Source organism: Nocardia salmonicida NBRC 13393 (assembly GCF_001613085.1).
GTDB classification, from domain to species: Bacteria; Actinomycetota; Actinomycetes; order Mycobacteriales; family Mycobacteriaceae; genus Nocardia; species Nocardia salmonicida.
This window is the reverse complement of the sequence record NZ_BDBR01000010.1, coordinates 1-57,671: the sequence shown is the minus strand read 5'-3', so window position 1 is coordinate 57,671 and position 57,671 is coordinate 1. Positions and strand designations below refer to the sequence as shown.

At 68.2% G+C, this 57,671-nt stretch carries 41 protein-coding genes and 1 pseudogene (1 of these 42 running past the window's edge); 9 read left to right on the top strand and 33 right to left on the bottom strand.

The annotated features are described in order from the left end of the window. Positions 1-924, top strand: partial view of a type VII secretion protein EccE gene (gene eccE, locus NS1_RS11835; protein WP_062984174.1) — the 3' portion only. The gene continues 720 nt to the left of window position 1, outside the view; 924 of the gene's 1,644 nt are visible here — the last part of the coding sequence; the start codon falls outside the window, past its left edge; it ends in the stop codon at positions 922-924. 4 nt (positions 925-928) lie between these two features. On the opposite strand, the gene NS1_RS11830 is transcribed toward eccE (NS1_RS11835), so the two are convergent. Beyond that, positions 929-1,489, bottom strand: coding sequence for an NADPH-dependent FMN reductase (locus tag NS1_RS11830; RefSeq protein WP_062984472.1), 561 nt, complete (start codon positions 1,487-1,489; stop codon positions 929-931). Between the two features lie 103 nt (positions 1,490-1,592). Here NS1_RS11830 and NS1_RS11825 point away from each other — a divergent pair, with 103 nt between their 5' ends. Further along, positions 1,593-2,573 (top strand): GAF domain-containing protein, encoded by a 981-nt coding sequence (locus NS1_RS11825; protein WP_062984173.1) that lies wholly within the window; start codon positions 1,593-1,595, stop codon positions 2,571-2,573. On the opposite strand, the gene NS1_RS11820 is transcribed toward NS1_RS11825, so the two are convergent. Continuing rightward, a complete protein-coding gene (locus NS1_RS11820) occupies positions 2,574-3,380 on the bottom strand; it encodes an S-methyl-5'-thioadenosine phosphorylase (RefSeq protein WP_062984172.1) in 807 nt (268 codons plus the stop codon). Between the two features lie 133 nt (positions 3,381-3,513). Between NS1_RS11820 and NS1_RS11815 the strand changes: the two genes are divergently transcribed. Next, positions 3,514-3,849, top strand: coding sequence for a metal-sensitive transcriptional regulator (locus NS1_RS11815; protein WP_056818283.1), 336 nt, complete (start codon positions 3,514-3,516; stop codon positions 3,847-3,849). Between the two features lie 74 nt (positions 3,850-3,923). Beyond that, positions 3,924-5,300, top strand: a complete 1,377-nt coding sequence (locus NS1_RS11810) for an ATP-binding protein (RefSeq protein ID WP_084503667.1) — start codon at positions 3,924-3,926, stop codon at positions 5,298-5,300. Positions 5,301-5,319: 19 nt separating this feature from the next. Here the strand turns inward: NS1_RS11810 and NS1_RS11805 are convergent, their stop codons facing one another. The 11 genes from NS1_RS11805 to infA form a co-directional block, all read right to left on the bottom strand. Beyond that, positions 5,320-6,270, bottom strand: a complete 951-nt coding sequence (locus tag NS1_RS11805; RefSeq protein ID WP_062984169.1) for a nitrilase-related carbon-nitrogen hydrolase — start codon at positions 6,268-6,270, stop codon at positions 5,320-5,322. Between the two features lie 254 nt (positions 6,271-6,524). Next, on the bottom strand, positions 6,525-7,475 hold the full coding sequence (locus NS1_RS11800; RefSeq protein WP_062984167.1) for an AraC-like ligand-binding domain-containing protein: 951 nt from the start codon (positions 7,473-7,475) through the stop codon (positions 6,525-6,527). 248 nt (positions 7,476-7,723) lie between these two features. Continuing rightward, positions 7,724-8,698 (bottom strand): helix-turn-helix domain-containing protein, encoded by a 975-nt coding sequence (locus NS1_RS11795; protein WP_062984166.1) that lies wholly within the window; start codon positions 8,696-8,698, stop codon positions 7,724-7,726. 304 nt (positions 8,699-9,002) lie between these two features. Then, positions 9,003-9,824, bottom strand: a complete 822-nt coding sequence (truA, locus tag NS1_RS11790) for a tRNA pseudouridine(38-40) synthase TruA (protein ID WP_063057019.1) — start codon at positions 9,822-9,824, stop codon at positions 9,003-9,005. Between the two features lie 81 nt (positions 9,825-9,905). After that, on the bottom strand, positions 9,906-10,421 hold the full coding sequence (gene rplQ, locus NS1_RS11785; RefSeq protein ID WP_056818291.1) for a 50S ribosomal protein L17: 516 nt from the start codon (positions 10,419-10,421) through the stop codon (positions 9,906-9,908). A gap of 21 nt (positions 10,422-10,442) precedes the next feature. Then, positions 10,443-11,501: a DNA-directed RNA polymerase subunit alpha gene (locus NS1_RS11780; RefSeq protein WP_056818293.1), complete on the bottom strand. Its 1,059-nt coding sequence runs from the start codon at positions 11,499-11,501 to the stop codon at positions 10,443-10,445. 91 nt (positions 11,502-11,592) lie between these two features. Next, the gene (gene rpsD / locus NS1_RS11775) at positions 11,593-12,198 is read right to left on the bottom strand and encodes a 30S ribosomal protein S4 (protein WP_056818294.1); all 606 of its coding nucleotides are present in this window, start codon (positions 12,196-12,198) and stop codon (positions 11,593-11,595) included. Positions 12,199-12,222: 24 nt separating this feature from the next. Further along, positions 12,223-12,636 carry a 30S ribosomal protein S11 gene (gene rpsK / locus NS1_RS11770; RefSeq protein ID WP_019045110.1) on the bottom strand — a complete coding sequence of 138 codons (414 nt, stop codon included), beginning with the start codon at positions 12,634-12,636 and terminating at the stop codon, positions 12,223-12,225. Between the two features lie 9 nt (positions 12,637-12,645). After that, positions 12,646-13,017 (bottom strand): 30S ribosomal protein S13, encoded by a 372-nt coding sequence (rpsM, locus tag NS1_RS11765; RefSeq protein WP_056818296.1) that lies wholly within the window; start codon positions 13,015-13,017, stop codon positions 12,646-12,648. Positions 13,018-13,198: 181 nt separating this feature from the next. Beyond that, on the bottom strand, positions 13,199-13,312 hold the full coding sequence (gene rpmJ, locus NS1_RS11760; RefSeq protein ID WP_056818299.1) for a 50S ribosomal protein L36: 114 nt from the start codon (positions 13,310-13,312) through the stop codon (positions 13,199-13,201). Positions 13,313-13,457: 145 nt separating this feature from the next. Next, complete coding sequence (gene infA / locus NS1_RS11755; protein WP_003418601.1) at positions 13,458-13,679, bottom strand: translation initiation factor IF-1; 222 nt, start codon at positions 13,677-13,679, stop codon at positions 13,458-13,460. Positions 13,680-15,960: 2,281 nt separating this feature from the next. Between infA and NS1_RS42620 the strand changes: the two are divergent. Beyond that, positions 15,961-17,068 (top strand): annotated as a pseudogene (locus NS1_RS42620) (MinD/ParA family ATP-binding protein); the annotation flags it as partial. Positions 17,069-17,096: 28 nt separating this feature from the next. Here the strand turns inward: NS1_RS42620 and NS1_RS11745 are convergent. Then, entirely contained in the window at positions 17,097-17,489 is a 393-nt protein-coding gene (locus NS1_RS11745) for a DUF4254 domain-containing protein (RefSeq protein WP_084503665.1), read from the bottom strand. Between the two features lie 281 nt (positions 17,490-17,770). On the opposite strand from NS1_RS11745, the gene NS1_RS11740 reads away from it, so the two are divergent. Then, positions 17,771-18,580 (top strand): GntR family transcriptional regulator, encoded by an 810-nt coding sequence (locus NS1_RS11740; RefSeq protein WP_255284502.1) that lies wholly within the window; start codon positions 17,771-17,773, stop codon positions 18,578-18,580. Next, positions 18,577-19,173, top strand: a complete 597-nt coding sequence (locus tag NS1_RS11735) for a GNAT family N-acetyltransferase (protein WP_157125182.1) — start codon at positions 18,577-18,579, stop codon at positions 19,171-19,173. The genes NS1_RS11740 and NS1_RS11735 overlap by 4 nt, the downstream gene beginning before the upstream one ends. 5 nt (positions 19,174-19,178) lie before the next feature. Here the strand turns inward: NS1_RS11735 and eccCa are convergent, their stop codons facing one another. Genes eccCa through eccD form a run of 3 tightly spaced genes read right to left on the bottom strand, consistent with a single transcriptional unit; the run spans position 19,179 to position 26,124 of the window. Then, positions 19,179-23,246, bottom strand: coding sequence for a type VII secretion protein EccCa (gene eccCa, locus NS1_RS11730; RefSeq protein WP_062984158.1), 4,068 nt, complete (start codon positions 23,244-23,246; stop codon positions 19,179-19,181). An 11-nt stretch (positions 23,247-23,257) separates the two neighbouring features. Further along, positions 23,258-24,667 carry a type VII secretion-associated serine protease mycosin gene (gene mycP, locus NS1_RS11725; protein WP_062984156.1) on the bottom strand — a complete coding sequence of 470 codons (1,410 nt, stop codon included), beginning with the start codon at positions 24,665-24,667 and terminating at the stop codon, positions 23,258-23,260. Continuing rightward, positions 24,664-26,124, bottom strand: a complete 1,461-nt coding sequence (gene eccD, locus NS1_RS11720; protein ID WP_255284501.1) for a type VII secretion integral membrane protein EccD — start codon at positions 26,122-26,124, stop codon at positions 24,664-24,666. Before eccD ends, mycP begins: the two co-directional genes overlap by 4 nt. A 157-nt stretch (positions 26,125-26,281) precedes the next feature. Between eccD and eccA the strand changes: the two genes are divergently transcribed. After that, positions 26,282-28,123, top strand: a complete 1,842-nt coding sequence (eccA, locus tag NS1_RS11715) for a type VII secretion AAA-ATPase EccA (protein ID WP_062984151.1) — start codon at positions 26,282-26,284, stop codon at positions 28,121-28,123. A 16-nt stretch (positions 28,124-28,139) separates the two neighbouring features. Here eccA and eccB read toward each other — a convergent pair whose 3' ends face one another. Continuing rightward, complete coding sequence (gene eccB, locus NS1_RS11710; RefSeq protein ID WP_062984150.1) at positions 28,140-29,648, bottom strand: type VII secretion protein EccB; 1,509 nt, start codon at positions 29,646-29,648, stop codon at positions 28,140-28,142. A gap of 106 nt (positions 29,649-29,754) precedes the next feature. On the opposite strand from eccB, the gene eccE (NS1_RS11705) reads away from it, so the two are divergent. After that, a complete protein-coding gene (eccE, locus tag NS1_RS11705; RefSeq protein WP_255284500.1) occupies positions 29,755-31,506 on the top strand; it encodes a type VII secretion protein EccE in 1,752 nt (583 codons plus the stop codon). Positions 31,507-31,750: 244 nt separating this feature from the next. On the opposite strand, the gene NS1_RS11700 is transcribed toward eccE (NS1_RS11705), so the two are convergent. The 15 genes from NS1_RS11700 to NS1_RS11630 form a co-directional block, all read right to left on the bottom strand. Then, positions 31,751-32,044, bottom strand: a complete 294-nt coding sequence (locus NS1_RS11700; RefSeq protein WP_062984148.1) for a WXG100 family type VII secretion target — start codon at positions 32,042-32,044, stop codon at positions 31,751-31,753. Positions 32,045-32,076: 32 nt separating this feature from the next. Beyond that, positions 32,077-32,406, bottom strand: coding sequence for a WXG100 family type VII secretion target (locus tag NS1_RS11695; RefSeq protein WP_062984147.1), 330 nt, complete (start codon positions 32,404-32,406; stop codon positions 32,077-32,079). A gap of 42 nt (positions 32,407-32,448) precedes the next feature. Then, positions 32,449-33,237, bottom strand: a complete 789-nt coding sequence (locus tag NS1_RS11690) for an ESX secretion-associated protein EspG (RefSeq protein ID WP_062984145.1) — start codon at positions 33,235-33,237, stop codon at positions 32,449-32,451. After that, positions 33,234-34,214 (bottom strand): PPE domain-containing protein, encoded by a 981-nt coding sequence (locus NS1_RS11685; RefSeq protein ID WP_062984144.1) that lies wholly within the window; start codon positions 34,212-34,214, stop codon positions 33,234-33,236. The genes NS1_RS11690 and NS1_RS11685 overlap by 4 nt, the downstream gene beginning before the upstream one ends. Continuing rightward, on the bottom strand, positions 34,211-34,516 hold the full coding sequence (locus NS1_RS11680) for a PE family protein (RefSeq protein WP_062984142.1): 306 nt from the start codon (positions 34,514-34,516) through the stop codon (positions 34,211-34,213). Before NS1_RS11680 ends, NS1_RS11685 begins: the two co-directional genes overlap by 4 nt. A 28-nt stretch (positions 34,517-34,544) precedes the next feature. After that, positions 34,545-35,873 carry a hypothetical protein gene (locus NS1_RS11675; protein ID WP_063816126.1) on the bottom strand — a complete coding sequence of 443 codons (1,329 nt, stop codon included), beginning with the start codon at positions 35,871-35,873 and terminating at the stop codon, positions 34,545-34,547. A gap of 32 nt (positions 35,874-35,905) precedes the next feature. After that, positions 35,906-36,217, bottom strand: coding sequence for a type VII secretion target (locus NS1_RS11670; protein ID WP_062984138.1), 312 nt, complete (start codon positions 36,215-36,217; stop codon positions 35,906-35,908). A gap of 100 nt (positions 36,218-36,317) precedes the next feature. Next, positions 36,318-36,614, bottom strand: coding sequence for a YbaB/EbfC family nucleoid-associated protein (locus NS1_RS11665; RefSeq protein WP_062984136.1), 297 nt, complete (start codon positions 36,612-36,614; stop codon positions 36,318-36,320). Positions 36,615-36,639: 25 nt separating this feature from the next. Beyond that, complete coding sequence (locus tag NS1_RS11660) at positions 36,640-36,972, bottom strand: hypothetical protein (protein ID WP_084503663.1); 333 nt, start codon at positions 36,970-36,972, stop codon at positions 36,640-36,642. 29 nt (positions 36,973-37,001) lie between these two features. Next, positions 37,002-37,784: an ESX secretion-associated protein EspG gene (locus NS1_RS11655; protein ID WP_062984134.1), complete on the bottom strand. Its 783-nt coding sequence runs from the start codon at positions 37,782-37,784 to the stop codon at positions 37,002-37,004. Next, the gene (locus NS1_RS11650; protein WP_062984132.1) at positions 37,781-39,547 is read right to left on the bottom strand and encodes a hypothetical protein; all 1,767 of its coding nucleotides are present in this window, start codon (positions 39,545-39,547) and stop codon (positions 37,781-37,783) included. The genes NS1_RS11655 and NS1_RS11650 overlap by 4 nt, the downstream gene beginning before the upstream one ends. 166 nt (positions 39,548-39,713) lie before the next feature. Next, on the bottom strand, positions 39,714-40,190 hold the full coding sequence (locus tag NS1_RS11645; RefSeq protein WP_062984130.1) for a YbaB/EbfC family nucleoid-associated protein: 477 nt from the start codon (positions 40,188-40,190) through the stop codon (positions 39,714-39,716). Between the two features lie 97 nt (positions 40,191-40,287). After that, the gene (locus NS1_RS11640) at positions 40,288-41,487 is read right to left on the bottom strand and encodes a hypothetical protein (RefSeq protein WP_062984129.1); all 1,200 of its coding nucleotides are present in this window, start codon (positions 41,485-41,487) and stop codon (positions 40,288-40,290) included. 16 nt (positions 41,488-41,503) lie between these two features. Beyond that, entirely contained in the window at positions 41,504-42,253 is a 750-nt protein-coding gene (locus tag NS1_RS38955) for a toxin-antitoxin system YwqK family antitoxin (protein WP_062984127.1), read from the bottom strand. A 22-nt stretch (positions 42,254-42,275) separates the two neighbouring features. Further along, positions 42,276-57,653: a YwqJ-related putative deaminase gene (locus NS1_RS11630; protein WP_218019920.1), complete on the bottom strand. Its 15,378-nt coding sequence runs from the start codon at positions 57,651-57,653 to the stop codon at positions 42,276-42,278. Between the last annotated feature and the right edge of the window lie 18 nt (positions 57,654-57,671).

Genomic DNA, 57,671 nt, shown 5'->3' with positions numbered 1-57,671 from the left:
ATCCGCAAGGCCGTGCAGCAGATCACCGCGGGTCTCGACCCGCGCACGCTGAGTCAGCGGTGGAAGTACGCCGAGATCGGCAACGCGGTGAACATCGGCAGTGCGGTGGATCCCAAGCAGTTGGGTTCGGATCTGCTCGCCCAGCTGTGGGTCGCGCCGTCGCGGGGCACCACCGTCGCCGTACGGCTGCGTCCCGGTAGCAATGCCGAATCCGTCAGTGTCGGCGCCGCATGGCGATTGACCGCGCGCGAACTTCCGGAGAAGACCAAGTCCAAGGGCATGGTGTCGATGAGCGGCCGTCATCGCGACGCGCTGCTGGCCCACCTGCCGATCGCGGTTCCCGGTGTGGACGACACGATCCCGACCATCGAGTACCCGATCGACATCATCGGCGCGCTGCATCTTCCGTCGTCGGGCTGCGGGCAGCTGCTCGGTTCCGATGACGAGGGCAACGGCGTCGCCACCAGGATCGTCGGCGTCGGCATCTCCACCGTGTATGTGGCGGGCGAGTTGTATCTGGCCCAGCAGTTGGTGTTCCGCGCGCTGGCCGTCGGCGAGCGGGTGCTGGTGCGCACCGATCGGGCGCAGGCCTGGGAGCAACTGGTGACCACCGTCGGTAATCCGGAGCGGCTGACCATCGCCGTCGAAACACACCAGTCCGACGCGGGTTTCACCGCGACGGTCGTCGACGGTGTGCTCGCGCCCGCCCCGCACGCCGGTGTCACCACGATCTACCTCACCGGCGATCCGAACGGCTGGCCCGCGTCGCGCCCCGACCTGGAGATCTTCCAGCCGGGCGCGATCGGCAACCGCGTGGTTCTTCGCACGGGAACGACCAGGGTGAACCTCACGCTGGTGTCGATCCCCCGCGAGTCGACCTACATCGGCCAGCCACGCGGTCAGCGCGCGATGGCCAGCGCCTGACCGGTCAGCCCGGATAGGGTTCGACAGTGCGGGCTGCCCGCAACGTGGTTCCCCACCAGTTCAATTGGTTCAGCATGCGGTCGCACGCGTCGATCGCGGCATCGTCGTCGGTCATGCCGGTCTCGTCGAAGCGGCGCTTGGCCTGGGCGAAGCTCACCGATTCGCGCACCGAGACCATGTGCAGTTCCGCGACCACCTGACGCAACTGCTCGACCGCGCGCAACCCGCCCGACAGGCCGCCGTAGGACACGAACCCGATCGGCTTGGCCCGCCACTCGTGCTTGGCGCTGTCGAGCGCGGTTTTCAGCGAGGCCGGATAGCCGTGGTTGTACTCGGAGGTGACGGCGACGAACGCGTCCGCCGCGGCCAACCTGGCCCGAAACGCCTCGACCTCCGGCGTTTCGGTGAGGTCGACGGGTAGTGCAAGATCACGCAGATCGAGCACCCCCACCTCGAATTCCGGCCGCTCGCCCAGCGCGGTGACCAGCCAGCCGGCCACCACGGGAGCGAATCGCTCGGGGCGGGTACTGGCGACGATGATCTCCAACCGCAGCGGTGCGTTCATGGCGCCGAGCTTATCGACACGCAATGCCCCGGTCCCGAAGCCGCTGGTCGACTCGTGCACGATAGAGCTGTCGGTTTCGTTCATGGGGCGCAGGGGGTCGCACGTGATTATCGGACGTTGGCAGTTGGTGGAGACGCTGGGGACACCACAGACCTGGTCGATGCTGACCGCGGGAACCACGCCGCGCGACTGGGCGTCGTATCACCGGGCGATTCCCGCTCGGCTGCAGCCGTTGATCGCGGCCGCGCACGAGACGGGTGCGCCGGTGGAGGAGGTACTGCCGAAGTCGCGCAATCCGTGGTCGGAGTTGCGGTTTCGCGCTGTGCCGGTGTGGTCGCCCGATGCGGAAACGCACGCGGTGAAGGTGTGGGTCGGGCCCGACGTCCCGGCGGAGGAACTGCGTGTCGCTCCGTTCCAGGTCGACGCACAAGCGCGCGTCGTGCGCACCCATCCCGGTCTCGGACCCCACTTCGGTTCGACGCCGGTCGAATACAGCGGCGCCGAACCGTTCGAGCGGATCGAGCGATTCGATCGCGCCCTGGAATTCGTTGCCGCGCTGCACCGTTCGGAACCTCGTAGCCGATGGTCGGGAGTCGCCACCGTGCATTCGAAGATCGGGCCGCGTTCGCTGTTGGTAGCCGCACGCAACGGCGGCGACGAGCAGCGGCGGTTCGCGTGGCGTGGGGTCACCGTCGATGTCACCGACAGCATTGCCCCGCAACGCAAGTCGTTCGAGGCCTCGACGCTCGAGTTGCTGCGTGAATCCCGGCCCGGCCTGTACCTGGTCATCCTCGACACCGCGCAGGTTCGGGCGGTGCGGTGGGTCACCGAGCCGGTGCCGGGGCTGATATGGCGCGGGGTCGACGAGCGGACCGTCCCGCATCCCGACGACCGCCCGAGAATCGCCGCGCTGCGCGCCGAGGTGCTCGGCGGTGCCACGCGCGCCGGACTGAGCGGATTGCGGCTGGCCGCCGAGGCGGGTGGCTGGTTCACCGTCGACGTCGAGGTGTCACCGCTGCCGAGCGGCGGCGCGGCGCCTGCCTTCATCCTCGCTCAGTTGCAGGTCACCGCGCCGCCGGGATGATCAGGGCAGCTCGAAGGGCAGCGAAACCCCGGCGTGCACGCGGCAGCGCTCACAGGCGTCGGTGCTGTCGACCGCGGTGACCGCGCGACGCAGGAACTCCTTGAACGGTCCGAGATTCTTCTTGAACTCGGCGAACACGTCGACCGCGTGCACGCCGTGGCCCTCCTCGAGACCGGCGTCCAAGTCGGTGACGAGAGCGACTGCGGCGTAGCACATCTCGAGTTCGCGGGCGAGGACGGCTTCGGGGTGTCCGGTCATGTTGACCAGATCCCACCCCTGCCCGGCGAACCAGCGGCTCTCGGCGCGGGTGGAGAAGCGCGGGCCCTGCACGACGACCATCGTGCCGCGATCCTCGACCCGAAGCTCACCCGCCGACTTCACCGCGGCGGCGCGCAGGTCGTCGCAGTAGGGATCGGCGAAGGAGACATGCACACCGCCGCCGTCGAAGTAGGTCTGCGGACGACCCGAGGTCCGGTCGACGAACTGATCCGGCACCGCCACGGTGCCGGGACCCCAATCGGCGCGCAGACTGCCGACCGCGCACGGCGCGAACACCCGGCGCACCCCGAGCGAACGCAGCGCCCACATATTCGCCTGATAGGGCAGAGTGTGCGGCGCGAACTCGTGCTGCTTGCCGTGGCGCGGCAGGAAGGCGACGGCACGGCCTTCGACCTCCCCGATCGCGACCGGCGCACTCGGCGCGCCGTACGGTGTGTCGACCTCGACGTGCGTCGCGTCGTTGTCGAAGAAGTCATAGAAACCGCTGCCGCCGATAACGGCGAGTGCGGGCCGGGGAAGCGAACTCATGGCGTCGATTCTTCCGTCCGGGCCGACCGCGCGCAGCACCGGGGACTGTCATCTGACAATTGCACCGCGAAACTGTACCCTAGGGGGGTATTAGTTCGCCACGCGAGCTACCAGGCAGGCGAGGAGACCTTCGGTGACATCACCCACCCCCGACACCGCGACCGGCGACGAACACGCGGGCCACGCGGGCCACGGCTACATCACCGCCAAGGACGACTACCTCAAGCGACTGCGCCGCATCGAGGGCCAATCGCGCGGACTGCAGCGGATGGTCGAAGAGGAAAAGTACTGCATCGACATCCTCACCCAGGTCTCCGCCATGACCAAGGCGCTGCAGGCGGTTGCGATGGGGCTGCTGGAGGACCACATCTCGCACTGCGTCGTCGATGCGGCGGTTGCCGGTGGGCCCGAGGCCGAAGCCAAGATCAAAGAGGCTACCGACGCGATCGCCCGGCTGGTCAGGTCCTGATCGACCCCGTTGACGTGTTCTACTGAGTGTTGCCAGCAGGATGCTCGTCGATTCGCCACCGGGAGGACACGTCCATGTCTGTCGATTCCGCCGTGGTGTCCGCGCGATCGGAAGACGGCCGCTCGTTCATCGTCGACGACGCCGCGGCCAGCCCCTTTCCCGCCGGATCCCTGATCGTGGTCAGCTGCGGGGGGCGTAGGCAGCTCGCGCTGGTCGAGGAACGGACGGCGACAGCGCCCATCGGGTTGCGTGGCCGATTGATCGGCGAGCTCACCGACGACGGTGTCGACACCAGGGCAAGTCACGCCTTCGACGGCGGTGCGGTCAGCGCGGCCGATCGCGACACCGTCGCCGCGCTCCACCACACCACCGGCGCCGAACTCGAGGTGGGGGTGAGTCTGTCGGCGCCCGGCGGTCCGGCCCGCCTGCTCCCGACCCGCTTCAACCGACACACCTTCTGGTGCGGCCAGAGCGGCTCGGGCAAGACCTACGCGCTCGGCGTCGTCCTCGAACAGCTGATCGCCCATACCGCGCTACCGATCGTCGTCTTCGATCCGAACTCCGATTTCGTGCGGATCGGCGAGGTGGTTCCCGGCGCCACCGGCCCGACCGCCGACGCTTTGCGCGAACGCGATATCCGCGTGCTCCGACCGAAGGGCGACCCGCCCGGTCGCCTGCGTGCGAGGTTCATCGACATGACGCTGACCTCGAAAGCGGCTGTGCTGCAGCTGGATCCGGTGGCGGATCGGGAAGAGTTCAACGAGCTGATCCATCTGTCGGCAATGCTGGTCGGCGAGCTCCACGAGGTTCTGGTCCGCCTGCGCGCCGTCGACACCCCGGCTCGCCGCCGCCTCGCGATGCGCGTGGAGAATCTGGGGTTGCTCGACTGGGAGGTGTGGGCCGGAACCGATCGGGCGGTCACCGACATCGTCGCCGAACGTCCTGATGTGGCGGTCCTCGATCTCGGCGGATTCTCCACGCCCGCACAGCAACTCGTCGTCGCCCTGTCGGTGCTGGACGATCTGTGGGCACGGCGCGAGGAACGGCGTCCGGTCCTGCTGGTGATCGACGAGGCGCACAACCTCGCCTCACCCGGGCTCGATTCGCCGGTAGCCGTCGCGGTGCGCGAACGATTGATCCAGATCGCCGCCGAGGGCCGTAAATTCGGTCTGTGGCTCCTGCTCTCGACGCAACGCCCGTCGAAGGTGCACCCGGGCATCATCTCCCAGTGCGACAACCTCGCCCTGATGAAGATGACGTCACCGGCCGACCTCGCCGAGCTCGGCACCTACTTCGGCTACGCGCCGAGCGACCTGCTCGCCCAGGCGCCCTGGTTCCGACAGGGTGAGGCGTTGCTGGCGGGCGGATTCGTCCCGACGCCCACCCTGGCCAAGGTGAACAAGCGGCTGACCCGTGAGGCGGGCGCCGATGTGTCGGTGCCATTGCGTTGAGCACCGGCCAGGTAGGTATCTATGCCCGCGCAGGCTGGACCCGCACCGGCTCACGCCGAACGATCCGACCGCTCGACACCCGGAGAGGCTGCGAGCGCTCAGCGCGCGGCACAGCCGCTGTGGCCGTGCGCAAACTACGACTGAGATCCAACTCGGCGTAGAGCAGTCCCTCCTCTCCTTCGGCCAGCGGCGCGGCGAGTTCGAGCCCACCGGGTCCGAAGATCCGCGAGACCCCGCCACCGCCACGGAGCAGACGCCGCTCGGGCGTGCGCGCGTCGACGACCTCCCAGCCGGCCACGGGCACGACCGCGACGGGCGCGATGACGTAGGTGGACCCATCCATCGCGTAGCGGACGCTGGCCGCCGTATTGAGGTCGGGCCCCCATTCCTTGCCCTCGCCGTAGTACACGGTGAAGCCCGACCACGCCGAGACGTGGATCTGTTCGCGCTGATCGTGCAGCTGTCCGCGCAGGTCGGCACGAAGATGATCGGCTCCGCCGAGCACCCCGATCCGGCCGTGCACAGTGTCACGGACCAGTGGCCTCCCGCCTGGAGAGCCGCTGAAGACAGTGCGTTCGAGCCCCGTCGGTTCGGCCTTGCGAGCGACGGCGATGATGCCGTCGGCATCGATCAGCGCTTGGGACATGAAGACCTCGCGTCCGTCCCGCTCGGCGAAGCCGATCGAGACGTGAACGCCGGTGCGGCGGGCCGCGTACGCGATGGCGCGCAGTTCAGGGCCGTCGGCGGTCACCGCGTTGGCCAGGTACCTGGCCAGGAATTCCTCACCCCAATCCACCGAATTGAGCCACATCCACCACGGGAATCCGGGCAGGAAGGTCTCCGGGAAAGCGATTAGTTGCGCACCGCCGCGTTCAGCCATCTCGATGTATTCGATTGTTTGTTCGACTCCGGCGGACAAATTCAACCACTTCGGCTCGGCTTGCACCGCTGCCACACGTATCCGACTCATCGTGCCCCCTTGTCGCTCAACCCAGTGAAGAGTGTTCAATTCACTCTCTCGCAGAATGGCGCCGCACAAACTGTCATCCCGTGCCAGTCGACTGACCCTCCGTGCCAATTCTTTGATTGCTGTCGATGCACTCGGTCGAACGGAAGCCATCGTAGCCGTAAATGAGCCATGCCGAGGACACCGAAGTGTCGACCATTCTTTCGGTGTAGGCAGATCGAATTCAGCCGCTGCCGGACATGCGGTAATACGGTTGATCAGACGGACAGCGCACTCGACGCGATCATGCGAAATTCGCCGGGAGTCATCCCCGTCTCCAACCGGAAGGCACGGAAGAAGTGGCGTTCGGAGGCGAAACCGGACGCGATCGCGACGGTCGCCGTCGCCCGGTTGGGGTGGCGAACCAGCAGTGTGCGCGCGCATTCCACCCGCATGCGCCGCAGCACGGCACTGAGCCCGTCTTCCACATCACCGAACAGCCGATACAGCGTTCGGCGCGACACCAGACAGGCACGCGCTATGTCGTCGATCGTCAGGCTCGGGTCGGCGCACCGGGCCCGCATGAAGGCGAGTACCTGCTCGCGGGTCAATGCCTGCGCCGGCTCACCCGACGGGATTTCCCCCGAGGCCAGTCGGACCGCGGACGCGAGCAGTTTGACCCCGTTGTCGGCCAGCACGGCCGCGTGACCAGGGGCGCTCTGCTGAATGCGGGCCAAATCGCGAAAGAAGCCAGCGACCACCCCGCCCGCGCTGTCGGCGGTGACCGTCACCGCGGTCGGCAACGGGAAACAATCGGAACCCAGTTGTCGGCGCAGGACCTCGAGCGGTGTCTGTACGACGACCTGCGCCCACGAACCGCGCAGATCCCAGTGATACGGACGCGAGGTGTCGTAGAAGACCATCTCGCCGGGGCGCACCAACGCGACTCGATCGTCTTGGTAGAGCAGCCCGGAGCCTTCGGTCAGAATGGAGACCAAGAGGAATTCGCCATCGGTCTTCGCGATTCCGCGCCGGGTGCGGCGAATCCGCTGGGCGCTCGCGCTGACCGTCGACAGTTCGAAGCCTGGCTGGCTGCTGCGCTCGATTCGGCCGTGGAAGGCGTCCTCACCGGTCGGATCGACCAGCAGCGGGACGTAACTCTCCGAGAGCAGCGACTCCCATTCGGCGAACGATTCGCTAACCCCGGCATGGGACTGCGCGAACTGCATGGCAGTACCTCGCTTCCTATCCGAATCGAACAGCAAACACCTGGCGTCGCACGGTCATCGGGCTCGCCCAGCGCCGAGCCTGCCAGATCAACCGTTCAGTTTCTATCTGATGTTTCCGAATGGGATGATTCGCCAACATCGAAAAGGCGTCTAGCACTGCCGATTCCAGCGAATATCCATGACGAGTCTTTCATAGTGAAACCCCCATGTGAGACACATCACCATGTGCCGCAGGGCGGTTCGGAACCTCAGAAATGGGTGCTGGAACGAGCTACTACTCGGTATTCGCCCGGTGTCATGCCCGTCGCCGTCCGGAACGCACGATAGAACTGTCGCTCAGTGGCGAATCCCGACGCCGTCGCCACTGCCGCTACCGAATGGAAATCGGGCGCCGCCAGCAACACCTGTGCACGCTCCAAGCGCATTCCGCGCAGCACTCCCCCGAGCCCGCCCTCGAATTCCGCGACCACCCGGTAGAGCGTGCGCCGCGATACCCCGCACGCGTCCGCGATCCGCTCGATTGTCAAGCCGGGGTCGGTGAAGTTGGCGCGCAGATAGTCCAGCACCTGCTGCCCGTTCACAGCCTCGATCTGGGCCCTGCCAGGTTGCCCGCCCGACGCGATCGTGGCCGCGGCGCCGAGAAGGTCGATCCCGCTACTCGCGAGCACTGCCGCGGATTCCGGATCGACGCGGTGCAACTCGGCGACCTGCCGGAAGAACCTGGCCAGCATCGGCCCGACGCCGCCGTCTCCGATCACCATCCCCGCAGGCAGTACGTCGGCACGAACCCCCAGATAGTCGACGACCTGCTGGCGGGGCACGCGAATGGTGAGATCCTCGATCATGCCCTCGGAGCTCCACCGAATCGGCTGTGCGGTGTCGTAGAAGATCATCGCGCCCGGCGTCAGCTCGACGCGATTTCCCGCGTGCTCCACCTGGGCGCGGCCGGCGAGTACGACGCTACCGATGACATGAAAATCGTCGGCTCTGGCAATATGCCGTCGCGTCCGGCGCAATTCGTGACCGTCGGCAACCACCGTGCCAACGGCGATATCTCCGAAGTCGGCCGATCTGATTAGACCCTCGAACGGGCGCGGCACGGTGGGTGAGATCGACACTTCGGTGAGCGCGCGGGTGACCAACTGTTCCCAGTGCTCGAACGCATCCGACGCCGCGATCTGCGCGGTCGAGCAGATCTCGGGAAAACCCTCGAATGCTGTCATCGTCGGATTCCGCTATTCCACCGCGACTATCGGGACGCAGGCATCTGATACGACTGCTTCCCGTTCATCGAATGAGGCCGGGGAGGCTTCCATAGTCCGCACCTATTTCTATCGCCGTACCAACACTCGAGAGAAACCTAGCATCGCCACCGAAAAACACACCGCCAACGTGCGCGGGCCCACCGCAATCGGCAGTGCCACAAGGGAGTTGCCCAATTCTCAGGCTGTCGACATCACGTCGAAACGATATAGAATCACCATTCGAATTGTCGAGTGTCACAAATTCGCGGACACGACACAGGGATCAGTCGCCACAGCAGCCTTCATCGGGTACCGGAACCGTTCTGGTTTCCCGGGTTTGGATGTTGCGCGCGGCGAGCTCGGCGTCGGCGGGGTAGTCGACGGCGATGAGGCTCAGGCCGTGAGCAGGGGCGACTGTGACCGAGCTGGATCGTTCGGTTTCGGCGAGAAGGGTTTTGGTCCATTCAGGGGTGCGGCGGCCTTCACCGACCGCGAGGACGGCGCCGACGAGGCTGCGCACCATCGACCAGCAGAAGGCGTCGGCGCTCACGTAGGCGGTGAGCAGGTCGCCGTCGCGTTCCCAATCGAAACGCTGGAGTTCGCGGATGGTGGTGGCGCCCTCGCGTCGGCGGCAGAACGCGGCGAAGTTGTGCAGGCCCAACAGGTTTCGTGAAGCGGCGCGCATGGCATCAAGGTCGACGCCGGGCTTGCACGGCACCACACCGCGCGCCTGCAACGGCTGCGCGCCGTAGGGGGCGGTGGTGAGCCGGTAGGCGTAGTGGCGGCGCATCGCGGAGAAGCGGGCGTCGAATTCGGCGGGAGCGGTGCGGATTTCGGTGATCCGCACATCCTTGGGCAGGAACTTGGCCATGCGGTACAGCAACTTGTCGGCGTCGAATTCGGACTCCGTGTCGAAGTGCGCGACCTGCCCCTCGGCGTGCACGCCAGCATCGGTGCGCCCGGCGACCGTCAGCTGCAGCGGCTCACGCAGCACCTTCGACAGCGACTCCTCGAGCACACCCTGCACCGTGCGCAACCCCGGCTGGCGTGCCCAGCCGGTGAAATCGGTGCCATCGTAACTGATCCCGAGCCGCACCCGAGTCATGCCATCCTCCTGATTTCGCGCAGAGAAAGAACCGAGCCCGCCACCCACGAAGGGTGACGGGCTCGGCAGAACTCCTGGGAATCAGGCGTCCTTCTTGTCCTCGGTGGCCTCGTCGGCGGCCGGGGCATCAGCCACGGTCTCGTCGGCGACGGTCTCGTCGACGACCTCAGCGGCCGGAGCCTCTTCGGTCTTCTGCGAAGCGGCGACACGACGAGCCCGATCGGCCTCGTTGGTCACGGTCTTCTCGCGGACGAGCTCGATGATGGCCATCGGCGCGTTGTCACCCTTGCGCGGCAGCGCCTTGGTGATACGCGTGTAGCCACCCTCGCGACCCTCGAACGAGGGGCCGATGTCGGCGAACAGGACGTGGACGACGTCCTTGTTGCGGATGTCCTTCATGACCTCACGACGGTCGGCAAGGCTGCCGGCCTTCGCCTTGGTGATGATCTTCTCGGCGTAGGGACGCACCGCCTTGGCCTTGGCCTCGGTGGTCGTGATCCGACCGTGCTCGAAAAGCGCCGTGGCCAGGTTGGCGAAAATCGCCTTCTGGTGCGACGCCGAGCCGCCGAACCGGCGGCCCTTCTTGGGCTTGGGCATTGTGGGTTTCTCCTGGGCGTATTAAAGCTGTTCGGTTTCGGCGTAGTCCTGCTCGCCGCCGTCGGTATCACTGAACGTGCCGCTGTCGCTCCACGTTCCGGTGCTCGCGTCGTAACCCACCACGGAGGACGGGTCGAACGACGCCGGGCTGTCCTTGAGCGAGAGGCCGAGCGTGTGCAGCTTGACCTTCACCTCGTCGATGGACTTCTGGCCGAAGTTGCGGATGTCGAGCAGGTCCGACTCGGTGCGGGCAACGAGCTCGCCCACCGTGTGCACACCCTCGCGCTTGAGGCAGTTGTAGGACCGGACGGTGAGGTCCAGGTCCTCGATCGGCAGACCGAACGAGGCGATGTGATCTGCCTCGGCCGGGCTGGGGCCGATCTCGATGCCCTCGGCTTCGACGTTGAGCTCACGGGCCAGGCCGAAGAGCTCGACCAGGGTCTTACCCGCCGAAGCGAGCGCGTCCCGGGCCGTGATGGAGTTCTTGGTCTCCACGTCGAGGATGAGACGGTCGAAGTCGGTGCGCTGCTCGACACGGGTGGCCTCGACCTTGTAGGTCACCTTGAGCACCGGGGAGTAGATCGAATCCACCGGGATCCGGCCGATTTCCGCGCCGGTCGCCTTGTTCTGCACGGCGGGCACGTAACCGCGACCCCGCTCGACGACGAGCTCGATCTCGAGCTTGCCCTTGTCGTTCAGGGTGGCGATGTGCATGTCCGGGTTGTGCACGATGACGCCGGCGGGCGGGACGATGTCACCGGCGGTGACGGTGCCCGGGCCCTGCTTACGCACGTACATGGTGACCGGCTCGTCCTCTTCGGAGGACACGACCAGACCCTTGAGGTTCAGGATGATGTCGGTGACATCTTCCTTCACGCCGGGAACGGTGGTGAACTCGTGCAGGACGCCGTCGATGCGGATGCTCGTGACCGCGGCCCCCGGGATGGAGGACAGCAGGGTACGACGCAGCGAGTTGCCGAGGGTGTAACCGAAGCCCGGCTCGAGGGGTTCGATGGTGAACTTCGAGCGGTTCTCCGCCACAACCTCTTCGGTCAGTGTCGGACGCTGGGAAATCAGCATGAGGATCTACTTCCTGTTCAGGGCATCCGCTATTTGATGCCTCGTCAGTGATTGCGGGGGCCGCTGTGTGAGCAGCCCCCACCAAAAGCGCTTACTTCGAGTAGTACTCGACGATGAGCTGTTCCTGCAGCGGCACATCGATCTGCGCGCGCTCGGGCAGCTGGTGCACCAGGATGCGCAGGCGGCCGGGGACGACCTGCAGCCAACCGGGAACCGGACGGTCGCCGACGGTCTCGCGAGCCACCTGGAACGGCAGCGTCGGGAGCGACTTCTCCTTGACATCGATGATGTCGTACTGGGAGACCTGGAAGCTGGGGACGTTCACGTTCACGCCGTTGACGATGAAGTGACCGTGGCTGACCAGCTGACGGGCCTGACGACGGGTACGAGCCAGACCGGCGCGGTACACGACGTTGTCCAGACGAGCCTCGAGCAGACGGAGCAGGTTGTCGCCGGTCTTACCCTTGAGGCGGTTGGCCTCTTCGTAGTAACGACGGAACTGCTTCTCCATGACGCCGTACGAGAAGCGAGCCTTCTGCTTCTCCTGCAGCTGCATGAGGTACTCGGATTCCTTGATCCGCGCGCGGCCGTGCTGGCCGGGCGGGTAAGGACGACGCTCGAACGCCTGGTCGCCTCCGACGAGGTCGACGCGCAGACGACGCGACTTGCGGGTGATGGGGCCTGTATAACGTGCCATTTTGAGCTTTTTCCTTTCCCGCTATTAGACGCGACGCCGCTTGGGCGGACGGCAGCCGTTGTGCGGCTGCGGAGTGACATCGGAGATCGAGCCCACTTCCAGGCCTGCGGCCTGCAGCGAACGGATCGCGGTCTCGCGGCCCGAACCCGGGCCCTTCACGAACACGTCGACCTTCTTGACGCCGTTCTCCTGCGCCTTGCGGGCAGCGTTCTCGGCAGCGAGCTGCGCGGCGAACGGGGTGCTCTTACGCGAACCCTTGAAACCGACGTGGCCCGACGACGCCCACGAGATGACATTGCCCTCGGGGTCGGTGATCGAGACGATGGTGTTGTTGAACGTGCTCTTGATGTGCGCGTGGCCGTGCGGGATGTTCTTCTTATCCCGGCGACGCGACTTCTGAGTCTTCTTCGGGCCAGCGGCCCGGCTCTTCGGAGGCATACGCTATCCCTACTTCTTCTTGCCGGCGACGGTCTTCTTCGGACCCTTGCGCGTACGCGCGTTGGTCTTGGTGCGCTGACCACGAACGGGCAGGCCACGACGGTGGCGGATGCCCTGGTAGCAGCCGATCTCGATCTTGCGACGAATATCGGCCTGAACCTCGCGGCGCAGGTCACCTTCGACCTTGTAGTCCGTGCCCTCGATGAAGTCGCGGAGCTTCGACAGGTCGTCGTCACTGAGATCCTTGGAGCGCAGGTCCGGGCTGACGCCCGTCTCGGCCAGGATCTGGGCGGCGCGGGTGCGCCCGATTCCGAAAATGTAGGTCAGCGCGATCTCCATGCGCTTTTCGCGCGGGAGATCAACGCCCATCAGACGTGCCATGTGGCAGGTTCCTTAATGGTTGCGGAGGTCTGCTCCCCGTCCGTCCCCCCGTCTTCCACAGTGGTGGGGGCACCGGCCTCCGTGCCGGTGGATGGCGCGCACACGTACGTACGCGCTGGAACTGGGAGTGCTTCTTTCGGTCAGTCCGATCAGACGATCGGTGCCCGGTGGTGAGGCTGAATCAGCCCTGACGCTGCTTGTGGCGCAGGTTGTCGCAGATCACCATGACCCGACCGTGACGGCGGATCACCTTGCACTTCTCGCAGATCTTCTTGACGCTCGGATTAACCTTCACGTCAGTCCAATCTTCTATTGGTCCACACAGGTGGTGTGAACACAGTTTTTCCCCAGCCAGAAGACTGGGGAAGTCTGGTGTGCGTCCCGTTGCCGGGACACTGTGCGACGCCGCGCGCCGGTAGGGCTCGCGACGCCGTCAGGCATCACTTGTAGCGGTAGACAATCCGGCCGCGTGAGAGGTCGTACGGCGACAGCTCGACGACCACGCGGTCTTCCGGAAGGATACGAATGTAGTGCTGCCGCATCTTTCCGCTGATGTGCGCGAGAACCTTGTGACCGTTCTCGAGCTCGATCCGGAACATCGCATTGGGCAGCGGCTCGACAACTCGACCCTCGACCTCGATGGCCCCGTCTTTCTTCGCCATATCCTCCGCGATCCCGGTTACGCTCAACCTGAGTTTGGATTACCTCGTGCTGCTCACTCGCAAGGGCCGACAACGAACGGTCGGCATGCATGCGAACAGTCGGCGCATAGGTGCACCGCCGCTCAAGCTTACCGGGCCGGGCGGCCAGAGGCAAAAGTGCCCCGAACCGTACACCTCGACCGGGCCTCGCGCTGAGCTATCAACGGGCCGATCCGGAGCTACGAGGCGGCCACCACCGCGTTGGGGTTGTCGCGTAAACTCACCGACGTCGGAGAAGTGGGTCGATCAGATCGGGGGACCCTGGTGAGCGAGGCGTGCCGGTGAGCCGCAACAACGACAGCCTCCCCATGCTGCCGCCGTGGCTGTCGGAGAGCGACGTCACGCAGGTCGGGTACGAGGCTCCGGTCGAGAACCTGCCCCAGGACGACGAGATCGACGAGGCACCCAAACGCCGCCGCTTCATGAGCCGCGGTGAGGATGCTCCGCGTAAGGACAAGGGCAGGCGCCGCCGTAAGGACCGTGAGTCCGAGGAAGAAGCCCCCGCCCAGCAGCACTCCGCGCGCCCAGCCGAGCCTGTCGACCAGCGACGCCCGGCCGAGCCGACCCATCAGTCCAGCTGGTCCGCGCAGCCACCCGCGAACCCGCTGATCCCCGGCCCGTCGCACCAGCAGCCCACCTACGATCAGCCGCCACACCAGCAGTCCGGCTATCCCGGCGAGCAACAGCCGCCCCAGGGTCAGGCCCCGTTCCAGCAGCCGAACCCGTATCAGCAGGCGGGGCAGTACCAGCAGCCCGACCAGCAGGCTGTGCCCGAGCAGCCGGGCGTGGCCAGGCAGCCCGCCCCGGACCGCCTGACGGCGCCGACCAGCGCACCGCCGTCATCGATCGATCCAGCACCGCGGCTGGACGCCCATGGTCCGTCGTCCGCCCCTGGTCCGTCGGCAGCGGATCCGGCGCCGTGGGCCGCCGGCCAGGCGTCGACGCCCAGCCCGGCCCCGTGGCAGACGGGTCAGCCGACGGCGGATCCCGCGCCGTCCTCCGCCGCCGCGCCCCCGCTGATCCCGCCCGCGCCATCGCCCACCAGCGGGCATGCTCACGCAGGCCCGGCAACAGCCGCACCGACCACCGAGGCAGCGGATCACGCCGCGAACGCACTCCCGACGCGTACGCCGGCGCCACCGTCGACCGGCTTCACCCCGCTGGGGCCGAACCAGCGGCCTGATCTCCCACCGCCCCCTCCCCTGCCCGACCCGCCCGCACGGCCGACCCAGGCCCCACCACGCCTGACCGTCCCGCCGACCGCCGCCGAATCGCGGCCGGTCACCGCTGACCGCGAAGTCGCGCAGGCAGGCCCCACCACCTCCGCACCGGCGACGCCTGGTGAAGAAGGCGGGCAACCCACCACCCAGTCGACCTCCGCGCGCAGCGAGGCCGAGCAGGCCACACCGCCTCGCCCGGCCACAGAAGTGCCCGAATCATCGACGGCGACGACACCGGCTTCCCCCGCGGAGTCGGCTGAATCGCAGACGACCGGTGCGCGTCACACGGCCGGATGGTCGATGCCCGACGAGCAAGCACCCGCGAACACCACTGTCGCCGCCGACAGCGCCGCGCAACCGAGCGTGGTCGAACCACAGCCGGAAACCGCACCGCGGCAACACGCAGCGCAGACACCGCCGACCTCGACGCCCGAAGCCTCCTCGGAAGCCGAGCATTCGGATGTCCGGTCCCCGTACCCCGCAGGCGAATCCGCGCCACAGCACGGGTCGCCTTACAGCTCCGGCGAGTCCGTGGCTCCGCAACGGCCGACGGGAACCGAGCAGCGGTCGCCCTATGCGACGGGCGAGAACGCGCGGCCCACGACTTATCCTCCGACGCAATACAACTCCGTGCCCGGCGATCCCACGCCTGCCGTGCCGACGCATGCGCCGGATGGGCGGACCGAGGTCATCCGGTCCGATGATCCCCGGCTGCAGAATCGTGTGCCGAGTGCCGAGCACGGGCAGCCGAACCGGCAGAGTGGTGCGCAAACCGGTTATCGCTCGGGTGAATTCGTGCAAGCGGCCGACGCCGCGTCGCCGTATCCCCGTCCCGACGGCACCCCGGCCCAGCACCAGCAGCCCGATGGTCTGCCCACCTACGGACCCGACGGCGTCGCCCAGCGACCCGACGGTGCGACACCGCAGTATCGACCCGAAACGGCTCCCGCACAGCAGTATCAACAGCCGAATCAGGGCGCGCAGCAACAGTTCCCGGCACCGCCGTACCAGCCCGATGGCACTCCCGCGCCGTACCAGCAGCCCAACCAGTCCAACGGCCCCCAGTACCAGCCCGACGGCACCCCGGCGCAGCAGTACCAGCAGCCCAACGCGGCCCCGCAGCAGTACCAGCAGCCGGGCAACTACCAGCAAGGCCAGCAACCGCCTTATGGCCAACCAGGTTGGGGCGCGCAGCCACAGGGCTACCAGCCCTCCCTCGACGACGTCCCGGTCAAGCGCGCGAAGAAGGCACCTGGCAGCGGTTGGCGCAAGGCCGTGCACCACGTGTCCGGCGGTGCGATCAACCCCGGTATGTCCGCGGAGGAACTGCGTCTGCAGGAACTCGTTGCGCGCATTCGCCAACCTGTGCGCGGCGACTACCGCATCGCGGTGCTCTCACTGAAGGGTGGCGTCGGCAAGACGACGACCACCACCGGCCTCGGCTCGATCTTCGCCTCGATCCGCGGCGATCGAGTCATCGCCGTCGACGCCAACCCCGACTTCGGCACCCTGTCACAGCGCGTGGCCATCCAGACCCGCTCGACCGTGCGCGACCTGCTGCTCGACCCGGCGATCCAGCGCTACTCCGACGTCCGCAGGCACACCTCCCAGGGCTCGAGCCGCCTGGAAGTCCTTGCCAGCGAGCGTGATCCGGCCGCGTCGGAAGCGTTCAACGACGAGGAATACCGGGCCGTAGCCCGCATCCTGCAGCGCTTCTACAACATCATCCTCACCGACTGCGGCACCGGCTTGATGCACTCGGCGATGAGCGGGGTCCTCGACCTCGCCAACTCGCTCGTGCTGATCTCCTCGGCCGCCATCGACGGCGCCCGCAGCGCCGCCGCGACCCTGGACTGGCTGTCGCTGCACGGCCACGACCACCTGGTCCGCAACGCCGTCGTCGTCATCAACCTGCCGCGTGAGGGCTCACCCAACGTCGGCGTCCAGCAGCTACGCCAGTACTTCCTCTCCCGCTGCCGCGCCGTCCACATCATCCCCTTCGACGAGCACCTCTCCGAGGGCGCCGAAATCGACCTGCACCGACTGCACAAGACCACCAAGCGCGCCTATGTCGAACTGGCGGCGACGGTGGCCGACGAGTTCAGCGTGCACCACCACCGCCTCGGCTGACGCGCACGACGAACCCCGCACCGTCAGGTCACCACTCCGGCAACCGCCTGCGCCCGGCCAGCACGTCGCGCACCAGATCGTCGTAGGCATCCGCCAGTTCGGCCAGGTGGTGCCATGCGCTGTGCAGCATCTCGTCGTTGGCGGCCAGCGTCATGAGGGCATGATGGGCTCGCACGGAAGCCTCGGCCATGCGGTCGATGACCGAACCGACGGTCTCGGTGTGCAGCGACGCGCCGAGGCGATGCTGCGGTACTCCTCGCAACACCCAGTCGTCGATCGCCAGCACCAGTTCGCTACGGCGACAATCTATTTCGCGGAGAACCACCGGATCGGTGTCGACCCGTCCACCGCGCCCGACGACACGTTTCTCGTGCAGCACGGCCAGGTCACGCGCGAACCACAACAGCGGTCCACCGACCACCCGATGTCCGCGACACGCCCGAACGAGAATGTCGGAGAGGGGTAACAGACCGGTAGCTGCCGGGAGCCCGGCGGTATCGACACTCCGCACTGTGTCGGGGAAAGCCATTACAACTGTTGAACTCTCCGAACCAGCCACGTTGCCTCGCCGTCATCGCCGCAGAGCACCGGATCAGGACGTTCATTACAATAAACCTCACAAGCTCTCTGTCAAGCATTACTCGGCCGTAGGTAACCGATACGAGTACACTTCGTTACCTGCACGACCTACCGAGGAGCATGATGGCGGACGGTCCGACCTATCTCCGGATCGCGAACCTCCTCCGTGAGGAGATCCGCGCGGGCACATGGAAACCGGGCGACCGGCTACCCAGCCACTCCGAGCTCGCCGATCAGATGCAGGTCTCGATCACCACCTCACGCAATGCGATTCAGGTGCTGGTCGCTGAAAATCTCGTCTACACAGCGACTTCCCGCGGCACCATCGTGCGAAACCAGGAAGTACTGGAATCGGTGGTCACCGACCATATCCGTCGCGACCGGCCCCAGTCCTCGCACGACATCTTCGAGGAGATCGCGCGCGCGGCCAACCGCGAACCGTCCAAGCAGTTCAGCACCAGGATGGAACCCGCGGACACCGAAGTCGCGCGCTGGCTGGGCGTTGCCGCCGACTCCTGGGTACTGGCCCGCACCGTGGTGCAGTACCTCGACAACGAACCGTGGTCGTGGGAGGTGAGCTTCTACCCCCGCGACCTCGCCGAAGCCGCGGGCATCGACTCCCCCCACGACATCCCCGAGGGCACCACCCGCCGCCTGGCGGACCGCGGCTACGGCGAGACCGCCCATCGTGACACCGTGCTGGCCCGCGCCGCCACCGCTGAGGAAGCGTCGGTCCTCGGCGTCGCCACCGGCACCGTCCTGCTCGACCACCTGCGCATCGGCGCCAACCACGAACGCGTCACCCGCGCCACCCGGCACCGCTCCCTGGCAGGCCGCAACCAGCTGGCCTACCAGCTCGGCGACACCGCGGGCACCGATATCATCGCCCGCACCCTCGGCATCGCACCCCGGTTGGCCGTCGCGCTGCCATGACGGTGCGCCTGCGCCCGGCCACCCTGGGCGACCTGCCGCTGATCTGCCGCCTGCGCGTGCAGCGCACGTCGTGGCTGACCGCACGCGGGTCGGATCAGTGGACGGTGGCCGGACGCGGGCGGCCGATCGAGATCTTCGCCGGGGCGGTCGGGCGGGCGCTGGATCGGGGTGAGACGTGGATCGCGGAGGTGGACGGCGAGTCCGCGGGGACGATCACCGTCAATCAACGGGCCGATCCGGGTTTGTGGTCGGCGTGTGAGCTGGCCGAGTCGGTGATCGTGCATTTCATGATCGTCGATCTGCGGTTCGCGGGTTTGCGGGTCGGTGATCACCTGCTCGCGCAGGCCGCCACGCTGGCCGATGAGGCGCAGCGGCCGTGGGTTCGTCTCGACGCCTGGACCACCAATACCGGGCTCCACGACTACTACCGCCGTGCGGGTTTCGTGCTGACGCGAGTCGCGGGTCCGGTCGCGACCGGGCCGTCGAGGGCCCTGTTCGAACGGCAGACCGCGACCTGGCCGTCCCGGTTGCCGCCGAGGTTCACCACCGTAGGAGCGCAGCGGGGGTTCTCGACGGCCGCACTGCGGGACTGACCCGCCTACAGCGGTGGCAGGTCGGCGATCTGCACGAGCTCGACTCCCTGGCTGCGCGAGACCAACGTGCCGCGCCCCGGCGGCATCTTGCTCGGGCGGACGTCGCCGATCAGCTTTCCCTCGTCCCGTGAACCGCTCATGATCAGCGTCTGCACCGACAGGTTCTTCATCGCACCGAGCACCGGGTCGTACAGTGCACGCGATGCGCCACCGATACGTCGCGTGACGACCAGGTGCAGGCCGATATCGCGCGCCTGCGGTAGGTATTCGAGCAACGGGGCGAACGGGTTGACCGATCCGGTGACCACCATGTCGTAATCGTCCACGACGACATAGATCTCCGGGCCCGACCACCAGCTGCGTTCGCGCAGTTGCTGCTGGGTGATGTCGGAACCCGGGATTCGCTTGGCCAGGTAGGCCGCGACCTCGGCGATCATCGGCCCACAGGTCTGCGACGACGTCGAGTACCCGGCCAGCTGGTCGCCCTCGAGCACGCCGAGCATGGTGCGCCGATAGTCGATCAGGATCACCCGCGCCTCGGAGGCGTCGGACTGTTCGGCGATGCTCATCACGATATTGCGCAGCAGCGTGGTCTTGCCGCATTCCACGTCCGCGAAGGCCATGAAGTGTGGTTCGAGACCGAAATCCAGGATCAGCGGCTGCAATTCGGATTCGCCGAGACCGACGACGACCTTGCTGCGGTTGAGCGTGACGCCCTGTTCCCTGGCGGTGCCGACGACCTCGTCGCGCGGGAAACTCAGCGGCAGCATCCGCACCTGCGGGGCACGTCGGCCCGGATACAGCGCGATGAGTTCCTCGCGTGCCCTGGTGACACCGTCGGCGACCGTGGCGGGGTCGGAGTCGGAATCCAGGCGGGGCAGCGCGATCAACATGTGCAACTGCTCGCGGGTGAGACCACGGCCCGGCCTGCCGACCGGAACCTGGTGCGCGGTACGACGATTCATCTCCGAGTCGCCAGGGTCACCGAGGCGCAGCTCCAGCCTGGTACCGACCTGGTCCTTGACCACCGGCCGGATCTCGGCCCAGCGCGAGGCGCCGATCATCAGGTGCACGCCGAAGGAAAGACCCTGGGTGGCAATGGCATTGATCAGCGGTTCGAGGATGTCGAATTCCTCGCGGATGGCGCCCCAGCCATCGATCACCAGGAACACGTCACCGAACTGGTCGGCGGCGAGCAGATCGCCCGGCGCCGCGGTGGTCCCGTTGATCTGCCGCGCCTCGAGCGCGGAGAACTTGCGGCGGCGGAACTCGGCCATCGATTCGATGCCGAGCTCGGCGAACCGCTCCTCGCGCTGGCGCATCAGGGTGGTGAGCTCGGCGATGGTGCGCCGCACCCGGTCGCCGTCGAGACGACCGGCGACCGAACCGACGTGGGGTATGCCGACCAGACCGGCCATGCTGCCACCACCGAAGTCGAGGCAGTAGAACTGCACCTGCTCGGGAGTATGCGTGGCGGCGGCGGCCAGGATGATCGTGCGCAGCGTGGTCGACTTGCCCGACTGCGGGCCGCCGACCACCGCGACATTGCCCTGCGAGCCCGCGAGATTGATGGTGAGCACATCACGGCGCTGCTCGTAGGGCTTGTCGATGACACCGATCGGCATCCACAGCTGACCGTGCCGGTTCACCGGCGAACGCCAGTCCGGGTCGGGCAGCAGCATGTCGGTGGTCGGCGATTCCTCCAGCGGCGGCAGCCACACCTCGTGCGCGGGCCTGCCGTGCCCGGTGAGCCGCTTGACCACCACGTCGAGCAGCGAATCCGGGATGCCCTCCTCGGCGCTCTGTCCGGCGGGTGGGGGCGGTGGCGGCAGTTCCGGCCGACCACGCAGGATCGGGTCGGTTTCCTCGTGTTCCGGCTCGATCTCGACGGCCTCGACGGGGGCCGCGGTGAACACCACGGGTCGTTGTCCGCCGACCGGCGCGCCGTCGTCGTCGATGACCGTGCCGACCGGGGCCACATAGGAACCCGAGACGTAGCTGGCATTGAACCGAAGTGGTTCGGACGCATCGCTCTTCAGGTAGCCCGCGCCGGGCACGCTCGGCAGGTGGTAGGCATCGGTGATGCCGAGTACGGCGCGTGATTCGTTGGCCGAGAAGGTGCGTAGACCGATCCGGTAGGACAGATGCGATTCCAGGCCGCGCAGCTTGTTCTCCTCCAGGCGCTGCGAGGCCAGCAGCAGATGGACGTGCAGCGAGCGACCGAGGCGGCCGATCATCACGAACAGCTCCGCGAAATCCGGCTTCTGCGAAAGCAATTCGGAGAACTCGTCGACCACGACGAACAGCGCGGGCAGTGGATCGAGCGGAACGCCTGCCGCCCTGGCCTTCTCGTAGTCGGTGACATTGGCGTAGTTGCCCGACGAGCGCAGCAACTCCTGGCGGCGGTTCATCTCACCGGCGAGCGCGTCCTTCATGCGGTCGACCAGCGAGAGCTCGTCCTCGAGGTTGGTGATCACGGCCGCGACGTGCGGCAGCGAGTCGAGACCGAGGAAGGTCGCACCACCCTTGAAGTCGACGAGCACCAGGTTGAGCGCGTCCGGAGAGTGGGTGGTGACCAGCGAAAGTACCAGCGTACGAAGGAATTCCGACTTGCCGGAGCCGGTGGCGCCGATGCAGAGGCCGTGCGGACCCATGCCGTTCTCGGCTGACTCCTTGATGTCGATCTCGACGGGCGTGCCGTCCGGGGTGATGCCGATCGGCACGCGCAGTCGCTCCCGCGCGGTTCGCGGGCGCCACACCCGAGCAGGGTCGATCTGGGCGGCATCGGGAATACGCAACAGGGCCATCAGGCCGGGGTCACTGGTCGTACCCTCCCCCAGGCTGACGATCTGCGCGGCCGTCGCGAGCCGGTAGCGGGCCAGCGAGCGGGCGAAAGCCGCTGCCTCGGCATGACTGACCTCGTCGGCCGTGGCGAACCGCTCCACCCCGGCGGCACTGCGCGCCGACACCACACCGTCGGCGACGACCAGTTGCAGGCCGCGACGTGCCGCGAGTCCGTTCTCGGGTGCGGTCAGATCCAGCACGGTCACCGAGTCGAGGCCGGATTCGCTGATGGTGCGCTCGTTGCCGCTGATGTAGCCGTCATCGATCACCACCACCAGGTGCAGCCTGCCCTGGGTGGGCTGCGGATTGCGCATGAACCGGCCGCGTTCCATCAGCTCGGTCTGCAAGGCCGACTCGAGCTCACCGAGCGAGGTGTACATCATCCGCGCCGAGCCGAGCCCGTCCCGCACCGACGGATGCTGCACGTGCGGAAGCCATTTCGCCCAGGCCCACTGCGCGTCCGGATCGGCGCAGACAACGGCGACCACGAGATTGTCCGGCCCGTGGAAGGTGGTCAGTTCCATCAGCATGGCCCGCACCAGCTCGCGGCCCTCGTCGAGGTCACCGCCGATATTGATGGCGGGAAAGGCCCGCAGCGAGACCGCGGTCGGTAGCTCGTGCACCACCGAATGCGTGCGAACGAAACGGCGCAGCGCCACCGTCGAGACCGGCTCCAGGTCTTCGAGCGGACCGGTTTCGGGCCTGGCCAGCTTGGTGGCAAGGCGGTGGCTGCCGACGCCGACTCGGACATGTCCGAAGTCGGGGTCGTTGGGGCGGCGCTCCCACATCCGCCTGCTGCCGATCAGTGAGGGCAGATCGGCGGGTTCGGGATGACTCCAGCCCAGGGTCTCGAGCTGTTTGGTGCCGGTGGTGCGCACATCCTTGCGCACCTGGTCCAGATACCGGAAGTAGTCCTTGCGTTCCTCGTTGAGCTCGACGGCGCGCTTGGGGCCGCCGCCGCGCATGCCCGCCATCATGCCGACCATCGACATGAGCATCATCATCGGAAACATCATCATCATCGGATTGGCCAGCAGATTGCGGCCCATGGTGGCCATCATCGCGATCATGCCGACCACCGCGATCACCATGATGACGGGCATCAGCTTCATCATCAGCGGCGACGGAATGGCGCGCTGGATCTCCGGCGGCGGGGTGAGCGAGACTTCACCACCCGGTGCGCGCGGCGGCGCGATCCGGGGGCGACGGACGAAACCTTCGGTTGCCATCGATCCCTCTACTACTCGAATTCCTGATTGAGATCTACGCCGCGCCGACGGAACGGGAACCCGAACGCGGCACCGATTCCCAAGGCGGCCAACAGGATCAGCGATCCGGCGATCGCGACCTGTCGTGGTCGCGAATCCGGTTCCGGCGCCGCGTACGGTTCGGCGATCGGATGGCCGACATCGGCGCCCTTGCTCGGCGGTTCGGCGGACAGCGGCGCGGTGAGCGCCGCGGTCGGGTCGATCAGACCGGCGCCGATGGCGTCGTCACGTCCGCGCCCCGGCGCGTGCGCGGTGCGGGTGATCCGATCGATCACCTGCTGCGCGGACAGTTCCGGATAGCGTGACCTGATCAGCGCGGCCAACCCGGCGACATACGGTGCGGCGAAACTGGTTCCGTCGATCGGCTGCACGCCCTCCATCGTCTGCACGCCGTCGACCAGCCCGGTACCGCCGGGCCTGCTGTCCAGCGACACGATATTGCGGCCGATCGCGGCGGCCCCGACCCACGGTCCGCGCAGCGACAGCGTCGAAGGCTGGCCGTCGGCGTCGACCGAACCGACCGACAGCACGTAGGGGGCGAACCAGGCCGGGGACGGGACCGTGGTCACCGAACTCCAGCCGGACCCCTCGTTCTGGTTCTGGCACGGGCCGCCCTGCTCCACATTGCCCGCTGCCGCGACGACCACCACATTGCGCTCGTAGGCGTACTTCACGGCGGCGCCGAGCGCGCCGTCGGCGGTATTGGAACCGGCTGCGGTGCACGCCACTTCGGAGATGTTGATCACGGTGGCGCCCATGTCCACCGCGCGCACGACCGCGCCGGCGAGGGTGAGCACACTGCCGTAGCCGTCGCTGCGCAGCGCACCGTCCTCCTTGACCGAACCGGCGCGGTCCTTGCGGTCGTAGGCGAGGCTGAGCTGGCGGATGGCCAGGATCTCCGCATCCGGGGCGACACCGACGAACGCGTCGTCGGGTGCGGGCCGGGCGGCGATGATGCCCGCCACCAATGTGCCGTGGCCGTCGCAGTCGACGGTGCCGTCGGAATCGCTCACGTAGTCACCGCCCGCCTGCAGCGCGGGCAGGCGCGGATGCCGGTTGACGCCGGTGTCGATCACGGCCACCTTCTGCCCGGCCCCACGGCTGAACTGCCAGGCCGAGGGCAGATCGAGAACTTGCTGCGACATCGGCGGTTCGAGCGGCGCGCTGCCACGCAACACCGGTTCGGCACACAGTTCGCGCTGTTCGGTCGCCTCGAGTGGAGCCGGTCTACCGCTCAACGCCAGCGCGGCGTCGAGCGCGCCCGGATCGATCCGCGGCGGGGCGATGGCGCCCGCGGGCATCGGGAACCCGGCGACCGTGCCGAGCACGGTCGCCACACAGGCGAGCCGCAGCACCGAACGACGCATGGCTGCGGCGGTCATATGTTGCGAGCGGTCGAGTACACATCCATGACCCACAGCGCGAGCGGGATCATCGTGATGATCAACAGGTACTCGAAGATCTCGATCATCCGCCTCGTCACCGGCGTCACTTCGACATGTGGTCCGATGACGCCGAACCCCACGACACCACCCGCGGTCACCAACAACAGTGCCACCGCGACGAATTCGAGCGAATCATGACCGAGGCCGAGCCCGGTCAGCAACGCGAGCAGGGTGAGCGCGCCCGCGGTGATCAACGTGGCGGCCTGCACCAGATCGGCGTAGGAGCGCCCCCGCAGACACAGCACGATCGCCGCGACCGCCGCGAGGGCGACACCGCCGGAATGGAACGAACCGAACGGATCGGCCGCGCCGACGGCGCCGATCAGCGCGCCGAGCGCGCACGCCACGACGAGACCGGTCTGGATCTGATTCGCGACCCTCGCGCGTTCACCGAGCCCGGCCGCCGAGGGCAGCGCGATCGCACCGACCGCACCGACGCCCTCGATGGTCGGACGCTGTTCGTGATCGGCGGGGTCGATCGCCCCACCCGCGGTAGGCACCGGCGGAATCGGCAGCCTGGCCGCCACCGCGGCCAGGCGTGGCACCGACGACAGCAGCATCACCGCCGCCACGAGTACCCCGGCGAACAGCTTGGCCAGCCCCGGATGCCAGATCAGGTAGATCACACCGACCACCGCGCCGAACACGCTGAGGGTGATCGCGGTGGCGAACAATCCGGCTCCGATTCCGGTCACCCGATACCCGATCACCGCGGCGACCAAGAGCACCACGCTACCGAGCAACAGGCTGCCCGCACCGAGTGGCCCCGGCACCACCAGCGCACCACCGCCGAGCAACAGCAGCAGCGCGTCCAGCGAAAGCCAGTTCGCGGTAATCGAATCCGTGAATTTTCGCGCGGCGATCCCGGCCGCGGCGGACGCGGCGATCCCGGTGCCCAGCAGCGCCAACGCGGGGGCGAGCGGATCGGAGTCGGCGCGCGAGACGACCAGCAGCGCGAGCGCGGCGATGATCGAGACGGTCGCCAGCACGAGCCCGGTCCAGCGGGCCGCGGATCCGGACCAACCGCGGAATTCGCCTGCGGTGAGCCGGGATACGGCGTCGATGACGTCGTCGAACAGCGCGGGCGACTCCTTGCGGGTCACCGGGCTCAGTACCAGCAGCTCACCGTCGTATACCTCGGCCTCGGTGAGCGTACGACTGGGCGCGAGAGGGTCCTGACCGAGTCGCGCCAGCGTCCAGTGCTGGGCACGGACCGGGGCGGAGTCCTCGTCGCCATCCGGCAGGCGTGGATCCCGCGAACGGATCAGCGCCACCAGATCACCGATGAATCCGGCGATCGGTACCGTGGCGGGTAGACCTATGTCGAGCTGCGTATCACCCCCGATCACTGAAACTCGGCATAGTTCGGGCTCATTGCCTAACAACGTCGACACCAGTGATGAACTCTCAGTCGTAGCTGACTACTTCCGTTGCGACCACACGGCAGCGTTACCTAATCTAACGGACAGGGCAAACCGGCGCGATCGAAGTCCTGCCGCCGGATTGAACACCAGCTGTCCATCAAAGGAAGATTTCGGGGTCCGACAACACATGCCAGACATTCGCCAGGCTCAGCGCGCCTTCGACGCGGGCGTCCTCTCGCTCGGTCTGTCCATCGACGGCCAGGAGTCCGCGCGTGACGAGGAGTACGCGAAGCTGGCTTTCCAGCGCGCGACGGAATGGGATTCGTCGATGTGTGACGCGTGGCTCGGCCGCGCGGCGGCCGGCGAGGTGACCAAGGAGGTGCTGTTCAATCTGCATCGCACCAGCCTTGATTCGCTCGGCCGCGAGCAGCGCAGGATCGGCCTCGCACCGCGCGCCATGGCGGGCCGCTTCCTGCCCGGCCTCTACATCGACTACCCGCTGGCCGGGCTCACCGAGATCTGGCTGGCTTGGGCATCGCAGCTGATCGCCGGTACCGACTACGACCAGGCCGAGCAGGTGCTCGACGAGCTGGCGAAGCTGCGCGCGGGCCGCGCCGACGACCCCGACAAGCAGATCGATGATCGGATCAGCGCCTACATCCGCGGCATCCTGCACTACAACACGCAGCGCTGGTCGGATGTGATGACTGTGCTGGCAGGCTCGGAAAGCTGGAAAGACCCCTATCTCGCCACCGGCGCGAACGTCATGGTCGGCACCGCCTGCGCGCAGCTGGGATTGTTCGGTGAGGCGATCCGGCGGATGGAACAGGCTGAGGCGGGCCCGATTCCGTCGGCCAAGTTCACCGCCATGTACAACCGCGGCCTGTGCCTGCGGGAATCCGGCAACGAGGCCGAGGCCCAGAAGCTGTTCGAGCAGGTCTATTCGCAGCTGCCCGATTTCGCCGCCAATACGACGGCGATGCGCGACCGCACCTTCCGGATCGTGGTCACCAGCCGCGAGGTGATCGACGCGCGCACCGACAAGTGGGATGCCGACTCGGCGCCGACGCTGGCCTCGATGAACGAGGCCGCCGCCGAGGACCGCGCGAAGACCGTGCTCGCCGAAGCACGCGCACAGCTCGACAAGCAGGTCGGACTCGCCTCGGTGAAGAACCAGGTGGCCAAGCTGCAGTCCTCGGCACAGCTGGCCAAGATCCGCGCGGGCAAGGGCCTGTCGAGTCAATCCAGGGGCCAGCACCTAGCTTTCACGGGTCCGCCCGGTACCGGTAAGACCACCATCGCGCGGGTGGTCGCCAAGATCTATTGCGGTGTCGGATTGCTGAAGACCGACAAGGTGGTCGAAGCCAAACGTGTCGACTTCGTGAGCCAGAACCTCGGCGGCACGGCGATCAAGTCCGAGAAGCTGATCGACAGCGCGATGGACGGCGTGCTGTTCATCGATGAGGCCTACACCCTGATCCAGACCGGTCTTTCCGGCGGTGACGCGTTCGGTCGCGAAGCGGTGGACACCTTGCTGGCGCGAATGGAGAACGATCGCGATCGGCTCGTGGTGATCATCGCCGGGTACGACGGCGAGATCGACCGGCTGCTCGCCGCCAACGACGGCTTGGCCTCCCGCTTCGCCAAGCGCCTGCAGTTCCCGTCCTATACCGCCTCCGAGCTCGGACAGATCGGCGAAATCGTGGCGAACAGCCGGGATTCGCAACTGTCCCCGGAGTCGCTGGCCACCCTGATCGAGACCTGCGACTACCTCTACAACCTGGAGAGCACCGATCAGAGCGGGCAACCGCGTCGCGGTGTCGACCTCGCCGGTAACGGCCGCTTCATCCGCAATGTGATCGAGTCGGCGGAGGAGGAACGCGAGTTCCGGTTGGCCAATACCGATGGGCTGGACCTGGCCGAGGTCGACGACGATGTGCTGATGCGCATCGAGGAGCCGGACATGCGTACCGCGCTCGCCGGGATCGTCGCCACTCTCAACATCGGGCAGATCCCGACGCTGAGCTGAACACCGAGAATATCGGCTATTTGCTGGCCGAGGGCAGCGAATCGTAGCTGGTCAGTGCATCTTTCGCGGACAGGGTCGGGCCGGGGACGAGCTGTCCGATGATCGACCATGGCGCGAGCTTCGGCTTGGCGCCGAGGCCGAGCACCGCGGCGGTCGCGGCATCCGGGATGCCGTAGCGAATGCCGTTGTCGGCCACATAGAACAGCGATTCGCGCCGCAAGCTACCCGGCTCGACCCCGGTGACCTGTACGTATTCGCCGGTGCTCGGCGCCAGGTATACCGCGTCCATTCGGTTGCCCGAGCCGTCCGCGGTCGCGAGCGTCACCGGCTTGGCCGCGGCGGCCAGCGGCAGTTTCGTTCCGGCGAGCAATGTCACCGTGGCGCGTTCGGTCGGCCCGTCCACCGATTTGCCCTGCGCGGTGGCCTCGCCGGGGTCCTTCGCCCAGTTCACGCAGGCCACGGGGGCATCCTCGGCGGACAGGATGCGCGGCTTGTGTTCGGGAAAGGCGTCGATCGGCAGGGTGTGCAGTATCGGCATCCGGTCGAGCACATCCGGTGCCAGCTCGGCGATCTCGCGCATGCCGCGCGAATCGGCGTTGCGCAGCAGGTCGGCGGTGAACTGCGAGACGCGCTGCACGCCGTCGGCCAGCACCACGTACATCGTCTCCTGCCCCGCGGCCTCGACGCCTGCCACCGCGATGATGCCGCCGATCGGCACATTCGACAGTTTGCCGGGGCCTGGTTCGCCCGCGCGGTCGATAGCGGGCACGGCCAGCGGTGGGGCCTGGGTGGTCGCGCCGAGCACCGCACTGCCGATCGGGCGGACCTGCTGACCGGTCAACCCGAGGGTGCGGGCGAGCACCGAGTTGTTCGGGTCGACCTCGGCCCGTGCCCCCTGGTACACGAGGAAGGTCTTGCCGTCGTGGCGCATCAGCATGGCGTCGTCGGCGCCGACAGCGCCGATCCGGTCGCCGGTCTCCGGCTTGCCCACGATCGCCGTGGTGAGGCCGCCGCCCGCACCGGACGCGCTACCCGTGGCCGAGAGCTGCGTGGTCTCGCACAGCGTCCAATTCGAGCTCGACCCCTGCTTGGAACCCGGCATGGCCGCGGGGGCGCCGGGAATGCCGAGCAGTGGACCGCGCGGCAGCGAACCGAGCTTGTCGTCCTTCACCGATTTCGGTGCCTGCGCGTCGCCGGCGATGAGCCGGGCGGAGGCCAGGTTGAGCACCGGGTGGAGGGTCTTCTCGCCCTCCTTGGCCTCGACGACCACATACATGGCGCCGCTCTGCTTCCCGGTGACGATCAGCGCGTCACCGATCGCGCCCTGCGGTTTGAGGAAGCCGAGGATGGCCGCGCCTGCCACGATGATCAGTCCGAGGACCGCGCCGACCATCAGCGACCGGCTCTGCGACTTCATCGGATCGTGCAACATGCGCACGTCACGACGGACCAGAGCATGGTCGAGCCTGCGTAGCAGAAAGCGATAACCATTGACCTGGGCTTTGGTTGTCAGCTGTGCCGGCACAGGGACTCCATTGCTGAGTTGATCACCATCTCGTCGGACACGGTACCGTAAATCCGGAACTTGTCCTTCACCATGATTCGACGTATGCCAAGCAGGGACAACGATTTTGAACAACAGTATGAACGCCGGGGAAACCGGCAGCGCTCATGTCTACGACACCCTGCGTGACCCGGAATTCTGGCTGTTCCGGATGTACCCGCTGCGTGCGTGTGTGCCGACCGCGATACTCGCGGCGATCGTGGCCTGGATCGTGCTGGCGACGACGGATTCGGTCTACGGTGCGATCGGTGGCGCCGCTGCCGTGCTCTTGATCGGGCTGGTGCCGATCCGGCGACGGCCCCCGGCGGTGCGGATCGGTGACTGGCTGGCGCGCCGCCTTCGCGGCCGCGCCGACACCCTCGATCGGGCACCCGCGTTCGACGTGCCGCTGCCGGAGGGCGGCGGCTGTGGGGTGCGCTGGGACGGCGATCTGCTGCTCACCATGCTGCGGATCGATCCGCCGCCGGACGCCCTCACCCTGCTGCGCCGCGGCTCGCTCAGTGCCGACCAGCTGCTGCCGCTCACCGAAGTGGCGCGCTGCCTCGAGCAATTCGATGTGGGGCTGGTGAGCATCGATGTGATCTCCACCGGCGCGCGCACCGCGGGCACCGGCGCGGCCGCGCACCTGTACAACCGGATTCTCGGCCCGCTGCCCGCCATCGCGCACCGCACCTGCTGGCTCGTGCTGCGACTGGACCCCGTGGCCAACGCGACAGCGGTGGACAAGCGGGGCGGCGGCGCGACCGGTGCGTTGCGCACCATGATCATCGCCACCCGCCGGGTCGCGAATCGGCTGGCCGCCCATGGCATCGACGCCGCGGTGCTCACCGCGACCGAGATGAACAGCGCGGTGCGCGAACTGGCCTACGGCTTCGATCCGCTGCGGTTGACCGAGTCGGCGCACGGTCTCGAGTCCGAGTTCGGCCGACACCTGACCCACTACCAGCTCACCGCGCCGATGATCGGTACCAACGGACTGGCCGAGATCTGGTCGCTGCCGACACTGTCGACCACCGTCACCCTGCGGCTGCACCCTGGTGCGCGCCGGACCGGCCGTGTGGACGACAAGGCGGGAACCGTCGTGCTCAACGCCGTCGTCCGCTTCGATTCGACCGAGCCCTACGACAAGGCGCCGATCGCCGGGCTGCGCGAGCTCCCCGGCAGCCAGCGCCGAATCCTGCTCGACACCTTGCCCATCGGCGCCGCCGATGACCTCGGTGGCCGTGACGGCTACCGAGGCACCCTCACCGCGCTCACCGACATCGCCGTGCCGACCACCGGCTGCGGCCAGCTGATCGGCGCCGACGAAAGCGGCCAGGGCATCGCGGTGCCACTGATCGGCGCGGGCACTCGCCATGTCGACGTGATCGGCAATCTGGACCTGGCACAGCAGGTGGTCTTGCGGGCCACCGCACTCGGCGCCCATGCCGTCGTCCACACCTCGCGCCCGCAGGCGTGGCAGTCGATGGTCGCCAATCTGGCCACGCCCCAACTGCTCTCGATCGCCCCCCGCGCCGCGGGCGCGACCCCGCAGGCCCCGCCCGGCCCGCCGCCCGTCCCCGCGGCCCCGTACCCGACCACGACGGTCCTGGTGTTCGACGGCATCGCGCCGACCACCCACCTCGGCGGCGCGACCGTCATGGAAGTCCGTACCGCCGAACGTGATCCGGATACGCTGCCGCCCGACGTGACCCTCGTCCAGGACCCCTACGCCCCGAACCGGATCACGGTCCGCACCAGCACCGGCAGCGCCACGGTCTCGATGGTGACCACACCGGACGAAATGCACTACATCGGCGAATCACTGGCCTCCCGCTGAATCCGAGCGAGGCAAAGCCCCCCACCGAGGCAAAGCCCCGGAGCGTTGGCACCAGCCGAACCACCTGAGCCGACCCCGCACGGGCCGACCTCGAGGAGGCTCACGCCCGCGCAGCGGGCGTAGCGGCCCGGCCGCCCGAAAAACGGGGCGGGACAATGTGCCGAAGGCACGAGTCCCGCCCCGTTTTTCGGGTGGCCCATCAGGGGCCGCGCTCGAGCGCGCCAGCGCTCCAAGACTTCAGCTCCTAGAAATCAGCGAAACCGTCGCCGACTTTGCCGTCGGCCTCGAGCGCGCGGTTGAGCGCGGCCTCGACCTGACCGGCCAGCTTGTCGAGCTTGTCGAGCGTGTCGGTCAGCTCGGTGGTGACGTTCTTGTGCGCGGTGTCGAAGGTCGAGATCGCCTGGTCACCCTGCAGGTTGTTCCGGAAATCCGAAGCGGCGCCCTCGAGTTCGTCGATCTCGCCCTTCATCTTCCCGCCGTAGGTCTGCAGGTCGCTGAACAGCTCGTTCATCGCCGCGGGATCATAAAGAATGGTCATAGCTGTAGTTCCTGTTCGTGTCGCAGTCGCGGTCAGAGGTTGGTGAGGCTGCCGCCACCGCCGGTGGAACCACCACCGGACAGGCCTTGGCCGTCCATGTTCACCAGGGTGGACTTACCGGTGCTGACCGCTTCGGTGAGCCGGTCGAACTTCTTGTTCAGCGCGTCGGACTCGTCGTGCCAGGCCTGAGCGACCTTCACGAACTCGTCGGAGGCGTCACCCTTCCAGCCGCGGAGGACGGCCTGGGCCGCGTCATCGATCTGGCCGACCGACGTGCGGAGGTTGCCGATGCTGCTTTCGAGCTTGGAGACGACGCCGTCTACGCCGCCGGCTTCTACACCTACTGGTCCCTGAGGGGGCATATGCCGAACCTTTCCTACTTGATGGTTGAAACGAGAGATGGCTTAATCTGGCCGCCACCCCCCACCGGGAAGCCCCTCGAGGAGCGCACCGATTGCCTGCGTGAGGCGGTGATCGGTGCCCGGCGTGATGGTCGACCACACCTGCCCGTCGGGCGCCGTCATCGGCGCTACGACGATCCGGCCGCGCGCGGTGTCGTACACCGCGACCGCGCCAGGGGCTCGGGTGGTCAGCCCGTCTTGGTGGACCACGGCGACGATCTCGGTGTAGCCACGGCAGGTGCCGAAGGCCGCGCCGAGCACGGTCGCCTGGTGCGCGTCGATACCGAGCGCATACATCGCGTCCACGTACTGGGAAGTTGTTTCGGCTGCGTCGAGGCGCGCCGCGAGATCGTCGGCCGCGACGCTCACCGCGGCTACCTCGGCGGGCGCGCAGGTCGGCAGCGCGGCGAGCAGCAAGCGGGCGAGTTCACGGTCGGATCCATCGATGGCGTCGGTGGCGATCTCGAAGGTCTGGCCGGTGCGTACCGCGCTGGCGTGACCGGAACCGCGGCGGGCCAAGCAGATCCGGCGGCCCTCGTCGCCGTAGCCGCGGGCGACGAGTTCGGCGTCGGGTTGGGCCAGGGTGTACAGCGCGCCTGCCAGATCGGGGTCGACATCGCCGTAGGTGTCGAAGATGCCGGTGGCGGTGAGGTCGGCGACCGCGGCGTCGCGGGCCGCGCGCCAAGCGTCGAAGGAGTCCTGTTGCGGGCCGACGGCAAGCACCAGTGGCAAAGTCTGCACACCGAGCCGGTCGGCGACGGCGAGCAACGCGTCGTTGGTGAGCGTGGTCATGGTCGGCCCTCCGCGGTGGCGGTGCCGCCGGTCTGCGGGGCGGCGCGTTCGGCCACGCCGAGCACCGCGGGGGCGGCCTGGATCTCGCCTTCGGCGACCAGCTGGTCGGACTCCTCGTAGGCCAGGCCCGCGCGCGGGAAGCGGGCGGCGGAGTCCTGGCCGCCACCTTGCGCCATCGCACCGGGGACAAGCGGCGCGGACTGCCCGGCGGGGGTAGTGGTGACCGGTGTCGACTGCGTCGTGGCACCCACCGCCGCCGTGGACTGCACGAAAGTAGGTGCACGGTAAGCGGTTTGGACGGGCGCCGGCATGGACGGCAACATGCCGAGGCCGATCGCGCCGATTCCGGGCATCGCCCCGGCACTCGGCGTCGGTGTCGCGCTCTGGCCCGACTTCTCGCCGGTCAGTGCGGCTTCCGGGGCTATCGGCGGTGGCGGCGCGTGCAACCACGGCGTCGCCAGCGGTTCGGTGGCCGCCTCGTAGCTGCGCATCACCCGGGAGGCAACGGCTTTGGCTACGTCGGCGTCGGCATCGGTCTGCGCCGCGATCGCCTTGATCGGCGCGCCGAGAACGGTGCCGACCTGTTCCAGTGCCTGCTGCATCGCGGTGATGGCGGCGATATCGGCGGTATTGGGCATGGCGATGGCCGCCACCTCGTAGGCGAGGACCTGGGCCTGCATCCTGGCCGCGTTGACGGTCGCGGCCGCCGCGGTCTCGAGCAACCACTCGCGCAGCGTCGAGATCCGCTCCCACACGAGCTCGCTGCTCCCGGACTTCCAGGAACCACGCAAGCTCTGCAGCACCTGCTCGTAGTCGAGCACGGCCGCGCCGAAGGCCGCGGCGAGCCGCGTCCAGGCGGCGGCCGCGTCGGCCATCGGCATCGGTCCGGCACCGGTGGTGAGGTCGGTGGCGAGCTTGTCCGGCTCGCGCGCCTCCCACACCACTCCGGTGAAGCCGGGCTGCGGTGGTTCGATCATTGTCCGTTGAAGCCGCTGGTGTTGTCGGTCTCCATCTGGTCGAACTCGCTGACCTGCGCACGCAGGGTGGCGGCCAGCTTGTTCATCTCGTGCGCACCTGCCTCGGCGCCGGTCAGGTAGTCGTCGGCGACGCCGTTGGCTGTGTTCGCGGCGCGCACCGATACCTCCTCGGTACCGGCCGGGGCGACGTGCAGCGCCGGGGCGACGGCGGTCAGCTCGGTGGTGAGCCGGTCGGCGATGCCGTCCAGCGCTGCCGCGGCTTTACTCGCCGCGGCCGAATCGAATTCGAAGGTGTTACTCATCTGCCACTCCTGTCATGGTCGTGCCGCGTCACAGTGAGAGTTCTTTGTCCGGCGGCGCGTCGGTGACCACCGGTTCGGCGGCGCCGACGACCGGGGTCGCCACCCCCGCGATCTGGCCGACGACTTCGTCGCCGTGATTTCCGGTGACCAGTTGTGAGTGCACGGCCTCGTTGCCGCCACCCTCCACCGCGCGCGCCATCGGCATGCCCGCACCGGCGCCACCCATCGGCATCATTCCCGGCGACGAACCGCTCGCCGATGCCGTGGTCATATTCGCCCCGCCGGACGTGGTGCCGCCCGCGCCGCCGACCGCACCGGTGGCGCCGACGGTGGACAGACCACCACCGCGACCGCCCTGCCACGGGCTCAGCGGTGACGATGCCGCGCCCGCGCCGCCGATCGCACCGACCCCACCGATCGCGCCGCCTCCGCCACCCGCGGCGGCCGGCTCCGCAGCGGATTCCTCGCCCGTCGCGGAGATCTCGGTACCTGTTGTCGTCGAGTCGCCAGTGGTGCTGGTCGACAGCGAACTCACTTGCTCGGCAAGGGAACCGAGCGAGGAGACCGCAGTGCTCGCGGTACTGATCAACGGCGTGATCAGGCTCATCAACTGGCTCAGCGACTCGCTGCCCGCGTCGACACCGGACGGTGCGTTGGTCACCTGGACCTTCTCACCCGCCTGCGTCATCTCGCCGCTGCGCGCCACCATCTCGGCCTTGGTCTCGGCCGTGATCGCCAGGCCCTCGGTCATCGCCTCCATGGTCGCCGCGATCAGCACCGCCTGACCGCCCGGCGTCATCATGTAGAGCGGAGCGAGCGCCAGGGTGGCCGAGTAGCGGGCGATCACGGCGGACAGCTTGGCGCCACCGACGGCGACATTGCCCGCCGCCTGGGCGAGCACGCCCTTCTCCTGGGTGCTCTGCGTGGCGAGCTTGGCGCCGTCGGCCTGCGCCGCGGTCGCCTTCGTCGTCGCCTCCGTCGCCGCGGCGCTCTGCCACAGCTGCATCACCGTCTGCAGCGCGGTCGAGCCGAGCGACATCACCGTCTCCAGCACCGAGGTGATATTCGTCAGTGCCTCAGCGGGATTGCTCGACGTGCCGGCGCCAGAGGTCGCGCCGGTGCCACCGAGCGCACCGGTGCCGAACGCGGAGGCCAACTCGGTGAGCGGCTGCATCAGCGCCGTCAGGTCGATCGTCGGCAGCGCGGGCATTTCCGGCAGCTGGATGAATTCGGGAAGTTGCGGCAACTGCGGCAACCCCATCGAGCCGAGCACCTGACTCACCGGCTGGTCGAGCATCGGCGCCAACGAACTGCCACGCAGCAGCTCGAGCACAGTCGGATCGACCGACGCTGCCACGCCGGCCGAATCTCCCCCGGGATAAGTCATTGCTACTGATCGACCGCCGAGAGACCCAGCTTGGACGCTCCGTCGGCGCCCTCATAGGTAGCGGCTGCCTGGGTAGCGGTCAACGCGGTGCCCGCGTGTACCGCGGCCAGCTGGGCCACCGAGGTGAGATGGTTGGCCTGCGCGTACGCGAACGACATCAGGAATTCCTGGCCGATCAGACCGAACACGGGCACCGCGGCGGCCATGGTGGCGACCTGGTCGACGGCGCCTGCCTGGGCGACCCCCGCCGCCATCGTGGCCGAGGCACCCGCGTAGGCACGAACTGCGTCTGGAACTACCGCAACATGATTCATGGCTATCGTCCAATCTCGAAACAGCCCATGGCGTTTCGTTACTCTATCTACCCGTCTGACCCTGACACCACACAAATATGCGGTGAAGGACAGTTGAATCTCATGTACCTGTCCGGTTGTATGCCGTCACCAGCTCGGCCCGCTCGCAGAAAGCACGGTGCGCGGCCGCCTGCGTGGTCTGCACCAGCACGCGCTCGAAATCGGCCGGTGACAACTTGGCGATCGCCGCACCGAGCTCGAGCCCGACCAGCCCGCCCGCACCGTCGACGGTGACCGTCACCGCACCGTCGGGCGAAACCTCCTGCGCCCGAATGCCATTGGTCGCCTCGGCCAGGTCCTGCAGCCGATAGAGCTGTCCCTGCACCTTCGCGATCAGCTCGTCCATGGTCTCGACCATCGCCGCGTCCTCCTCTCTTCGCTCGCTAGACCGACCGCAGCCAGCTGTCGGGCTCGGTGTCGTAGTCCTGCTCCTCGACGATCTCCGCCGCCGCGACCTCGGCCTCGGTCGGCAGACCCGTCGCCGCGAGCAGCGCCGGGTCGAAGCCCGCCTCCGCCAGCTGATTACGCCGCGCCAGACCCGCCCGCTTGGCCGACTTCTGGCACAACCGCAGGATCTCGGCGGCCAGATCGTCCGGGTCGCGGCGCAGTTGTTCGCGATCCACCGTGATCCCCACCGGCAGTCCCTGCTCGGTGGTGCGAACCACGATCGCGCCGGTCACCGACGATGCGCTGAACTCGCTCGGAAACTCGTCCACGACTGCCCCTCCCATCCGGTCCGACATCACTACGCCCGATCGTCCCTGATGGCTCTGACAACTTCGGCGATCTGGGTGTTGATCAGCGAAACCACCCGTCTGCGATCGGCGCCGACGGCCACCGGTGGCGTCCCCGGCACGATCACATAGCGACCGTCGTCGGTCAGATCGCGCCAGCCGAGCCGCAATCGCAGGATGCCACGCGGACCGAATCGCGACCAGCCCTGCTCGATGTCGATGAAGCCGTCGCGGTCGAGCCCGGCCTGGTGAAAACTCTTTGTCTGCACCGCGGCTTCGTCGTCGTAGTGCTGGACCAGCGAGCGGCCGTAGCTGTGGTCGAACTGATCGTCGCCCGGTTCGTCGAGGCGGATCTCCTGACCACGCCCGGCCTCCGCCGCGGGCAGATGGTCAGCGATCACATCACCGAGGGTCAGCGCGGTGTGGCGCGTGACGACGAATCCGCTCGCGTGGAACAGGGTTTCGCCTGGCAGTTGCCGCACGAGGTACCCCACCTCGCCCTTGCGCACGGCGAGCATGCGCACCGAGTGGGCGGGATCGGTCAGTTTCTCCCCGCCCCCGTAGCCACGCACCGCGATTCGGATGTCGGGGTGTACGAGCACATCGATGATCTCGTCGAGTTCGTGCTCCCACCGCCGTTTGATCCGCGCCCAGGCTTCCTTGCGGGCGAACTCGGCCTCCTCCGCGTCGCCCGGCGCGCTGGAGTGGATGAACGGGTCCGGCATGTACTCCTCTTCGATACCCGTCCAGAGCGCGTCGAACTCGTCGCCGGTGAATTCCCAGGTGGGCGTCACTGTTCCACCACCGGCCTCGCGACGATCGGCGCGTCACCGAGCGCTTCGTCCAGGTGGGTCGTCGAGTCGAGGTAGTCGGCCCGCTTGTGTTCCTTCTGCTGGCCCTGACCGCCACCGGCCCCGCCCATCGGCGACATCGGCATACCACCCATCGGCGAGCCCGCCGCCGACGACGCGACGCCCGTACGGAAGCCCTCCATACCCGTGGTGGCCGAAGCCCGCGGGAACAACTTGGACGCGCTGTCCAGGCTCGGCGACAGCGGCGCGGCGCCCGCTCCGGCCCCACCGCCGCCCGCACCCGAGCCACCACCGCCACCGCCGCCCTTGCTCGCCGCGCTGAGCGCCTTCTTCGCCTGGTCCTGCAGTGAACCGAGTGCCGCGGAGCTCGGAATACCCGCCAGCGCACTCTGTTCCGCGGCCGAGGTCGCCTGCTCCACGGCCGACTGCGCGGCGGAACCGGCCTGTTCGAGACCGGACTGTAGAGCCGAAGTCAATTGATCGGTCGAGGACGACCCCGTCGACCCCGTCGACCCCGTCGAACCGGTCGATCCCGTCGAGCCGTTGCCCGTGGTGTCTGTGCTGCCGTTGCCCAACTGGCTACCGGATTTCTGGTCCTGCAGCTCCGCTATCGCCCGCTTGAACGCGGCGGAGGTATCGCCCGAACCTGATCCGCTGCCAGAACCGGAGCCGCTTCCCGAACCTGAGCCGCTCCCGCTGCCATTTCCGGAGCCGTTCCCATCCCCGTTCCCGTTGCCGGTTCCGTTCCCGGATGACGGTGCGGTCGGCTCGGGCAAAGTGGGAAGGTGGCTCGTGGTGCTGTTGAGTCCGGGAACATAGGTGTTCCACATGACCTGGCGACCGTTCTTCGCGCAAGCCTCCTTGTCGGCCTGTGCCTGCGTGCCGTTGGGGTCGGCGTAGCACCGGGGCAACATGAGCGCGGTCGCCAACCCTTTGGAGGTGGCATTGACCCACCCGACGGTGTAATCGAGTGCGGCGGCAACCTGTTTGGTCTGATCGACCAGCAGTCCGTTGGCCTCGTGATAGGCCGACATCGCCGACATCGCACGCGTGGCGCCACCCGGACCGGTCCAGCTCTTCTTGCTCGCTTCGACTTTGGCGTTCAGGTCGTCGAAACCTGTTTTGAGCCAAGCCGCCAGATCACCCCAATACAACGCGGTGTGGCCCAGATTCCCGGGAACCGCGGACAGGGAATTCATGATCGTCTTGAGCTCGTTGTAGTTGTAGCCGTTGGGGCTCTCCGCCTTCATTCCGGACGGATCGAAGGCCTTACCGTCGGCCAGGACCTTCGGCAGGTCGACTGCGGTCGCCACCGCCGGATATTGAATGGGTGTGGGCTGCAAAGGCGTCTTGGCCATGCCGGCACTTCTGCCCTGCTCGATCTTGGTGCGCAGCGCGTCCAGATCCACCTTGCTGCCGTCCTCGGCGCCCTTGTAATGCCGGGCCGCGTCGAGAAAGGTGTCGGCGACATTGTCGAGAACCGTCTCGTGCTTTCCGAGTACGGTCTTCAGCTGCCCGGCTTTGTCTTCGAACTGCTTCGACAGTTGTTTGCCCGACTCCAGTGAGGAGAAATCGGGCAGGTTCGAGACCAGGTCTACTTGGTTTTTCACCGAGTTGACCCAGTAGCGCGCGTTATTGGCGGCTTCGACCAGGTTCGGCAGTGCCGACGGCTCGAGCATCAGCGATCCATCCGAGGCTGCCGAACGCAGCCCCGCCCACTGATCCTGCGCCGATGGTCCCGTCATGAAGTCGACCCTCCCTGTCCGTACCGGTGTCGCCTCGCGCCCCGCCTGGCACCGCTACCACGACACCGCCGATTCGCACGGCTTGCTAACGATTCTACGGTCTGACACGTGAATTACGCATGTACAGCACTGATCTCGCTGGTGGCGAAGGCTCGACCATCTCCGGCTACCAGCCCGCGTCGGTCGCGGGGCGGGCCGGGTCGCGGGAGCCGTCCTCGTCATCGGTCGAGAGTCGTTCCCGCTCAGGTGAATTAGGCGGTTCCAGCGACGCTTCCACCGGCTGCGGAATGGCGAAACCGTCCATGTCGTCGACCAATTCGTTGATTTTCGGCAGTCGGGCGCGTTCGCGTTGGATCGGCGCCATCAGTTGCTGGGTCCTGCGCGCGACCTCGATCGAGGCCTGCTGCGCGGCCTCGGTGACCGCCTTGGCGATCTCGGTGTAGGTGAGGTCGTCGATGTCGGGGGTGAACTTCGTCTCGATGACCTTGTAGTCGGCGTTGACCGTCACCGTCACCCGTTTGCGCACAGTGGCGCTGGCGATGATCTTGGCGCGGTCCTGCTGCACCTGCGCGATCGCCCGCATCTGGGTCTGGACAGTCTCGAGGATGTCCGCCATCTGTGCCTTGGCATGCTCGTTGGCCATACCCGATTCCCTCCGGCTTACGAACCGACACTCCCAGCCCGTCGGTTAGCGAGCACATCACAACTGTCACACCCGCGCAACAGCACGACCTCGCTCGTCACGTCGCGATGCCCACGGTGTGGGTGCCGAGCAAACCCGCGAGATTCAGCTGGAACCAAGCGGAATCGACGTTGTAGACGTCGGCGGGAAAGACCCGGGTGAACGCCTCCCTCGCCACGGCCGCACGCTCGGCGGCCTCGACCAGGCCGGGCACCGCCTCCTTCTGCGCCTGGCCCGCTTTCGCGCCGAGCAGGCCCGTCAGCACGTCGACGACGGTCCTGGTATCCCACATGCCGGGGACCGCGGGAGTCAACGCGTCGGCGCCCGCCGACGCGCCGCGGTACCAGCGGCCACCCTCCCACCAGTAGCAGAAGGTCAGCAGGCCGTTCTCGGCGCGGCGGTTGATCACCGGCTCGGCGACCCAGTCGGGGGCGCCTAGATAGACCTGCGGCATCGGAAGGTCTTTGTTGTAGACAGCGTCTAGTTCCGGTGCGTCCCATACCCCGCCGGAGAGGACCGCACGATCGCCCGGGAGCAGGCACAGGGTGGAGCCGCTGTGTTTCGAGCCCTCGAAGACATGGAAGGCCGGTGTCACGCGCGGTCCCCACTTGGAGCCGACCGCGACGAACGCGGCCGCGATCAGCGCCCACCGGCGGGCCAGGAGATCCAGCGGCGGGAACTCCACGTCCGGCGCCGACCCGATCGCGCTGCGGCCCGCCGCGATATCGGCGCGCGCCTGCTCGGCCGCGGCCAGCGGGGTGCGGATCTGCCGGTTGCCGTGACCGACGTAGGCGGCCAGCCAGATCGGCAGCCGATCGCGCGGATAGATCTCGATATCGGTGCGGTACACCGTCGGCGGGAACAGCTGATCGTCGGGGAACGGGTCGTCGCCGTAGTCGTATTCGACGTTCATCCGGCCCGCATTGCTCAGGGTGAGCAGGTAGCGCCACCACGGCCCGTCGCCCATCGACGCGGAAAGGTGGCGGTGCTCACGCAGCAGATCCAGCAGTTCCGGGCTCGGGAACACCCGGGCGAACCGCTCCTGCTCGTCGTGGAACACCACCATCGACACCTCGGCCGCCGCCGTCATCGCGAAGGAAGCCTCGACCTTGGTCCAGCCCGGCGGACCCAGCGCCGCCAGCGTTTTCGCGATGCGGTGGCTCAGTGCGGCGGCCCGATCCGTGATCCCGTCGTCGTCGGCCACCACCGTGGTGAGGGTGAATCCGACGTCGGGTTCCCCGGCCAGCTCGTCAGCCACTGCGCACTCCTTTTGCCTAATCCTGGTTCTCGCCGTACCGCGCGGTCACGGTACCGGTCTCGTCCCATTCGGTCCGGGTGAGCAACGTGCCGTCGGGGGCGAAAACGGTTTCCTCCTTGCGATTCCCGGTGGGGAACCATGTGCACCAGCGCCCGACCTGGTGCCGATCGGCGTAATCGCCGGTGTAGCGCGGGGTTCCGTCGAGATACCAGCCGCGCGTCGGTCCGTCGGGGTAGCCGTCGGTATAGCCGTCCAGGTCGGTGATGGGGCTGCTCGGCGCCGGGCGACGGATCTGCTGGCCGGTGAACGGCTCGTCGCCGTAGTACATGCGGGCTTGCTCGTCGTCCCAATGAAATTGGGGATCGTCCGCCGAGACGGCGTCGGCCGCAATGCCCTTGCGGGTGCGCTCGTCCTCGAATTCGAGCGTCTCACCCGCCGGGTTCCAGACCGAATGGGTGAGCAGTGTGCCATCGATGTCGTAGACGTCCTCGAGACGGCGGGAACCGTCGGGATACCACTCCCGCCAGGTGCCGACGGGGCGGTTGCGATAGAACTCGCCGTTGTAGCGCATGGTGCCGTCGGGGTACCAGCCCGTCCAGTCGCCGTCGCGGTCGCCGTCGTCGTAGCTCCAGTACTCGCGCCAGGTGCCGTCGGGGCGGGTCTGAGTCACCGCGCCGCTGTAAGGCTCGCCCCGATAGGACAACCTGCCGGTCGCCGCGTCGATCGCCACATCCGGATCGCTCAGTTCGATCGGATCGTCACTCACCTTCGAAACCCCTCCGATCGCATCAGACTCGGTCGCTGAAGATTGTCATCCGGCCTGCCGGATCGGCAACCACGTTACGGATCAGCAGGCCGAGGTCGATTTCCGGCGGCAGCGAAGGGTAGATCAGCTCACCCATCGGTCTGCCGTCGACCGCGACCGTGAATCGCGTCATCCGCTGCCGTGAACGCTCCCAGCCCACCTGCGCGGCCCAGGTGAGCTCGATCGGCTGAGCGCCGACCTGCACCATCAGCCGATCGGCGAGCCGATAGAAGATCACCGTCACTCCACCGAGATCGGCGTACAGGCCGTCGGCACCGAGTTGTCCCGGCGCCGCGGGCCGCAACGAACCGGACCGCGGATCGAACTCGGCCGGCACGCCACCGCCGTACGGACGGACGAGCAGCACGATGTGCTCGGTCGGCGGCTGATACTCCGGCCGATAAGGCGTGCGGGCATCACCCCGCCCACCGGCGGGCGGCATCGCGGGCGGCGGATACATCGGAGCACCACCCTGCGGATTACCGGTATCCGGCTGCTGCCAACCGGATCGGTCGAGGGCCGGGTTTCCATTGCCCGGCGGGTACGGCTGACCACTGCCCGGCACGTAGGGCTGACCGTGAGCGGGCGGATACGGGTGACCACTTCCAGGTGGGTACGGCTGACCATTTCCGGGGTACGGCTGGCCGTTACCCGGCGGGTACGGGTGACCACTTCCAGGTGGGTACGGCTGACCGTTACCGGGGTACGGCTGGCCGTTACCCGGCGGGAACGGCTGACCATTACCCGGCTGGTCCGGTGTGCCCGAGCCAGAGGGTCGAGTTCCCCAAGGCGGAAGAGGCGGCAGGCTCGGATTTCCGCCCGGCGGAGTCGGCTGGACCGGCCACGACGGCACCGTCGGTTCGTTCGGAGTCGGCTCGGTCGGCCACGGCGGCACCGGTGGGAGCGGCGGCACAGTCGGTGCCGGAGGCAGCGGCGGAACCGACGGTTCCGGCGGAGCGGGCGGCAACGGCGGCACGGGCGGAACCGGCGGCAGCGGTTCGCCCGGCGGCAGCGGCGGTTTCGGGGGCACGGGCGGATTCGGGGGCACGGGCGGATTCGATTGCTCCGGCGGGCACGGCGGATTCGGCTGGCCGGGCGGGCGCGCCGGCTCCGGCGGCAGCGGCGGTTCCGGCGTCAGCACCAGCGGCGGCACCGGCCATTCGACGGCGTCGAACACCGGCACGTCGAGCTCGACCTCGTACTCGTGCGGCGGATGCGGGATGTGCGAACGCATCGCCGACCCCGGCAATTGCCTGTGCACTCCCGGACGTCCCTCGGTATCGGGCAGCCGCGGCGGATCTTGGCCGTCTCCGCCGGAATCGCCGTCCCGATCCAGATCGAAGCTCTTGTCCGGGTCTCCGGCCGTGGTCGGCTCGCTGTCGTCGACACCCGGATCCGGATCCACGGAAGGACGCCGCGCTGACCCGTCAGGCTCCGACCCAGTCGGCTCGGACGAACCGGTGCCATCGAGCTCGTGCCCGGGCCGGTGGATCCCCTGGCCCGGCTGCGGGTCCTTCGGAATGCCGGGGTCGCCCGGGTCGGTCACCGGATCGAGCACCGGTGGGGTGGACGGTCTCTCATCTGTCGCGATGGGATCCTGACCATCGGCATGTGGGAGGGGTCGGCTCGTGTCGCCGAGTTCTGCGTTCTCGGTGGGGGGCTGCTCGCCGGAACGATCGACATGTGGGGTTCGGTTGTCGCCGTTGGTCGCCGGGCCAGCGGGCAACCCGGAACGCACCGGTGCACCGGGCACAGCTGGGCCGTGGCTCGGCGAACCGTTCGGGTCCGACGCCGACACACCCGCGGACGGCCCGTCGCCCACTGCGGGCGTGTCCGCACCACCGATTCCGGGATCGGTCACGAACGGCTCGGTGAACAGCGCGCGCAAGCGGGCGATATCGGCGGCCCGCCCGCGTATCTCGTCGCGGATCTGCTCGTGCACCGCGGCGAGTTTGTCCAGGGTCAGGCGTTCGTGCTTGTCGATGCGACCGTCACGGAACCAGTCGTAGACCTCCGCGACCTTCTCGTCGTCGGCATCGGTGACGTCAGCGCCGAGCAGGCGGGCGTGATCGCGACTCGGGCCGGGGACAGCGTCCTCGGGCGCGGCAGGCCGCGGCGACCGGTCGCTGAGATCGTCGGCGCCCACTTCGCGCAGGAAGTCGAGGGCATCGCGATCGTGTACCGGCGGGTCGTCGCCGATCGCCCGCGGGTCGGCGTCCGGGTTGTAGACCAAGCCCTTGGCGTAGGGGTCGATATTCGCCAGTACCCGCACGTAGTCGGCGAGCGGACCGGTGAGATCGTCCAGACCGCCGCGGGCGGCCCGGTTGGACAGCGCCTCGGCCAGCGCGGCGGCATCCAGCGGCAGCCCGCCACGTGGCAACCCGAGATGCGGGGCCAGCGCGGCGAGCGCGGCGTCGACGGCGGTCGGGTCGAACGCGCGCAGCAGCTTCGCGTATTCGGTGAGGTCGGCGGCCCGCTGACGGTGCAGTTCCACCCTGGTCGTGGGATCGGCGAGGCGATCGGCGACCAGCTGCGGGCTGAGGTCGCCCGCGTCGACGCCGAGCCGCAATGCCAGCGCGCTCCGTGCGTTGTGCAGCGCGTTGAAATTGTCGACCGCGTCGACGGTGAGCGCGTAGTCGACCAGACCCTCGAGCTGCCTGGCCCGCACCTGGTTGGCCCGGTCCAGTTCGGTGAGCAGATCGTTCAGCTGCTCGGGCGACAGGTTCGACGGGTCAACGATCCCGAGCCGTCGCGCCACCTCGGCGACCTCGGCGCGTACCTCCGCCAGTGAACGCGGCTCCGGGACAGCCTGATTCACCGCATCGGCGACAGCGGGCAAGTTCGCCTCCGGCACGGTGTGCCGGGCGGGCACCTCGACCATCCGCCACGGACCGGTACCGTCGCGGACCATGGTCGCGTCGACCGTGCGACCGTCCAGCTCGCCACGCAGGTGACGTACTTCCGGCGCGTCGACTTCCAGCACACGCACGCGCCCTCGATCATCGACCCCGACGATCCTGATCTGGATGTCGACCGCACCACGGTTGAGCCGGTCGATGAAGTCCGCGTCGGCCTCGGCGAGCGCCCGCGCCAACGCGGCTTCATGTCCCGCCCCGGTGTCGACGATCGCGATGGTGCCGTTCTCGGGATCGAGGACGAGCCGGTCTCCGGTATCGATGTCGTTGAACTCGGCTGTCCGCCTGGCGAATTCATCGAACACCCCGACGTTGCTGTCGAGCTGGTCTCGCAGCTTCGCGATCTCGGCATCGAGATTGTTGACCAGCGCCTCGAGATCGGCGCTCGCGAGATGTGCCCAGGTGGACCGCTCGTCACGCAGCCCCGCACGGCGCAGGGCGTCATCGAAGATCTTGCGCGCGTCGTCGGCATGGATGGTCTGCGAGCCACCGTCGTCGCTCAGATCGGGCCAGAGGTCGACCCATTCGCCGCCGTTGTTCACTCCGCGCCAGTTCAGCATGTCGAAGCCGAACTTCTCGCCCCTGGCCGCGACAACCTCCTTGAGATAGGCGCCCAGCGGGTCCTTGCTGAAGAAATTGGCGGGCCGGAACGGGATGTCGGCGTGCTCGGCGTTGAAGAACCGCGCTGCTGCTTCCAGCGCCTGGATAACACCGTCGCGACGCAGCAGCCGGTACTGCGCCTCGGCGAGTGCTTTGCGCAGACCCTCTTCGCTGAAATCGGTGATCCGCATACCGAGTTCACCGGCGAGCGCGTCGAGCACGGTGGCGTCGGCGATGCGCTGGTTGACCGCGTCGACCACGTCCCGCAACCACGGCGGCAGCGGTTCGGCCGGTTCCGGAGCACGCTCCGATTCGGCGGGGAGCTGTTGCCTCTCATCGGATTCCGGCAGTGCCGCGGTCTCCCTTGCCGCGAGTTCCTCGGGTGTCAGGCTCTCCAGTTCGAGCAGGTGCTCCAGCCCGGCGTCTCGCAACTCTTGTTCGATCTGGCGACGCAGCTGCGGATCGGCATCGGAGATCCACGGCTTGTACTCGCTGCCGTCGAGATTGCGCAGCGGCAAGAATTCGCCGGCCTGCTCGGCGATCCGCGAGGACAGGTGCTTGAGGATCGGCACCAGCTCGCGCTTGCGCCACATGTCGATGCCCTCTTTGAGGATGCGCACCGGGTTGAACTTGATCTGGAGCTGGTCGTACTCACCGCCGGGCTGGCCCGGTGTCGAGTCCTTCACCGTGGTCAGTGGCAGCCCGGCACTGTGACCGAGCAGCGACTGACCCGCACTATCCATACTCGAACCGGAGGGATACTTCGGGTTCTCGCCGAGGAACGGCCGGTTGGCGATTCGGTCCCAGAGCCTGCGCAGCCAGTTCTTCTTCGGTGTCTCGACTGTCTTCTCGGCGGCCGGTGCGCGCGGTGTCGGCTCGGGCCGCGCCACGGGTTCCAGATGCCAGGCGTCCGGCCCGTCCTCGACCCGTCGCACCACGGTCTGATCGGCGCCGACGTCGACGGACAGGATCCGGTCGTCGAGCTCGGTGTGTGCCAGGCGGTCCAGGTGCGCGAGGTCGGCCGCATCGCGAGCCACCGAGGCGCGCAACCGGGTGATGTCGTCGGCGGCCCTGACCAGGCCAGGATCGGCGGGCAGCCCCAGCCGGGCGGCCCACCGTCGCGCGACGGTCTCGCGCATGGCTCGCTGCTGTGGATCGGTGGCGGCCTCGGCGTGCCGCACTGCCGAAGCGAACGCCTCGACAGCGCCCGCCCGCAACAACTGCCGGTAACGCGCTGCGTCGAGCGAACCCGGATCGGTGAGGTCGACCCCGAACCTGGCGGCGAGCCGGTCGAGGGCCTGCTGAGCCGGCTCCATCCGCGGAGCGCCCGGCTGCGCGCCGTCGTCGGGCGGCAGCACCGCGGACGGACGCAGCGGCTGTGCCTGCGGATCCGGTTCCGGCTCGGCGCCGAGACCGGGTCGCGAGGCGTCATCGAGCCCGGCCCGACGCAGGTCGTCGGCGATCTCCGCGCGTACCTCGGGGTCACCTTCGACCCGCCAGTGCTCCAGCCCCTCTTGCAGCTGGTCGAGATCGAGCGGACCGTAGTCGTCGGGGTACCGCATCGGCGCGCCGAGCTCGGCGTCGGGATCCAGTGCGCTGTCGAGGAATCCGCGCGCGCGGGCCATGTCGGCGATCTCGGCCAGCGCCCCTAGCGGATCCCGCTGACCGGTGAGGACATCACCCACACCGAGCGCTTCGGCGAGTAGGCGCACCTGCTCGGCCTGCTCCGGCGTCAGCGGCGGCGCGTCGGCGTGCGCCGATGGGGGCAGATCGGCGAGATCCTGAAGGAACCGGCGCACATCGTCGATGAGGTCGCTGCGCTGCTCGGCGTGGGTCGGCGGGTCGGCGGAGGTGTCGCCGTCCGGCTGAACCAGGTCGGCGTCGCCGGGCACGGCCAGGTCGGCGGGCGGCTTCGGCAGACCGCTGTCCAGCGGCGACGAACTCCTCGACGGCTCTACGGGTTCCGGGCTGAGCGCGGTCGGCGGATGCGCCGGTGGCTTCGAGGGCGGGCCACCGGGCGCGGGACTGGGAGCGGGCGGTTCGCCGGATTCGTCGTCACCACGCGATCGGTCCTCACCATCGCGCGATCCGTCGGCGCCGGTCGGCCGTGAGTTCGCCGGCTCATCACCGTTCGCCGCGGATTCGAGGGCAGCGGGCGGGCGAGGCAAGCCTGCCTTCTCACTGGGCGTACCGGGGTCGGCATTCTCCGACGGTCCGCTGTCGAGTGCGGGCTTGTCCGACCCCCCGATCTCCGGGTCGGTGACGAACGGCTCGTTGAGCAACTCGCGCAACCTGGCGATATCGGCGACGCGCTGCCGGATCTCGTTGCGGATCTCCTCGTGCACCTGGGCGAGTTGTTCGAGGGTGAGGCGCTCATGCTTGTCGATGCGGCCGTCGCGGAACCACTCGTAGACCTGGGCCACCCGTTTGTCGTCGGCGTCGGTCAGGTCGACGCCGAGCAGGCGGGCGTGATCGCGGCTCGGGCCGGGGACGGCGTCCTCGGGCGCGGCGGGCAGCGGCGACAGGTTGCCGAGATCGTCGGCGCCCACTTCGCGCAGGAAATCGAGGGCGTCGCGCACGTGTACCGGTGGGTCGTCGCCGATGGCGCGCGGGTCGGTGTCCGGGTCGTAGACCAGGTTGTCGGCGTACGGATCGATTTTCGCGAGTGCCCGCACGTAGTCGGCGAGCGGGCCGACGAGATCGTCGAGCTCACCGCGCGCGGCCCGATTGGACAGTGCCTCGGCCAGCGCCGCCGCGTCGAGCTGCAGCCCACCGCGCGGCAGCCCGAGATGCGGAGCGAGCGCGTCGCGGGCGGCATCGACGGCCGCCGGGTCGAGCGCGCGCAGGAGCTTCGCGTAGTCGGTGAGGTTCGCCGAACGCTGACGATGCAGCTCCACCCGCGTCGTGGGATCGGCGAGCGCACGGGCGATCACCTCCGGGCTCAGTGCCTCCGGGGTGACGCCGAACCGCAACGCCAACGCACTGCGCGCATTGTGCAGCGCGTTGAAGTTGTCGATCGCGTCGGCGCTGCGCGCGTAGTCGACCAGCCCCTCGACCTGCCTGGCCCGCACCTGATTGGCTTGTTCCTGCTCGGCGAGCAGCTTGTCGAGCTGCTCCCCCGACAGGTTCGACGGATCGTCGATGCCGAGCCGCTGCGCCACCTCGGCGATGTCGGCCCTGAGCTCGGCGAGCGAACGCGCTTCCGGCACAGACTGATTCGTGTCATCGGCCACGGCGGGCAGGTTGACATCCGGCTCGGCGCCCGTGGGCGGCCGCTCGATCATCCGCCACGGCTGCGTCCCGTCGCGCACCATGGTCGCGTCGACCGTGCGACCGTCCACCTCGGTGCGCAGGTGCCGCACCTCGGGCGCGTCGACCTCGAGGACGTGCACCCGGCCGCCGTCATCGATCCCGACCACCCGGATCTCGATGTCGACCTCGCCGCGGTTGAGCCGGTCGATGAAGTCGGCATCGGCGTCGGCGAGCGCACGCGCCAGTGCGGCCTCGTGCCCGGCCCCGGTGTCGACGATCGCGATCTTGCCGTTCTCGGTGTCGACCACGAGTCGATCACCGCTGTCGCTGTCGGTGAAATCGGCTACCCGCTGGGTGAATTCACCGAGTGCCCCGACATTGTCGTCCAGCTGCGCGCGCAGCCTCGCGACCTCGGCGTCGAGATTGTTGACCAGCGCCTCGAGGTCCGCCCCTGCCAGGTGCGCCCAGGTCGACCGTTCGTCGCGCAGCCCGGCGCGGCGCAGCGCGTCGTCGAAGATCTTGCGTGCGTCCTCGGCGTGGACGGTCGGATCGCCACCGTCGTCGCTGAGATCGCCCCAGATGTTGACCCATTCGCCGCCGTTGTTCACCCCGCGCCAGTTCAGCATCCGCAAGCTGAACTCGTCGCCCTTGGCCGCGACGACTTCCTTGAGGTAGGCGCCGAGCGGGTCCTTGCTGTGGAAGTTGGCGGACCGGAACGGGATGTCCGCGTGTTCGGCGTTGAAGAATTTCGCGGCCGCTTCCAGCGCCTGGATCACGCCGTCGCGGCGCAGCAATCGGTATTCGGCCTCGGCGACGGCCTTGCGTAGTCCGTCTTCGCTGAAATCGGCGAGCTGGACCCCGAGTTCGCGGGCCAGCGCTTCGAGCACGGTCGCGTCGGCGATGCGCCCGTTGACCGCGTCGACCACATCCTGCAGCCACGGCGGCAGGGGTTCGGCTACCGCGGGAACTTCCTCGCCCTTGCTCGAAATCTGCACCGGTTCATCGGATTCCGGCAGTGCCGCGGTCTCCCTTGCCACGAGTTCCTCGGGCGACAAGCTCTCCGGTTCGAGCAGGTGCTCCAGCCCGGCGTCGCGCAATTCCTGTTCGATCTGGCGACGCAGCTGCGGATCGGCATCGGAGATCCACGGCTTGTACTCGCTGCCGTCGAGATTGCGCAACGGCAAGAACTCGCCCGCTTGATCGGCGATCCGCGAGGACAGGTGCTTGAGGATCGGCACCAGCTCGCGGTTCTGCCACATGAGCACACCCTCTTTGAGGATGCGCGCCGGGTTGAACTTGATCTGGAGCTGGTCGTACTCACCGCCGGGTTGACCTGGCGTCGAGTCCTTCACCGTGGTCAGTGGCAGCCCGGCACTGTGACCGAGCAACGACTGACCGGCGCCGTCCATGCTCGATCCGGACGGGTACTTCGGATTGTCGCCGTAGTAGCCACGATTGACGAGCCGGTCCCACAGCTTGCGCAGCCAGTTCTTCTTCGGCGGCACCTCGACCGCCTTGTCCGCGGTCGACGTGAACGGCTTCGGTTCGATGCGCGCGAGTGGTTCGAGATGCCAGGCGTCGGGCCCGTCGGCCACCAGCCGCACCAGTGTCTTGTCGCCGTCGACATCCAGCGACAGCACGCGGTCGTCGAGCTCGGTGCGCACCATCTGATACAGGTGCGCCATATCACCGGCGTCGCGCGTCACCCCGGCGCGCAACCGGTTGATGTCGTCGGCGGCGCGGACGAGACCGGGGTCGGCGGGCAGTCCCAGTCGGGCAGCCCAGCGCCGAGCGATGGCCTCGCGCAGCGCCCGCTGCTGTGGATCGGTGGCGGCCTCGGCGTGCCGGACCGCGGCGGCGAACGCCTCGACCGCACCCGCCCGCAGCAACTGGCGGTACCGGGCGGCATCGAGTGAACCCGCATCGGTGAGATCCACACCGAACCTGGCGGCCAGGCGATCCATCGCCTGCTGCGCGGGCTCGATCCGCGACCCACCCGGCTGACGCGCACCGTCTTCCGGCGGAAGTATCGCGGACGGGTGCAGTGGCACGGCCTGCGGGTTCGGCTCCGGTTCGGTGCCGAGGGAGGGTCGGGCGTCGTCGAGTCCGGCCAGCCGCAGTTCCTCGGCCATCTCGGCCCGCACCTGCGGATCGCCCTCGACCCGCCAGTGGTCGAGCCCGTCCTGCAACTCGTCGAGGTCGAGCGGCTCGTAGTCGTCCGGGTACCGCATGGGTTTGCCGAGTTCGGCTTCGGGATCCAGTGCGCTGTCGAGGAATCCGCGAGCCCGCGCCATATCGGCGATCTCGGCCAGCGCCCCTAGCGGATCGCGCTGGCCGGTGAGCGCGTCACCGAGGCCGAGCGCTTCGGCGAGTAGGCGGATCTGCTCGGCCTGCTCCGGGGTGAGTGGCGGCGTGTCGGCGGTAACCGACGGTGGCAGATCGCTGAGTTCCTGGAGGAACTGGTGGACATCGTTGAGGAAGTCCCTGCGCTGGTACGCGCGTTCGGGGGCGTCGACGGTGTCGGTTACCGGCTGATCCAGCACTGCGTCGCCGGGTACGGCCAGTTCGGCGGGCGTCTTGGGCAGACCGAAGTCCAGTGGCGACGAATTCTTCGCCAGCTCTTCGGGTTCCGGACTCGGCGCGGTCGGCGGGCGCGACGGCGGCTTGGACGGCGGGCCGCCGGGCGCCGTCTGCGCAGCGGGCGGATCCCCCGAATCGTCGTCATCGCCACGTGGGCCGTCGTCCTCACGCGAGCCGTTGCCGCTCTCGACCGCCGACCCGTCCCCGCTGTCCGGCGTCGAGGCACCACCCTGCCGTTCGAGCGCGGCGGCGAACCGGGCGGCCATTTCCGCACGGGCAGCGTCGAATTCCTGCTGCGCCCGCAAATACGACTCGAGTGCCCGCACGTCGGCCAACGCTTCGGCGTCGAGATCCTCCGGCCGTGTCTGCGCGGCCTCGGCGAGTTCGGCACGCAGCGCGTCGAACCGCTGCTGCGCGGCGAGGTAGGACTCGAGCGCGGCCAGGTCGGCCGCTCGCACGGCGAAATCCGCCTCGGTGTCGTCGCCGCGCTGCGCGGCGGCCTCGGCGTCCCTGGCCGCCAATTCCTCGAACCTGGCGGCGATCTCCGCCTGCGCGGCGTCGAAATCCCGTTGGGCGCGCAGGTACGACTCCAACGCGGCCAGATCCGCGTCGACGCCGTCGAGATCACGCAGCGTGTCCTCCAGCGCGGCGTCTGCGCGGTCGGCGCGGCGCTCGTCGGCCTGGTCGTGCAGCTTGTTCTGGCGTTCGACGGCGTCGTCGATCATCGCCAGTGGATCGACCGGCTCGCCCGGTCCGACCAGATCATCCAGCGAGGGAATCGGTTCGGCCAGTTCGTCGGCGACCTCGTCCAGCTTGCGCATGGTGTCGTCGAGCTTCGCGTCGGCCCGATCGTCGAGGTCGCGACCGCGTTCGGGCGGCACCTCGGTGTCGGGTCGGCCCGAATCCGGTTGCGGGCCGCGCGGTCGCGGACCACCGCCCGGCTCGCCGCCCTGCGGCCCAGCGGGCAGCCCGCGCCGCCCCTCGGGCAACGCGTCGGGACGCGACCCCGGGTGTTCCCTGGCCGGCGCGCCCTCGGCGGGCGGCAGGTCGGCCACCGGCCGGTAGAACTCCTCGGTGAGCGCCTTCAGTTGCTCGAGCTGCTCGGCCCTGAGGCGGATCTCCTCGCGGATGGCCGCGATCTCGGCGGCCAGCTTCTCCGGACTCAGACCCTCGTGCTTCTCGATCTTGCCGTCGCGGTAGGCCTCGTAGATCTCGACGAACTTCGCGCCGTCGGCGGTGGACACATCCACCCCGACCAAGCGCGCCCAGTCCCGATTCGGCTGTGGCCGTGGATCATTCGGGCCGACCGGCTCGTCCGAGCCATAGGAGCGGGCGACGTTGTCTGCGACCTGGGCGGCGAAATCGACCGGGTTCGCACCCGGCTCGGCGGCGCCGACCACATCGCGCAGACCGTGGATCGCGTCGCGGTCGTAGATGTGCGGGTCGCCGGTGGTGCGCGGATCAGCCGCTCTGGTGCCCGCGGGATGATCGGTGTACGGGTCGATGCGCATCAGCGCGTCGGCGTAGGCGGCCAGCGCCCCCCGCGCGTGGTCGCCCGCGCCGAGCCGGTGCATCCGCGTGATGAGCTTGCGCAGCTTGGCCGGATCGATGCCGGTATCGGCCGGGCCGACCTTCGACCGGCCGGTGAGTGGGTCGGTCTTGCTGACCTTCGGGCGCAGTGCCTCCGGATTCCCCGGGCTCAGCGCCTTGATCAGCGCTTCCTGCGCCGCCTTGACCGCGGCCGCGTCGACGTTGCGCAGCTGCTGGGAGTAACCGGCGGTCTTGCTCGGTTCGCGCTGCTGCCCGTCGAGCAGGTCCTCGAACTGCTGCTGGCGTTTGCCGCGCCGCTGTTTCGGATCGGTCAGGGCCTCGGCGATCCGTCTCGGTGTGAGCTCGCCCTCCGGGATACCGAGCCGCGATGTCAGCTGATCGCGCGCGTCACCGATCAGGTAGAAGGTCTCGATGTCCGCCATCGTGCGGGCGTAGTCGAACAGCGCCTCGGCCTGCCCGGCGCGCACCGCGTTGTCCAGGTGTAGCGCGCGGATGGTGGCGTCGATATTGTCCGGGTGCAGGGCGGCCGGTCCGAGCTCGAGTTGCCGTGCCAGATCAACGATTTCGCGCACCATGTCGGCGCGGTCGCGCGGGGCGGGCGGCGGTTCGGGCGTCGGCTGGACCGGGTGCCACTGGCCGTCCTCGCCGCGCATCATCGTCACCTGCAGTTCGGCGCCGTCCACGGTGCGGCGAATGTGCTGCACCTCCGGCGTCGCCACCGGATCGAGGAACTGCCTGCCCGCGCCGTCGGCGTGCACGGCCCGGAAATCCGGCCGCAGTACCCCGTTGTCGATGTCGATCGCCAGCTCCGGATTGTCCCGCAGCGCGCGGGCCAGCGCCTCCTCGCGATCGAGCGCACCGTCGACGACCAGCAACCGGTCCGGCCCGCCGTCGGCATCGGGCACCCGCGCGACCTGATCACCGTAGGACTTGCCCACCGGTTCGGCGCCGTCACCCTGCAGGATCGGCTGCGCGGCGGCGATGAAATCGGCGAGGTTCTGTGCCCGCTGTCGCGCCGCGTCACGCAGCTCGTTCAGCGTCGGTTCCATCCGGTCGCCGGACAGATCGCCGAGGTCACGGCCGAACATCGCTGCCCAGCCGGACAATTCGTCACGCAGCTGGTCGCGGCGCAGCGCGTGTTCGAAGAACTCGCGGGCCCGCGCCTCGTCCCGGCCAGGCTCCCGATCGTCGGAGAAGCTGGCCCATTCGGGCAGCCGGTCCGCGCCGTTGCCGACCCGGTCGTAGTCGCGCAGCGAGGTTTCGCCCTCGAAGGCGACGATCAGGTCGCGCAGGAACCGGCCGAGCGGGTCCTTGTCGAGGAAGCTGACTTCGTTCGAGAACGGCACCGGGCGTGGGGAACTCGTGTCACCCCAGTGACTCCGCGGAGGCTCGGCGCCGCCCAGTTCGTCGTCGTCGTAATAGTCGGCGTCGTCACGTGGTTCGTCCGACTCGATCTCGCGCAGGCGGTCCGGTCCGCGCAGCGTCCGGTCATCGGGGGCAGGCGCCGGGTCGGCGGGATGATCCGCGCGCCGGTACGGGCGGGTCTGTTCCTCGTCGGCTCGGCGTGCCGCGTCGGACAGGCCCTCGATCGCGCCGATCTCGCGCAGCAGCCGGTGGCTCTGGTGGTCGATCGCCCGGCGCACATCTCGGGGTCCCTCGCCGTCGAGATCGATCCCGAGCCGCTCGGCCATCTCGGTCAGCGTCTCACCCTCGGGCGGCGGACCCTGCTGTTCCGGCGGTGTCTCGGCGGGCGGAACGGGTGCGTCCTCCATCGCCCGCGCCTCGTCGGTGTCGATGAGTCCGTTGAATTCCAGATCATCGATCAGGTCTTGGCGCAGCCGCGGATCGCGGGCGTTCGCGAACAGTTCCTTCAGGATGTCGCGAACCTCGCCGGCATCCATCCGGTTGGCCCGCAGCTCGCTGATCACGGTGTCGCGCACAGCGTTCGGATCGGCATCGGAGATCCACGGCCGGTATTCGGTGCCGTCGGGGAAGTACACCGGGTGGTAATTGCCTGCCGAATCCGCCTCGCGTCCCAGCAAGCCGCCGATGATCGGAACGTGCTCCCGGTTGTGATACCAGGTGAGCCCTTCCTTACCGATCCGCGCCACGTTCAACGCGGGATCGCCTGCGCCGGGCGGTGGTTCGCTGATCACCGGACCATCCACCGGCGGTGCGGGCTGCGCGGGCGTCAGCGGTGCGGGCGGGTCGGTCAGCAGGTGCGCGCCACCGCTGACGCCGTCGCGCAACGCGGTCTGTCCACGCCCGTCGAGACCGGATCCGGACGGGTACTTGAGATTCAGCCCCTGATACCCGGCATTGAGATCATCGACCAGTTTCCGTAGCGCATTCCGGTTGTCGACTTCGGGAATGTCCGCATCGTTGCGCGCGGGCACATGCTGAGTGGCCTCGTCGCCGTCATTACGCGCGACCACCCACTGCCCGTCGGCCAGCTGGATGTGCAACGCGACGACTTCTCCGTTGGCACCGAGCTCGACGCGCACCTCGCGCTCCGGCGGTTCGGGTTCGGCGAAATCGGGTTTGCCCCGGGCGGATTCGTCGCCGTCGGCACCCATCCAGTCCGTGTTGTCGGTGTCGGCGTCCGGCCGATCCGGCGTGTCCGCGCCGTCGTCGGGCACGTTCATGTAGTCGGTGGTGATGTCGTTGTCCGTGGAGCGGTCGATCGCGACCGGGTCGGCGCCGAAGGGCAACGGGACATCGGCGAGCAGGTCGACGCCATTGCGGTCGAGCAGCAGCTCGGTGACCGTGATCTTCCCATCGGCATCGGCGTGCACCAGCCGGTACTCGACGCGAAGGGTGCCGTCCTCCATGGCCGCGCGCAGCTCGGAGACCACGTCGCGGATCGCCCGGCCTTCCGGACTGTCGGGGTCGATGTCACGGTCGCGCATCTGCTCGGGCGTCTCGTTGAGCAAGCGCACGAGGTTGCGGTCCTTGTTCAGGATGTGGCGCAGGTATTCCGGTGAACCTTGTTCGGCGCTGATGACTTTGGAGCCACCGAGCGTTGACCCGACGCCCTTCGCCTCGACGATCAACAGCGTCGGTCCCGAGTCCCCTTCCGTACGCGGGACGAACGACGCGATATCGACCACGCCCGCGCCGTCGAACGCGCCGTCGAAGGGCGAGAGCTTGACCGCGCCCGGCCGGGCATCCGGATCGAGAGCGTAGTCGAGACCGGCCAGCTCACCGAGCTTCTTGGAGACCTCGACCATTTCGCGTCCGAGGTCGTTGTAGTCGGTGGCGACGTCCTGAAGATCGTCGAGCAGGTCGCGCTTGCGGGCCCGTTCCTGCTCGCTCAGTGTGGTGTCGGCGCTCAGTTCCTGACGCAGGCTCTTGATCTTCTCCGACAGCACCTTGGGTGCGAGTTCGTGCTTGTCCTTCAGCTCGAACTCTTTCATGAGCTTGCGGAGCTCTTTGCTGGTGTTGTCCCGCTCGGTCTGCAGTGCGACGCGCCGGTCGGAAGCCTCGCTCAGCTCCGCCGCGCGATCCGGATCCCGCATCTCGTGCAGCTCCGAATCGCCCTTCTGCACGCGGTGCTGGTATTCGCCGCCGGTGAGGTGGTCCTTGACGAACCCGCCGGAGTCGTACAGCCGGAAGTCGACGTTGCGTTTGGTGCCGGGCGGATCGTCGTTGTGATGCCAGGTGCCGTCCGGGTCGCGGAAGCTATCCGGCCGGTCGCCGGGCCGATGCAGCTTCCCGTCGTCCCCACGTTCCATGCCGGGCGGCACCGGATCGTCGTCGCCCATGAAGTCGGTCTCCGGGTATTCGGGTGAGACCAAACGGGGTTCGATGGGATTTCCGTCGCGGGCCGCCTGTTCGAGATCGGCGTGCCGCAGTGGGTCGACCCGGGGGGCGCCTTCGTCGATGATGTGGCCCGCGGTGCTCTCGGTGCCCTGCACCACCCGGGTGCAGTTGGCGCAGCAGGGCGCTTCGACGCCACGGCTGGGGACGTACGGCGAGTTGAGGATCGAGGCGAGGCCGTCGAAGTCGGTCGGCAATTGATCGCCGGGCTCACGCTGCTGGTTGAGCAGTTCCCGGTCATGCAGGGCGGCGTTGGTGCCGCGCACCTCGGCGTGGCCGAGTGGATTGTCCGTATGCGGGAAATGGGCCGGGTCGCGCCCGTTGTGGTAGGCGTCCGTGGGGTCCTGGTAGCGGGCGACGTTGTCGTGCAGCGTCGGGTGCAGCTCGCTGGGGTGGATCCGCTGGTCGGAGGTGCCGTTGGCGGCTTCGTAGACGCGACCGGTCAGGCGGTCGATGGTGATGGACGTGACGTGGCCCCGCCGCTTGCCGGGCAGGCGCTCGGCTTCGGCCTTCTCCAAGCGCTTGGCGGGCGAATCGCCTGCCTCGGCTTCGGCCGCATCGGCGGCCAGGAAGTTGTCGAGGGCGGTCTTGGCCGCCGCGGCCTGCTCCTTCGCGGCCGCGACGTCGCCCTCCGCGCGCCGCACCCCGTCCGCGGTGTCCTC

Excerpts from the sequence above, each read along its gene's own strand:
- NS1_RS11820 (WP_062984172.1), bottom strand. The coding sequence starts at position 3,380 with ATGAGTTCGCTTCCCCGGCCCGCACTCGCCGTTATCGGCGGCAGCGGT.
- NS1_RS11680 (WP_062984142.1), bottom strand. The coding sequence starts at position 34,516 with ATGAGTAACACCTTCGAATTCGATTCGGCCGCGGCGAGTAAAGCCGCG.
- NS1_RS11830 (WP_062984472.1), bottom strand. The coding sequence starts at position 1,489 with ATGAACGCACCGCTGCGGTTGGAGATCATCGTCGCCAGTACCCGCCCC.
- eccCa (WP_062984158.1), bottom strand. The coding sequence starts at position 23,246 with ATGGCAACCGAAGGTTTCGTCCGTCGCCCCCGGATCGCGCCGCCGCGC.
- NS1_RS11800 (WP_062984167.1), bottom strand. The coding sequence starts at position 7,475 with ATGCAGTTCGCGCAGTCCCATGCCGGGGTTAGCGAATCGTTCGCCGAA.
- NS1_RS11805 (WP_062984169.1), bottom strand. The coding sequence starts at position 6,270 with ATGAGTCGGATACGTGTGGCAGCGGTGCAAGCCGAGCCGAAGTGGTTG.
- rpsM (WP_056818296.1), bottom strand. The coding sequence starts at position 13,017 with ATGGCACGTCTGATGGGCGTTGATCTCCCGCGCGAAAAGCGCATGGAG.
- NS1_RS11695 (WP_062984147.1), bottom strand. The coding sequence starts at position 32,406 with ATGCCCCCTCAGGGACCAGTAGGTGTAGAAGCCGGCGGCGTAGACGGC.
- NS1_RS11700 (WP_062984148.1), bottom strand. The coding sequence starts at position 32,044 with ATGACCATTCTTTATGATCCCGCGGCGATGAACGAGCTGTTCAGCGAC.
- NS1_RS11780 (WP_056818293.1), bottom strand. The coding sequence starts at position 11,501 with ATGCTGATTTCCCAGCGTCCGACACTGACCGAAGAGGTTGTGGCGGAG.
- truA (WP_063057019.1), bottom strand. The coding sequence starts at position 9,824 with ATGACTCGGGTGCGGCTCGGGATCAGTTACGATGGCACCGATTTCACC.
- NS1_RS11670 (WP_062984138.1), bottom strand. The coding sequence starts at position 36,217 with ATGAATCATGTTGCGGTAGTTCCAGACGCAGTTCGTGCCTACGCGGGT.
- mycP (WP_062984156.1), bottom strand. The coding sequence starts at position 24,667 with ATGACCGCCGCAGCCATGCGTCGTTCGGTGCTGCGGCTCGCCTGTGTG.
- eccA (WP_062984151.1), top strand. The coding sequence starts at position 26,282 with ATGCCAGACATTCGCCAGGCTCAGCGCGCCTTCGACGCGGGCGTCCTC.
- NS1_RS11795 (WP_062984166.1), bottom strand. The coding sequence starts at position 8,698 with ATGACAGCATTCGAGGGTTTTCCCGAGATCTGCTCGACCGCGCAGATC.
- NS1_RS11645 (WP_062984130.1), bottom strand. The coding sequence starts at position 40,190 with ATGGCCAACGAGCATGCCAAGGCACAGATGGCGGACATCCTCGAGACT.
- NS1_RS11665 (WP_062984136.1), bottom strand. The coding sequence starts at position 36,614 with ATGGTCGAGACCATGGACGAGCTGATCGCGAAGGTGCAGGGACAGCTC.
- NS1_RS11690 (WP_062984145.1), bottom strand. The coding sequence starts at position 33,237 with ATGACCACGCTCACCAACGACGCGTTGCTCGCCGTCGCCGACCGGCTC.
- NS1_RS11740 (WP_255284502.1), top strand. The coding sequence starts at position 17,771 with ATGGCGGACGGTCCGACCTATCTCCGGATCGCGAACCTCCTCCGTGAG.
- rplQ (WP_056818291.1), bottom strand. The coding sequence starts at position 10,421 with ATGCCCAAGCCCAAGAAGGGCCGCCGGTTCGGCGGCTCGGCGTCGCAC.
- infA (WP_003418601.1), bottom strand. The coding sequence starts at position 13,679 with ATGGCGAAGAAAGACGGGGCCATCGAGGTCGAGGGTCGAGTTGTCGAG.
- NS1_RS11650 (WP_062984132.1), bottom strand. The coding sequence starts at position 39,547 with ATGACGGGACCATCGGCGCAGGATCAGTGGGCGGGGCTGCGTTCGGCA.
- rpsD (WP_056818294.1), bottom strand. The coding sequence starts at position 12,198 with ATGGCACGTTATACAGGCCCCATCACCCGCAAGTCGCGTCGTCTGCGC.
- NS1_RS11685 (WP_062984144.1), bottom strand. The coding sequence starts at position 34,214 with ATGATCGAACCACCGCAGCCCGGCTTCACCGGAGTGGTGTGGGAGGCG.
- NS1_RS11810 (WP_084503667.1), top strand. The coding sequence starts at position 3,924 with ATGTCTGTCGATTCCGCCGTGGTGTCCGCGCGATCGGAAGACGGCCGC.
- NS1_RS11735 (WP_157125182.1), top strand. The coding sequence starts at position 18,577 with ATGACGGTGCGCCTGCGCCCGGCCACCCTGGGCGACCTGCCGCTGATC.
- rpsK (WP_019045110.1), bottom strand. The coding sequence starts at position 12,636 with ATGCCTCCGAAGAGCCGGGCCGCTGGCCCGAAGAAGACTCAGAAGTCG.